General features: G+C 66.1%; 51 protein-coding genes and 1 tRNA gene (1 of these 52 running past the window's edge). 24 read left to right on the forward strand and 28 right to left on the reverse strand.

Going from position 1 to position 55272, the window contains the following annotated elements; all coding sequences use genetic code 11:
* Positions 1 to 114 precede the first annotated feature (114 nt).
* From RHOSA_RS20700 to RHOSA_RS0105480, 5 genes are all read right to left on the reverse strand, one after another.
* Positions 115 to 492 (reverse strand): PAS domain-containing protein, encoded by a 378-nt coding sequence (locus RHOSA_RS20700; RefSeq protein ID WP_051431836.1) that lies wholly within the window; start codon positions 490 to 492, stop codon positions 115 to 117.
* A 122-nt stretch (positions 493 to 614) separates the two neighbouring features.
* On the reverse strand, positions 615 to 1028 hold the full coding sequence (locus RHOSA_RS25380) for a PAS domain-containing protein (protein WP_169816599.1): 414 nt from the start codon (positions 1026 to 1028) through the stop codon (positions 615 to 617).
* Positions 1029 to 1215: 187 nt separating this feature from the next.
* Positions 1216 to 2388, reverse strand: a complete 1173-nt coding sequence (locus RHOSA_RS20705; RefSeq protein WP_169816600.1) for an AMP-binding protein — start codon at positions 2386 to 2388, stop codon at positions 1216 to 1218.
* Positions 2389 to 2482: 94 nt separating this feature from the next.
* Positions 2483 to 3244 carry a phosphoribosylaminoimidazolesuccinocarboxamide synthase gene (purC, locus tag RHOSA_RS0105475; RefSeq protein ID WP_027287879.1) on the reverse strand — a complete coding sequence of 254 codons (762 nt, stop codon included), beginning with the start codon at positions 3242 to 3244 and terminating at the stop codon, positions 2483 to 2485.
* A 145-nt stretch (positions 3245 to 3389) separates the two neighbouring features.
* Complete coding sequence (locus tag RHOSA_RS0105480; RefSeq protein ID WP_027287880.1) at positions 3390 to 4196, reverse strand: NRDE family protein; 807 nt, start codon at positions 4194 to 4196, stop codon at positions 3390 to 3392.
* 145 nt (positions 4197 to 4341) lie between these two features.
* On the opposite strand from RHOSA_RS0105480, the gene RHOSA_RS0105485 reads away from it, so the two are divergent.
* The 3 genes from RHOSA_RS0105485 to RHOSA_RS25040 all read left to right on the forward strand — a co-directional run bounded on the left by RHOSA_RS0105485 (position 4342) and on the right by RHOSA_RS25040 (position 5844).
* On the forward strand, positions 4342 to 4665 hold the full coding sequence (locus RHOSA_RS0105485) for a DUF1476 domain-containing protein (protein ID WP_027287881.1): 324 nt from the start codon (positions 4342 to 4344) through the stop codon (positions 4663 to 4665).
* A 165-nt stretch (positions 4666 to 4830) separates the two neighbouring features.
* Positions 4831 to 5091 (forward strand): CopG family ribbon-helix-helix protein, encoded by a 261-nt coding sequence (locus RHOSA_RS0105490; RefSeq protein ID WP_037255748.1) that lies wholly within the window; start codon positions 4831 to 4833, stop codon positions 5089 to 5091.
* Positions 5092 to 5346: 255 nt separating this feature from the next.
* Entirely contained in the window at positions 5347 to 5844 is a 498-nt protein-coding gene (locus RHOSA_RS25040; RefSeq protein WP_156092569.1) for a hypothetical protein, read from the forward strand.
* Between the two features lie 47 nt (positions 5845 to 5891).
* Here RHOSA_RS25040 and purB read toward each other — a convergent pair whose 3' ends face one another.
* Positions 5892 to 7187, reverse strand: a complete 1296-nt coding sequence (gene purB / locus RHOSA_RS0105495; RefSeq protein ID WP_027287883.1) for an adenylosuccinate lyase — start codon at positions 7185 to 7187, stop codon at positions 5892 to 5894.
* Between the two features lie 142 nt (positions 7188 to 7329).
* On the opposite strand from purB, the gene RHOSA_RS0105500 reads away from it, so the two are divergent.
* The 7 genes from RHOSA_RS0105500 (at position 7330) to RHOSA_RS0105530 (ending at position 13940) form a co-directional block, all read left to right on the forward strand.
* The gene (locus tag RHOSA_RS0105500) at positions 7330 to 8277 is read left to right on the forward strand and encodes a formate dehydrogenase accessory sulfurtransferase FdhD (protein ID WP_081728499.1); all 948 of its coding nucleotides are present in this window, start codon (positions 7330 to 7332) and stop codon (positions 8275 to 8277) included.
* A complete protein-coding gene (gene mobA / locus RHOSA_RS0105505) occupies positions 8270 to 8935 on the forward strand; it encodes a molybdenum cofactor guanylyltransferase MobA (protein WP_051431838.1) in 666 nt (221 codons plus the stop codon). Before RHOSA_RS0105500 ends, mobA begins: the two co-directional genes overlap by 8 nt.
* Positions 8936 to 9078: 143 nt before the next feature.
* Positions 9079 to 9996 (forward strand): LysR family transcriptional regulator, encoded by a 918-nt coding sequence (locus tag RHOSA_RS0105510; RefSeq protein ID WP_027287886.1) that lies wholly within the window; start codon positions 9079 to 9081, stop codon positions 9994 to 9996.
* Between the two features lie 150 nt (positions 9997 to 10146).
* Positions 10147 to 11007, forward strand: coding sequence for a DUF3100 domain-containing protein (locus RHOSA_RS20710; RefSeq protein WP_051431839.1), 861 nt, complete (start codon positions 10147 to 10149; stop codon positions 11005 to 11007).
* Positions 11008 to 11011: 4 nt separating this feature from the next.
* A complete protein-coding gene (locus RHOSA_RS0105520; protein ID WP_027287887.1) occupies positions 11012 to 11482 on the forward strand; it encodes a hypothetical protein in 471 nt (156 codons plus the stop codon).
* 65 nt (positions 11483 to 11547) lie between these two features.
* The gene (locus RHOSA_RS0105525; protein WP_027287888.1) at positions 11548 to 12417 is read left to right on the forward strand and encodes an NAD(P)-dependent oxidoreductase; all 870 of its coding nucleotides are present in this window, start codon (positions 11548 to 11550) and stop codon (positions 12415 to 12417) included.
* Positions 12414 to 13940 (forward strand): aldehyde dehydrogenase family protein, encoded by a 1527-nt coding sequence (locus RHOSA_RS0105530; RefSeq protein WP_037255751.1) that lies wholly within the window; start codon positions 12414 to 12416, stop codon positions 13938 to 13940. Before RHOSA_RS0105525 ends, RHOSA_RS0105530 begins: the two co-directional genes overlap by 4 nt.
* Before the next feature lie 138 nt (positions 13941 to 14078).
* Here the strand turns inward: RHOSA_RS0105530 and RHOSA_RS0105535 are convergent, their stop codons facing one another.
* Complete coding sequence (locus tag RHOSA_RS0105535; RefSeq protein WP_200372005.1) at positions 14079 to 15236, reverse strand: aldose epimerase family protein; 1158 nt, start codon at positions 15234 to 15236, stop codon at positions 14079 to 14081.
* A gap of 200 nt (positions 15237 to 15436) precedes the next feature.
* A complete protein-coding gene (locus RHOSA_RS0105540) occupies positions 15437 to 16309 on the reverse strand; it encodes an SMP-30/gluconolactonase/LRE family protein (protein ID WP_027287891.1) in 873 nt (290 codons plus the stop codon).
* 353 nt (positions 16310 to 16662) lie between these two features.
* On the opposite strand from RHOSA_RS0105540, the gene RHOSA_RS20715 reads away from it, so the two are divergent.
* On the forward strand, positions 16663 to 17595 hold the full coding sequence (locus RHOSA_RS20715; protein WP_051431841.1) for a 2-dehydro-3-deoxygalactonokinase: 933 nt from the start codon (positions 16663 to 16665) through the stop codon (positions 17593 to 17595).
* Complete coding sequence (locus RHOSA_RS0105550) at positions 17592 to 18230, forward strand: 2-dehydro-3-deoxy-6-phosphogalactonate aldolase (protein ID WP_322786832.1); 639 nt, start codon at positions 17592 to 17594, stop codon at positions 18228 to 18230. Before RHOSA_RS20715 ends, RHOSA_RS0105550 begins: the two co-directional genes overlap by 4 nt.
* Here the strand turns inward: RHOSA_RS0105550 and RHOSA_RS20720 are convergent.
* Positions 18227 to 18973 carry a FadR/GntR family transcriptional regulator gene (locus RHOSA_RS20720; protein WP_051431842.1) on the reverse strand — a complete coding sequence of 249 codons (747 nt, stop codon included), beginning with the start codon at positions 18971 to 18973 and terminating at the stop codon, positions 18227 to 18229. The two genes, RHOSA_RS0105550 and RHOSA_RS20720, sit on opposite strands and share 4 nt — an antisense overlap.
* A 278-nt stretch (positions 18974 to 19251) precedes the next feature.
* Here RHOSA_RS20720 and RHOSA_RS0105560 point away from each other — a divergent pair, with 278 nt between their 5' ends.
* The 7 genes from RHOSA_RS0105560 to RHOSA_RS0105590 all read left to right on the forward strand — a co-directional run bounded on the left by RHOSA_RS0105560 (position 19252) and on the right by RHOSA_RS0105590 (position 26414).
* Complete coding sequence (locus RHOSA_RS0105560) at positions 19252 to 20244, forward strand: sugar ABC transporter substrate-binding protein (protein WP_027287893.1); 993 nt, start codon at positions 19252 to 19254, stop codon at positions 20242 to 20244.
* A 102-nt stretch (positions 20245 to 20346) separates the two neighbouring features.
* Positions 20347 to 21117 carry an ATP-binding cassette domain-containing protein gene (locus RHOSA_RS0105565; RefSeq protein ID WP_027287894.1) on the forward strand — a complete coding sequence of 257 codons (771 nt, stop codon included), beginning with the start codon at positions 20347 to 20349 and terminating at the stop codon, positions 21115 to 21117.
* Positions 21114 to 22145: an ABC transporter permease gene (locus RHOSA_RS0105570; RefSeq protein WP_081728502.1), complete on the forward strand. Its 1032-nt coding sequence runs from the start codon at positions 21114 to 21116 to the stop codon at positions 22143 to 22145. The genes RHOSA_RS0105565 and RHOSA_RS0105570 overlap by 4 nt, the downstream gene beginning before the upstream one ends.
* 1 nt (position 22146) lies before the next feature.
* The gene (locus tag RHOSA_RS0105575) at positions 22147 to 22917 is read left to right on the forward strand and encodes an SDR family NAD(P)-dependent oxidoreductase (protein ID WP_027287896.1); all 771 of its coding nucleotides are present in this window, start codon (positions 22147 to 22149) and stop codon (positions 22915 to 22917) included.
* A 165-nt stretch (positions 22918 to 23082) separates the two neighbouring features.
* Positions 23083 to 24150, forward strand: a complete 1068-nt coding sequence (gene xylF, locus RHOSA_RS0105580; RefSeq protein ID WP_081728503.1) for a D-xylose ABC transporter substrate-binding protein — start codon at positions 23083 to 23085, stop codon at positions 24148 to 24150.
* A gap of 162 nt (positions 24151 to 24312) precedes the next feature.
* A complete protein-coding gene (locus RHOSA_RS0105585) occupies positions 24313 to 25626 on the forward strand; it encodes a sugar ABC transporter permease (protein WP_027287898.1) in 1314 nt (437 codons plus the stop codon).
* Between the two features lie 11 nt (positions 25627 to 25637).
* Complete coding sequence (locus RHOSA_RS0105590) at positions 25638 to 26414, forward strand: ATP-binding cassette domain-containing protein (protein WP_037255754.1); 777 nt, start codon at positions 25638 to 25640, stop codon at positions 26412 to 26414.
* Between the two features lie 74 nt (positions 26415 to 26488).
* On the opposite strand, the gene RHOSA_RS0105595 is transcribed toward RHOSA_RS0105590, so the two are convergent.
* The 8 genes from RHOSA_RS0105595 to RHOSA_RS0105630 form a co-directional block, all read right to left on the reverse strand.
* The gene (locus RHOSA_RS0105595) at positions 26489 to 28282 is read right to left on the reverse strand and encodes an IlvD/Edd family dehydratase (protein WP_027287900.1); all 1794 of its coding nucleotides are present in this window, start codon (positions 28280 to 28282) and stop codon (positions 26489 to 26491) included.
* A 396-nt stretch (positions 28283 to 28678) separates the two neighbouring features.
* The gene (hydA, locus tag RHOSA_RS0105600; protein WP_027287901.1) at positions 28679 to 30124 is read right to left on the reverse strand and encodes a dihydropyrimidinase; all 1446 of its coding nucleotides are present in this window, start codon (positions 30122 to 30124) and stop codon (positions 28679 to 28681) included.
* A 122-nt stretch (positions 30125 to 30246) separates the two neighbouring features.
* Complete coding sequence (locus tag RHOSA_RS0105605; protein WP_027287902.1) at positions 30247 to 31254, reverse strand: ABC transporter substrate-binding protein; 1008 nt, start codon at positions 31252 to 31254, stop codon at positions 30247 to 30249.
* Between the two features lie 44 nt (positions 31255 to 31298).
* Positions 31299 to 32495, reverse strand: coding sequence for an ABC transporter permease (locus tag RHOSA_RS0105610; protein WP_051431844.1), 1197 nt, complete (start codon positions 32493 to 32495; stop codon positions 31299 to 31301).
* Complete coding sequence (locus RHOSA_RS0105615; protein ID WP_081728504.1) at positions 32492 to 33436, reverse strand: ABC transporter permease; 945 nt, start codon at positions 33434 to 33436, stop codon at positions 32492 to 32494. Before RHOSA_RS0105615 ends, RHOSA_RS0105610 begins: the two co-directional genes overlap by 4 nt.
* Entirely contained in the window at positions 33426 to 34283 is an 858-nt protein-coding gene (locus RHOSA_RS0105620) for an ABC transporter ATP-binding protein (protein WP_081728505.1), read from the reverse strand. The genes RHOSA_RS0105615 and RHOSA_RS0105620 overlap by 11 nt, the downstream gene beginning before the upstream one ends.
* A gap of 43 nt (positions 34284 to 34326) precedes the next feature.
* Positions 34327 to 35580 (reverse strand): Zn-dependent hydrolase, encoded by a 1254-nt coding sequence (locus tag RHOSA_RS0105625; RefSeq protein WP_027287906.1) that lies wholly within the window; start codon positions 35578 to 35580, stop codon positions 34327 to 34329.
* Positions 35581 to 35614: 34 nt separating this feature from the next.
* Complete coding sequence (locus RHOSA_RS0105630; protein ID WP_027287907.1) at positions 35615 to 36481, reverse strand: nitrilase-related carbon-nitrogen hydrolase; 867 nt, start codon at positions 36479 to 36481, stop codon at positions 35615 to 35617.
* Positions 36482 to 37136: 655 nt separating this feature from the next.
* Here RHOSA_RS0105630 and RHOSA_RS20725 point away from each other — a divergent pair.
* Positions 37137 to 37871, forward strand: a complete 735-nt coding sequence (locus RHOSA_RS20725) for a TetR/AcrR family transcriptional regulator (RefSeq protein WP_081728506.1) — start codon at positions 37137 to 37139, stop codon at positions 37869 to 37871.
* Between the two features lie 29 nt (positions 37872 to 37900).
* Here the strand turns inward: RHOSA_RS20725 and preA are convergent, their stop codons facing one another.
* The 6 genes from preA to RHOSA_RS0105670 form a co-directional block, all read right to left on the reverse strand.
* Positions 37901 to 39220, reverse strand: coding sequence for an NAD-dependent dihydropyrimidine dehydrogenase subunit PreA (preA, locus tag RHOSA_RS0105645; protein WP_027287909.1), 1320 nt, complete (start codon positions 39218 to 39220; stop codon positions 37901 to 37903).
* A gap of 61 nt (positions 39221 to 39281) precedes the next feature.
* Positions 39282 to 40643 carry an NAD(P)-dependent oxidoreductase gene (locus RHOSA_RS0105650; protein WP_027287910.1) on the reverse strand — a complete coding sequence of 454 codons (1362 nt, stop codon included), beginning with the start codon at positions 40641 to 40643 and terminating at the stop codon, positions 39282 to 39284.
* Positions 40644 to 41018: 375 nt separating this feature from the next.
* Positions 41019 to 42368 (reverse strand): 3-hydroxyacyl-CoA dehydrogenase NAD-binding domain-containing protein, encoded by a 1350-nt coding sequence (locus RHOSA_RS0105655; protein WP_027287911.1) that lies wholly within the window; start codon positions 42366 to 42368, stop codon positions 41019 to 41021.
* A 42-nt stretch (positions 42369 to 42410) separates the two neighbouring features.
* Positions 42411 to 43637, reverse strand: coding sequence for an acyl-CoA dehydrogenase (locus RHOSA_RS0105660; protein WP_027287912.1), 1227 nt, complete (start codon positions 43635 to 43637; stop codon positions 42411 to 42413).
* 149 nt (positions 43638 to 43786) lie between these two features.
* Positions 43787 to 44224 (reverse strand): phage tail protein, encoded by a 438-nt coding sequence (locus RHOSA_RS0105665; protein WP_027287913.1) that lies wholly within the window; start codon positions 44222 to 44224, stop codon positions 43787 to 43789.
* Positions 44221 to 44736, reverse strand: a complete 516-nt coding sequence (locus RHOSA_RS0105670) for a phage tail protein (protein WP_027287914.1) — start codon at positions 44734 to 44736, stop codon at positions 44221 to 44223. The genes RHOSA_RS0105665 and RHOSA_RS0105670 overlap by 4 nt, the downstream gene beginning before the upstream one ends.
* Positions 44737 to 44929: 193 nt before the next feature.
* Between RHOSA_RS0105670 and RHOSA_RS0105675 the strand changes: the two genes are divergently transcribed.
* Positions 44930 to 45577, forward strand: coding sequence for a DUF4396 domain-containing protein (locus RHOSA_RS0105675; RefSeq protein ID WP_027287915.1), 648 nt, complete (start codon positions 44930 to 44932; stop codon positions 45575 to 45577).
* A 12-nt stretch (positions 45578 to 45589) separates the two neighbouring features.
* On the opposite strand, the gene RHOSA_RS20730 is transcribed toward RHOSA_RS0105675, so the two are convergent.
* The 5 genes from RHOSA_RS20730 to RHOSA_RS0105705 form a co-directional block, all read right to left on the reverse strand.
* Positions 45590 to 46480, reverse strand: a complete 891-nt coding sequence (locus tag RHOSA_RS20730; protein WP_037255758.1) for a squalene/phytoene synthase family protein — start codon at positions 46478 to 46480, stop codon at positions 45590 to 45592.
* Positions 46481 to 46537: 57 nt separating this feature from the next.
* Positions 46538 to 46613 (reverse strand) — tRNA-Thr (locus RHOSA_RS0105685).
* Positions 46614 to 46689: 76 nt separating this feature from the next.
* Entirely contained in the window at positions 46690 to 47559 is an 870-nt protein-coding gene (gene aguB, locus RHOSA_RS0105690; protein WP_027287916.1) for an N-carbamoylputrescine amidase, read from the reverse strand.
* A 109-nt stretch (positions 47560 to 47668) separates the two neighbouring features.
* Positions 47669 to 49045, reverse strand: coding sequence for an aspartate aminotransferase family protein (locus RHOSA_RS0105695; protein WP_027287917.1), 1377 nt, complete (start codon positions 49043 to 49045; stop codon positions 47669 to 47671).
* A gap of 165 nt (positions 49046 to 49210) precedes the next feature.
* Positions 49211 to 50578 carry a glutamine synthetase family protein gene (locus RHOSA_RS0105705; RefSeq protein WP_027287918.1) on the reverse strand — a complete coding sequence of 456 codons (1368 nt, stop codon included), beginning with the start codon at positions 50576 to 50578 and terminating at the stop codon, positions 49211 to 49213.
* Positions 50579 to 50816: 238 nt separating this feature from the next.
* Between RHOSA_RS0105705 and RHOSA_RS0105710 the strand changes: the two genes are divergently transcribed.
* The 3 genes from RHOSA_RS0105710 to RHOSA_RS24040 all read left to right on the forward strand — a co-directional run.
* Positions 50817 to 52103 (forward strand): NAD(P)/FAD-dependent oxidoreductase, encoded by a 1287-nt coding sequence (locus RHOSA_RS0105710; protein WP_027287919.1) that lies wholly within the window; start codon positions 50817 to 50819, stop codon positions 52101 to 52103.
* Between the two features lie 97 nt (positions 52104 to 52200).
* The gene (locus RHOSA_RS0105715) at positions 52201 to 53214 is read left to right on the forward strand and encodes a serine hydrolase domain-containing protein (RefSeq protein ID WP_200372006.1); all 1014 of its coding nucleotides are present in this window, start codon (positions 52201 to 52203) and stop codon (positions 53212 to 53214) included.
* 446 nt (positions 53215 to 53660) lie between these two features.
* Positions 53661 to 55272, forward strand: partial view of a PAS domain-containing sensor histidine kinase gene (locus RHOSA_RS24040; RefSeq protein ID WP_027287921.1) — the 5' portion only. 371 nt of this gene lie beyond the right edge of the window; the window shows 1612 of its 1983 coding nt (coding positions 1–1612); its start codon is at positions 53661 to 53663; its stop codon lies beyond the right edge, outside the window.

The raw sequence follows: 55272 nt of genomic DNA on the forward strand, positions 1-55272 counted from the left end.
AAATTCACGAGTATGAATATATCAGCAAAACCTGATATGCGACGCGGCGATTCGCCACGTCCGCCATCGGGAGAAGGATTTTGCGACCGGACGCGCGGGGCGTGCCACCTCAAGCTACAGCCGCTTGATCGCAACCCAGTACTGATTCGGGGTATTGGAGGTCAGCATGCGCACCCGGATGTGGTCGGCGCGCGGGTCCATGTCGGTTTCGAACTCGAAATCGAGGGCCAGCCCGCCCTCCTGGATTCCTTCCTCAAACCGCCCGCGGAAGAAGGGATTGTCCATACAGGGCGCGATTTCGGTGAAGAAGTTGTGGTTGATCCGACGGGCGAAATCGATTTCCACGATTTCGCTTTCGATCCGGTTGTAGCCGACGATCCGTCCCGCGCTGTCCAGCTTAAGGATGCCGAATGGCAATGCATCGAGCTGTTCCTGGGGCATCGCGTCCAACCGAGTGGCCAGGTTTGGATCACCGAAGTCGATCGCCGTCATTTGGGAGTCCCGTCTCCTTAGCGTGCCCGTCGTCGACGCTGGTCTCAGCACCGACAGTCTAAGCCTCATAAAGGGAGGCTGTCGTTAAGGCATTAACTTAATTTAGTTTTCTGTACGTGACATCAGCCGCTGTAGATCGCTCCGCCCAAGACCGCGCTCACTGTTTTGCCGTCTTCCGACAGCGGGAGCAGCAGGCGTTCGAACTCGCCGACCGGTCCGCCGTCGTTGAAGTTATAGCGCATGTATTCCCGTGTCGGCCGGACCTGTTCGACGCAGGCTTGATAGCTCTTGAAGAAGCTGCCGGCGCCAGCATCGATCAGGGTCCCCGTGTAGCGCTGTCCGAGTTGCTGTTCCAACGCGCTCCCGACCATATGGAATTGGAAGCGCAACGGGTTGTACAGCACCTCGGCCAGGATCAGGTGCGGCAAATGTGAGGTCAGGTGACTTGGGTCGATGTCGCTGCGCCGTGGCATGTCGGCGTTCCCACGCTTGGCGCGCCAATAGTCCGCCAGATCGCGCAGAGCCGGCGTGCGCAACTTTCCGAATGTCTTCTCCAGGGTCACCAAGTCCAAAAAGTGAAGCTCTATCGTTGCTTGGAATAAGGGCCCGCGAGGAAGCATGGTTGCCCCAATGGCGCGCGATAGACGCCTACCACATTTTCTGTCAAAAATCAGTGTATAACGGCTGGCAATGATCCAGGTCATAGCCCTGGAAGCCGGACGCCTAATGTGTGTCGAGCGGCCAGTCGGTTTCCTTGCCGAGCGCGTCGCGCGGAACAGTATCCGAAACCGTGTAGGTGATCGGGCGTTCTGCCGGTTGCAGCGTCGTTTCCGCCCAGCGCCGGACGTCCCGGCGCAGCGCAAGGGCATCCGTGCCGCGCTCGGGGACCAGCAGCGCCTTCAGCCGGTTACCGCTGGGCCGTACGCGTGCGTCCTGAACGCCTGGACACCTGGCTAGTTTGCGCGCGATGGCATCGGGATGCACCGTGACCCCGGCGACCGTCACCGCGCCGTCCAGGCGGCCAGTGGGGCACAGGTGCCGTGGTCCTTCCCAAACCAGCCTGTCGGGGGGCTGCACGCGTGCCCCGTCGCTGCTACGCACCAGGGTGCCGGGGGCGTCGTTTTCCGGCTGCCCGTCCCATGCCTCTGCGGTCGCCCAGGTCGCAAGCAGTTCGAAGGGATGGTTGGGATCGTCGCGTAGGCCGATGCCGGCGGTCTCGCTCGACCCGTAAACCTCCACGATCCGGGCGAAGCCGGTTTCGTTGACCAGACCGCAGGCGGTTTCCGCGTCCAGCGGCGCGGCGGAGGAGGTGCCCGCGACACCTTTTGGCACGTCGGCCAGGGCTCGATGGAGGTAACGCCAGACCGCGGGCACCGCGACCACGAGATCGCGTGGGGCCAGGTGCCGGCGAAGGGCGCCCGCGCCCTCGGCACTTAGGTCCAGGACGGGAACGCTGAGCGCGCGCGGCAGCAGCACGGTGAAGATGAAGCCATAGATATGATGGGCGGGCACCAGCGATACGATCCGACGCCGTCCGGGCAGGTGATCTGCGAGGACGCGTGCTTCCGCCCAGAGCTGTGCGGCCGAATGGACCACCCGCTTGGGATCGCCTTGGCTGCCGGAGGACGTGAATATGAACCGTTCGGGGCCCTGGGCCCAGCTTTCCGCAGCGAAATCCACCCAGCTGCCGAGGTCCCGGCGCGCCAGCAGCAGGTCCTCCCGACCCAACCGGCGCAGATCGAACACATCCGCGACCCGTTCGGCAAGCTGCAGGCAGCCCAGGGAATCCGTGCCGAGGTCGGCCTCGTCCAGTCGGCGCGCCCGGCTCAGCGTCGCCAGCCGCGGCGCGCCGTCGGTAAACTGCTCGGGCGCATGGGCCAAGAGGCTTGCCAGCACGCGCCAAGCGTCGGTTTCATCGAGCGGAGGGCACGGCGGCAAAGGGGCGGTGTTGGACATAGTCCCCAGCGGGCGAGAAGCAGCAGACCTCTCTCTATTGAACGGTCTTCGGCCCCTTCAAGTCCAGCGGCCCAGCTTCGGGCAGCACGCCCAGGCGCCGCGCGACCTCCTGATAGGCCTCCTCGACCCCGCCCATGTCTCGGCGGAAGCGGTCCTTGTCCATCCGCTCGCCGCTCTCGACGTCCCACAGCCGGCAGGAATCGGGGCTGATCTCGTCGGCGAGCACGAGGCGCATCTCCTCGTCCTCCCACAGCCGACCGAACTCCAGCTTGAAGTCGACCAGCGTCAGCCCGCAACCGATGAACAGGCCCTGCAGGAAGTCGTTCACCCGCAGCGACATCTGCATCACTTCATCCAGATCCTGGGTCGCCGCCCAGCCCATGGCGGTGATGTGCTCTTCGGTGATCAGCGGGTCGTCCAGCTCATCGGACTTGTAGTAATACTCGATGATCGAGCGGGGCAGGCGGCCGCCTTCCTCCAGCCCGAAGCGCTTGGCGAAAGATCCGGCGGCGACGTTGCGCACCACCACCTCGATGGGCAGGATTTCGACTTCCCGGACCAGCTGCTCGCGCATGTTCAACCGGCGCATGAAGTGCGTGGGCACGCCGATGTCGTTCAACCGGCTCATGATGAACTCGCTGATCCGGTTGTTCAGCACGCCCTTACCGGTGATCGTGCCCGTCTTCTTGTTGTTGAAGGCGGTCGCGTCGTCCTTGAAGTACTGCACCACGGTGCCGGGTTCGGGCCCTTCGAACAGGACCTTGCCCTTGCCTTCGTAAATCCGTCTGCGTCGCATGCTCGCTCGCCTTCGCGCGTATCGCCGGCTGTGAAGATCCGGACCCGCCGCAACGGGCCTCCAGTCCCGCGGGTGCGGGGCGCCGGCCGGGAACGGCGTCCTATACCAACTCCCTGCCCGAGAGACAAACTATGCGGTGGCCATCCTACCGACCGGTGCGTCCGACATCGGCGACTGGTTCGTAAGGCGTCTGGCTGGGCGGGCCGGCGGCGAACAGGTGTTCCGCCGGTCGCGGCTCCGCATCCAGGCTCTGCGGCGGGGCTGGCAGGGCGATCAGGTTGGACGACAAGGTTCCGAAACCGTCGTCCCGCATGAAGCAGGCAGCCGAAGTCACCCCGGCGCCGGAAGCCGGGGCGCGATCGGCCAGCAAGCGCGTCCAGGATGACCAGTCACCGGTTTCGGGATCGGGCGCAGGGGCGTTACGGAACGCCTCAAGGTAGCGGGCGACCCGGGGGTCGTTGAGATCGTTCAACTCGCCGGCGGTGATCATCGACAAGCCCTCCGGTACAGCCTGTACTTCGATGGAGTCCGCGGGGCCGCCATGCGGGGTCTCGCCGTCGCCCAGGTTGCGCAGCCAGTAGGCTTCGCGGGCATCGGCAACCAGCAGGTTGAACGAGCGGTAGGCGCCTGGTTCCAGATCGCGCAGCGCCTTGGCCGCCTCGCGCGCCTCGGCGTGGTCGAGCGCTTCCAGTACCAGTTCGCCCCGGCTGCGCTTCTGCGCGTCCGAGCCCAGCGAGCCGTAGCGGTTGAGCACCGCTGCGGTGACGCCCCAGTCATTCAGGCCACACCAGCTCCCGCCCGACAGCGCGTCCAGCCCGGCGACCACCTCGGGCCGGTCCGGCCAGTGCCGGGCTGGCGCCTGCCATGGGCGCCCGCGCATCTCGTCCCGGTTAGCGGCCAGAATCAGCGGCCAGTCGTGCCCGGGCCGGCGCAGCAGCACGGCGGTGCACATACGCGAACTCCTCGACGATTGCGGATAAGCGTAGCCGACCGTGGTCTCGGCGGTTCACCTCAAGCCGGCAAGCCGTTATAAGACAGGTCAGGACCTATCACCGCCCCGTGCATGGGGCAATCCAACGCCTGGAGACCGCGCCAGCATGACCAGTTTCAAGGACCGCGAAGAGGCCTTCGAAAACAAGTACAAGCACGACGAAGACCTGCGCTTCAAGACGATCGCCCGGCGCAACAAGCTGTTCGGCCTGTGGGTGGCCGAGCAGCTTGGCCTGAAGGGCGAGGAGGCGCAGCAGTACGCGCGCTCGGTCGTCAAGGCGGATATGCAGATGCCAGGCGACCAGGACGTGATCGACAAGGTCAAGAAGGACGTCGACGACGCCGGTCTCTCGGACCTGTCCGAACACCGCCTGCACAAGCGCCTGGGCGAGTGCTTCGAGGACGCCAAGCAGCAGGTGATGGACGAGTAGGACGCGCCTGCGCGCGAGGGTACGCGCCCTCGGGTTTCGGAACATGCAAGCCCCGCCGGCCCGCCGAGGTTGGCGGGGCCTTTCGTGCGCGGGCCTGTGACTTGCCGTGATCGGGCGGTCGGCGTAACGTTAGAGGTGATTGTTCCTGATTAACGGTGATTGACGATGGCGACCCGCACCTTCACGGCGCATGTGCCCGACGAGCTTGCGGACAAGGTCGACCGGATCGCCGAACGGCGCGAGCGCTCGCGCGGCTGGGTGATCAAGCAGGCGCTGGCGGCCTGGGTCGCCGATGAGGAGGAGCGCCACCGCCTCACCCAGGAAGCGCTCGCCGATGCCGACGCCGGCCGGGTAACGGAACACGCGCGCGTCCAGGATTGGGCACAGAGGCTTTCGGCGGCCAATTTGGGTGACACTGGCCAGTGAATCGGATCGACTGGACCGACGGGGCCCTGTCCGACCTACGGCGCTTATACGACTTTCTGGCACCGGTAAATTTGCAGGGGCACGCTCCACGCTGCCTGCGAGAGGGCGATTAGGTCTTGTTTGAGATGCGCTGTTATTGAATGCAAACTTGGCACCAAATTTAAACCGCGGCGTGACGGTATGGCTTCTGGGTTTCCTGTCACCTTTGCGGCTTTCAGAAATATAACCGACTCATGAATGTAAATGGGAGGCGGAATGTCAATCGACCAGCTCAACGATCAAGGGTTAGAAAATTTAATTTCCAACTATAACAAGAAAGGCGTGACCGTTGGTGGAAAATACACACTCAACGAATGTGTTTCGGAGAGATTGCGACGAAAAGGTATGGCCTACACGGGAGAAGATGTGACTCGAGTGATATTGAGGCAATCACGTTCCAGCCCGGACAATTTGGTGACTTATAGCGAAGTGTGGAAAACATTCTATCCTGACAAAAAATGGGTTGGGCATGGTTCTCAAACCGAGGTTAAAAAAGCGTTAGATGCTGCGATAATTTATTGTATTCAAAATAGCTTGCCAATTGTTACTTCTATTGTTGTACAATCGTCGTCACGCCAGCTTACAAGCGAAGCTAAAGATAACATAAAATCTCGCGTTCGCCAGTTTGGTTTTAGCGTACACGAGGATGCAGAAGATTTTGTACATATACAAGCAGAGAAAACAAAGTACTTGTCACCTCAGTGGTTTCCGTAGCCTGAAATCGGCGAAACGGCCGCTTCAAAGAAGTTTCTCTTGGGTGGTTAATCCGGGAACACCCGGGAGAACACGTTGCCGACGTGCTTGGTGTGGTGGCCGGGGTCGAAGCAGTCGTCGAGCGTTTCGGCGTCCACCTTGCCGCTGACCTCGGGATCGGCCTTGAGCAGGGACAGGAAGTCGCCGCCCTGCTGCCAGACCTTCATCGCGTTCTGCTGCACCAGACGATAGGCGTCCTCGCGGCTGATCCCGGCCTGGGTCAGGGCGAGCAGGACGCGCTGGGAGTAGACCAGCCCGCCCAGCCGGTCGAGGTTGGCCTGCATGTGCTCGGGATAGACCAGCAGGTTCTCGATCACGCCGGCCATGCGGTGCAGGGCGAAGTCGAGCGCGATCGTGGTGTCGGGGCCGAACACGCGCTCCACGCTGGAGTGCGAGATGTCGCGCTCGTGCCACAGGGTCACGTTCTCCAGCGCCGGGTTCACGGCCGCGCGGATGGTGCGCGCCAGGCCGGTCAGGTTCTCGCTCAGCACGGGATTGCGCTTGTGCGGCATCGCCGAGGAGCCCTTCTGCCCTGCGTGGAAGAACTCCTCGGCCTCGCGCACCTCGGTGCGCTGCAGATGGCGGATTTCGGTCGCCAGGTTCTCGATCGAACTCGCCACCACGCCCAGGGTGGCGAAGAACATGGCGTGACGGTCGCGCGGGATGATCTGGGTGGAAATCGGCTCGCGCTGCAGGCCCATCTCGCGGGCGACGTGCTCCTCGACGTAGGGGTCGATCGCGGCATAGGTGCCGACCGCGCCCGAGATCGCGCAGGTCGAGACCTCCGCCCGCGCGTTCGCCATGCGCTGGCGAGCGCGGTCGAAGGCGGCGTAGTGGCTGGCGAGCTTCAGGCCGAAGGTGGTCGGCTCGGCATGGATGCCGTGGCTGCGGCCGATGCAGACGGTGTCCTTGTGCTCCTTCGCGCGCTTCTCCAGCGCCGCCAGCAGCCGGTCCAGCCCGGAGAGCAGCAGGTCGCTCGCCTGGGTCAACTGCACCGCGAGGCAGGTGTCCAGCACGTCGGAGGAGGTCATGCCCTGGTGCACGAAGCGTGCCTCCGGGCCGACGTATTCGGCGAGGTTGGTCAGGAAGGCGATGACGTCGTGCCGGGTCTCGCGCTCGATCTCGTCGATCCGCGCCACCTCGAAGTTGCCCTTCTCCCAGACGGCCTTGGCGGCGGAATGCGGGATCACGCCCATCTCCGCCTGCGCGTCGCAGGCGTGCGCCTCGATCTCGAACCAGATCCGGAAGCGGTTCTCGGGCTCCCAGATGCGGGTCATCTCGGGGCGGGAATAGCGCGGGATCATGGGGCAGGGCTCCTGAGGGACTGCGGCAAGGGATGTCTGAAGTCGCGCGGACCAAACCCCGGGCAGCCTGCCCCTGTCAAGCTGGCGTGCAGGGCGTTAGCTTGCGAGGGCAGCGAGGTCTTGCCCATCCAAGGGAACCGGCATGAGCGACGACACGACGGACGCCCCGAAAACCGCCCCGCGCGCCCGGCCCAAGGCCGCGGACGCGCGTGCCCTGGAGCAGTTCCTGGTGCGCCCGGACCCGAGCGACCCGCGCCTGACCCAGGAGGTCGAGGGCGTCGATCAGGACGGCCAGCCGGTGGCGACCCGCGTGGTGATCGAGCGACCGCTGACGATCTACCTGAACAACCAGGAGATCGTCACCGCCATGACGGTGGCGGACTATCCAGAATACCTCGCGGTCGGGTTCCTGCTGAACCAGAACATGCTGCGCGCGGACGACGTTGTCACCGGCATCGACCACGACGACGAGCTGGAGGTCGTGGTGGTGCGCACCGAGCGCGAGACCGACTACGAGGAGAAGCTGAAGAAGAAGACCAAGACCTCGGGCTGCGCGCAGGGCACCTCGTTCGGCGACCTGATGGAGAAGTTCGACGAGATCGCGCTGCCGGGCGACGCCCGGATCAAGACTTCCTGGCTGTACAGCCTGACACGCACGATCAACGCCACGCCCAGCCTGTACCTGGAGGCCGGTGCGATCCACGGCTGCGTGCTGTGCCAGGAGGATCGTCCGTTGCTCTATATGGAGGATGTCGGCCGGCACAACGCGGTGGATAAGATCGCCGGCTACATGTTCCTGAACGACATCTCTCCGGCCGATAAAATCTTTTATACGACTGGGCGGCTGACGAGCGAGATGGTGATCAAGACGGTGCAGATGGGCATCCCGATCCTGGCCTCGCGCTCCGGCTTCACCGCCTGGGGCGTCGATCTCGCCCGGCAGGCCGGTCTGACCCTGATCGGCCGGGCCAAGGGCAAGCGCTTCATGGCGCTGTCGGGGGCGGAGCGGATCGTCTACGACGTCGATCCGCACAAGCTGGCCGAGGAGGATCCCAAGCACCAGCGCAAGGGGAGCCGCGACGATGGCTGAGGCGATCAGGGGAGCGCCGGACAATCCGCACGCCCCTGCCGCCTGCGGCGTGCTGCTGGCGGGCGGTCAGTCACGCCGGATGGGCGGTGGCGACAAGACGCTGCGCAAGCTGGGCGACCGTACGATCCTGCAGCACGTGATCGACCGCGCCGCCCCGCAGGTCGAGCGGCTGATCCTGAACGCCAATGGCGATCCGCACCGTTTCGCGGAGGTGCGCCTGCCAGTCGCCCCGGACGTGGTCGACGGCTTCGCCGGCCCGCTGGCGGGCGTGCTCACCGGCATGGAGTGGGCGGCCCGGCATGCTCCGGAGGTTACCTGGATCGCGACCTTCGCCTGCGACGCGCCCTTCCTGCCGCGCGAGCTGGTGGCCCGGCTGCGCCAGGCGGTATCGGACGCGGACGCCGACCTTGCCTGTGCGGCCAGTAACGGGCGCAGTCACCCTGTGTTCGGCCTGTGGCGCGTCGATCTGCGCCACGATCTGCGCCAAGCGATGATCGACGAAGATATCCGAAAGGTCGACGTCTGGACCGCCCGGCACAAGCTGGTGACCGTCGATTTTCCGCTGGAAACACGCGCCGACGGTCCGCGCGATCCCTTCTTCAACGCCAACCACCCCGACGACCTAGCCGAGGCCGAGCGGCTGCTGGCGACGGGATAGGGCAACGGCCCTATCCCGTCGTGGCGTGCATCAAGCCCTTCTTTACAGCGTCTGCACCCTTTAAGCAGGCATTGCGCTGCGCGCGAAAAGGTGGCTAAAGCCCATTCACCTCGGACGATCGGGCCTTACACATTGGGGATGCGATGGCGTTGCGCAGCATCGACGATCGCACGCTGGAGTGCGTTCTTGCGATCTATGACGGCGGATCGATCCGGGCGGCGGCGGACGAGGTGAACGTGGCGGCGTCCGCGATCAGTCGGCGCCTTTCTGCCCTGGAGGCGGAACTCGGCGCCCGACTGTTCGAGCGCTTTTCCACCGGGCTGCGCCCGACACCGATCGCGGAGGCGCTGGTCCGTTACGCCCGGGAACGTCGCCACCTGAGCGATCTGCTCGCCACGGAAATCGATCTGTTGCGCGGCGGTGAAGGCGGACGTGTGTCGGTCGCGGTTGGGGAGGGCTATCTGGCCGGGGTCGTCGCGCAGGTGCTCACGCCCTTTCACGCCCAGCATCCAGGCGTTCAGGTGTCGCTGGAAACCGGCAGTACGGCCGAGGTGATGCAGGCCGTGGAGGAAAGCCGTGTCGATGTCGGCCTCGCCTATAATGCGCCGTCCAACAAGGCCATCGACGTGCTCGCGCATGCGCCTGCGCCGTTGTGCGCGATCCTGCCGGTCGGCCACGAGCTCGCGCGCTGGACGCGCCTGTCGCTGCACGATCTGGAGCCGTATCCCTTGACGCTGCTCGATGGACGCCATGGGGTCCGGCGTCTGTTCGACATGGCCTGCAGCGTCGACAGCGTGTCCGCGACCGTCCGGCTGGAGTGCAACTCGATTGCCGCGTTGCGCCGGTACATCGCGGCCGGCAGTGGGATCGGGGTGTTGCCCAAATTCGCTGCCGAGCCCGAGCTGTCGGACGGTGCCGTCAAAGCGGTTGCCTTGATGAGTGATCTGCTGAACGAGGGGAAAAGCTCTCTTATGCTGCGGCACGGAAGGCGCCCGACGCCGCCAGTTCGAGCCCTGATTCAACATCTCGATCCCGCAGTGCGGTCGTTCGGTTTCAGTTGAGTGTTGCTGAAACGCGAACGCCCTGGTCTCCAGATTGATCTTCAGGCGCGACATTACGGCGCACTAGCGTGGCAGCCCGCGTCGCCGGTTAAGGCAGATGGCCTGCCGGTTCGCTGCGTACATCCGGAATACTTATAACAGGGAGGCGATATGGAAGCCGTCCGGAGAGTCGCATCTTTATGGCGCCTGCACGTTCTCGTGCTCGCGTTCACGATTGCGGCGGAGCTAGTGGGGATCGTGAAGATCCCAATCGGGATCGGCGCGATTCTGTTGCTGCCGCTGCTCTACAGCTTCGTGCTCGGATTGCTGGCCAATCCCAACATCACCGCGCTTGGCCGGAAGTTCATCGGCTCCGATGAAGTGAAGGCTGCAACCCCGCTGATCGTGATCGCGATCATGCCGTTCATCGCCAAGTTCGGCACCACGATTGGCCCGGCCATCGACAAGATCATCTCGGCCGGTCCGGCACTGCTGGCCCAGGAGATTGGCAACCTTGGCACCATCATCCTTGCTTTCCCGATCGCGGTGCTGGTGCTGCGGATGGGGCGCGAGGCGATCGGCGCCACCTTCTCGATCGCGCGCGAGCCCAACATCGCGATCATCGCCGACAAGTTCACCCTCAAAAGCAAGGAAGGGGCGGGCGTTCTCGGCGTCTACGTCGTCGGCACGCTGGCCGGTACGTTCATCTTCGCCGTGATGGCCTCGATCCTGGCCACGACCGGTCTGCTCGACATTCGCGCCCTCGCGATGGCGTGCGGGGTCGGCAGCGGCTCGATGATGGCCGCCTGCAGCGGTGCGCTGACAAGCGCGATGCCGAGCATGGAGGAAGAGATCCTCGCGCTCGCCGGGGCGAGTAACCTCCTGACCTATGCCACCGGCCTGTACATCGGCCTGTTCGTCGCGCTGCCGCTGGTCAACTGGGCCTACAAGGTCCTGCGTGGTGCCGAGGATGAGGGCGCGGCGCAGCGGGACAGTGCCGACAAGCCCGCCAACCGCAAGCAGGAGGGCTAATCCCATGAGTGCTGTCACACGTCCGCACATCGACCTTGCGGATCACGCCGCCGTCCTGTTCGTGGTGAGCGCGCTATGCCTGGTCGGCAACACCGTTGGTCCCGGTAACCCAATCGTCGGCGGCCTGATCGGCATCGCGATTCTTTACGCCATCGTGATGGCCGGGCTGGCGCTCGCGAAGTGGGTGCCGTTCTACCTGCCGAGCGTGGCCTGGATCTCGATCGTCGGGATCGTCATCACCCTGCCGGGGGTGCCGGGTCAGGAGTGGATCGTCGCGCAGACGGGGAATGTCAACTTCCTGATCCTGGCCACGCCGTGCCTGGCCTATGCGGGCCTGGCGATTGCCCGGGAAGAGATCGAGATCGCCAAGACCTCGGGCTGGCGCATTGCCCTGGTCGCGGTGTTTGTGCTCGCCGGCACCTACCTGGGCTCCGCCCTGATCGCAGATCTTGTCCTGTCATTGCAGGGCGCATGACTTGAGACGGCCGCGCCGCCGGCAGACGGCGCGGCCGTGATCCCGTTCACGAAAAGGAGGTGCTGGTGACGCGCGGAACCGTAGCGGTCATCGGACTCGGGCGCATGGGAGCGGCAATGGCCGGGCGCCTGATCGAGCAGGGCTTCGAGGTTGTCGGGTACGACGTTCAGCCGCAGGCCCGCGAGGCGTTGCAGGCGCGTGCCGAGGTCGTGGAGAGCGCCGCGGCCCTGGCCGGACGTGCCGACTGGTATCTGATCTCACTGCCCAGCTCGCGAGAGGTAGAACAGATTCTGATCCAAGACACGGGATTGCTGCGAAGTCTCGAACCGGGGGCGTGCGTGATCGACTGCTCGTCGAGCGACCCGCGGTCGACCCGGGGCTTGGCGGAGGTCGCCAACAGCCGGGGCATCGCCTTCCTCGATGCGCCGGTCAGCGGCGGCCCGGCGGGCGCGGAGGCCGGCACGCTGGCGATCGCCGTCGGCGGCACGGTGGATGCCTTGGAGACGGCTTGGCCGGTCCTGGGCGCGATGGCGGCCCGGATCGTCCATGTCGGCGACAGCGGCGCCGGGCACGTCGCCAAGATCGCCAACAACCTGCTGTGTGCGGCTCATTTGATGGTCGACGGGGCCGGCGTGCGTCTGGCCGCGGCGGCTGGCGTCGACCCCGAACGTTTGCTGGAAGCGGTGAACGCCGGGTCGGGCCGGAGTGCGGTCACCGAAGCGTTCATGCCGAAGTGGGTGCTCAACAACGCCTTCAATTCGGGCTTCACGATGAGCCTGATGCAGAAGGATCTGGGCCTGGCGCGCGACCTGCTTGCCGAGTTCAGGGACGACGCAATGCTCTCGGGCCTGATTGACCGCTGGGACCAGGAAACCGAACGCCTGGGCGGCCAGAGCGATTTCACCAACGTAGCCTCGGTATCTTTGAGGGAATGATGCTTGATCACGCGATGAATGCGCGCGCGCGCGCCGAACGCATCGGCCAGGTCTGGGAACAGCTGTGTGGCGACGTCCCGTACGGCAGCCTGATTGCCGGGCAGGTGCGCCGGGGCGAAGGCGACGCGGTGACGATCCTGGACCCGGCGAGCGGGGACCAGCTTCTGCACTATCCAGATGCCGGGGCGCAGCTTGCCCGCGACGCGGCGCAGGCGGCCGAGCGCGCGCGGCACAGCTGGTATCGGGACATCAGTGCGGTGCAGCGGGGCCGTGTGATGTGGCAGGCCGCCCAGCAGGTGCGCGCCTGCATCGAGGAGCTCGCCGAACTGGAAGCGCTCAGCGCTGGCAAGCCGATCCGCGATACGCGTGTCGAGGCGACCAAGGTCGCGGAGATGTTCGAGTACTATGCCGGCTGGTGCGACAAGCTCTACGGCGAGGTAATCCCGGTCCCGACCAGCCATCTCAACTATACCCAGCGGGTGCCGCACGGCGTCGTGGCGCAGGTCACGCCCTGGAACGCGCCGGTTTTCACCGGCGGCTGGCAGATCGCTCCGGCGCTGGCCGCGGGCAACACCGTCGTGATCAAGCCGAGCGAGCTGACGCCGCTGTCCACGGTCGCGCTCGGCTGCCTCCTCCAGAAGGCCGGTGTGCCGGAAGGGGCCGTGAACGTGCTGGCCGGTCTGGGCGGCACAACCGGTGCCGCGATGTTCGCGGCGCCCGAGGTGCAGCTTGCCGTGTTCGTCGGCTCGCCGGAGACCGGCCGGGTGATCGCGCGCGCGGCCGCTGACCGTCTGATCCCGTGCATCCTGGAGCTTGGCGGAAAGTCCGCCAACGTCGTCTTCGAGGATGCCGACCTTGCGAAGGCGGCTGGCGGCGCTGCAGCCGGGATTTACGCTGCAGCCGGGCAGAGCTGTGTGGCCGGCTCGCGCCTGCTGATCCAGAAAAGCGTCTACGAGGACGTGCTCGCGCGGCTTGCAGACAAAGCGGGCGGCTTGCGCATGGGCCCGCCGGAGACCCCGGAGACGCAGGTCGGTCCGCTCAATGGGGCCGCGCAGCAGCGCCGGGTGCTCGACTACATCGATCGCGCGCGCCAAGCCGGTGCCCGGGTGGTGTGCGGCGGACAAGCGGAATCGCCGGGGTATTTCGTGCAGCCGACCGTGATCGCCGATGTCCGGAACGACTGGGAGATCGCCCAGGACGAGATCTTCGGGCCGGTGGTCGTCGCTATGCCGTTCGAGGACGAGCAGGAAGCCGTGCGTCTGGCTAACCAGACCCGTTTCGGCTTGGCTGGGGCCGTCTGGACCGGTCGGGTCGAGCGGGCTCACAGGATCGCCGGCCAGATCGAGGCCGGCACGGTTTGGATCAACGGCTACAAGACGATCGGCGTGATGAGCCCGTTCGGCGGCTTCAAGGAGAGCGGGTATGGCCGCTCTTCGGGCCGGGAGGCGTTGATGGAATACACGCGCGCGCGCAGCGTGTGGACCGAGACGTCGGACGATCCGACGATGGCCTTCGGCTATTAGGCTCCGGTGCGGGTCGGTGCGCCGGTCCCGCGCAGCGCATGAGCCGCCCCGCCCTTCCGGCCAACGTCTGAAAGTTCGGAAAAGGGCGGGGCGGTCTATCGACAGACGGCGGCAAAGCTGCCGTGCAGACAACAGGGGCTACATCGGCAGGAACTTATAGATCGTCGTCTGGGTGTATTTCTCGCCCGGCCGGAGGACGGTGCTGGGGAAGTCCGGCTGGTTCGGCGAGTCCGGGAAGTGCTGCGCTTCCAGGGTGAAACCGCCCCAGTGCGGGTAGGTTTCGCCGTCCTGCCCCTGGACGTCGTCCAGGAAGTTGCTGGTGTAGAACTGCACGCCGGGCTCGGTGGTGTACATCTCCACTGTGCGGCCACTCTGCGGGTCGGTGACCCGGGCGGCGAGCGCGCTGAGGTCGCCGGGGTTGTTCAGCACGTAGTTGTGATCGTAGCCGCCCTGCTCGGGTTCGGCGTATTTGAGCTGCTGATGGTCGGCCCGGATGTTCTGGCCGATCGGCGTCGGGGTGGTGAAGTCGAGCGGCGTGCCCTCAACTTCCAGGTAGTCGCCCGTCGGGATCAGCGTATCGTCGACCGGTGTGATCCGATCGGCGTTCAGCATCGCCACCTGGTCCAGGATCGTCCCGTTCCCGGCTCCGGCCATGTTGAGGTACACGTGGTTGGTCAGGTTCAGGACCGTCGGCGCATCGGTGACGGCAGAGTAGTGGATGCGCAGGTCATTGTCGTTGTTCAGCGTATAGCGGACCGTAACGGCGAGGTTGCCGGGGTAGCCCATCTCGCCGTTCGGGGAGAAATAGGTCAGCTCGACCCCGACGTGGTCGCCCGTGCGGATCGGGGAGGCGGCCCAGACGCGCTTGTCGAAGCCCTTGGTGCCGCCGTGTAGGCTGTTCGGGCCATTGTTGACCGGCAGTTCGTAGCTTTCCCCGTCCAGGGTGAAGGTGCCGCCGGCGATCCGGTTACCGAACCGGCCGATCAGCGCGCCGAAGTACGGGTTTCGCTCGACGTAGCTTTCCAGATCGTCGAAGCCGAGCGAGACGTCGTCGATCTCGCCGTTTCGGTCAGGCACCCGGATCGACTGCACGATGCTGCCATAGGTCAGGATGGTCACTTCCATCCGGTTGGCGTTGGTCAACGTGTAGATATCGACCTCGGTGCCGTCGGACAGCGTTCCGAACGTCTCCTTATTAACGCCCAGCGCGGCCGCCTGGGCGCCCGATACAACGGCCATGGCCAGACCGCAGGCCAGCATGAGTGGGCCAAAACTGAAGTGATGTCGGATGCGCATTGCGTTTACCTCCCGTGCGCGCGCCTTTCCTGGCGCTTTCTTGACGGATGGTCGGGGAGGCTAGCAGGAAAAGTATGATTATACAATCTACGCGGAGTAGGGCGGCGCTGCTTTCACCAGCCAGTATAGGGTGTTTCAGACGGTCTCAGCCTGATATTCCGCTGAGAGTCGGGCGATTAGTATGACCGATAAGGGGCAAGCTAGCCGGCGAACCGTCGTTCCGGCAGGCCCGCCACGTCGAGGTCGACGGCCAGCAGATTGCCGGCCAGGGGCTGCTCTGCCAGCGCGTCCGGAGCAAGCCCGACCGACGCGGTGGTGATGAACAGGGTTTTCAGGTCCGGGCCGCCGAAGGCGCACGACGTGGGACGCTGCACCGGCAGGTCCAGCGCACGCTCGACCGTGCCGTCCGGGGTGTAGCGAAGCACGCGCCAGCCATCCCATTGCGCGCACCAAAGGCACCCCTCCGCGTCGACCGTGGCCCCGTCTGGATTGCCGGCTTGGTCCGGCGGGGAGGTGAAGACGCGACGGTTGACGATCGCACCGGTGGCGGGGGCGTGGTCATAGGCGTAGATCGTCCGCGCCGCCGTGTCGGCGAAGTACATCGTACAACTGTCCGGTGACCAAGCGAGGGCGTTGGGAATGCCGATGCCGGTTTCCATGGAGTGGACGCTCAGGTCTGGATCGATGCGGTACAGCGCGCCGCTGCTTTGCCTTTCCGCATCGTCCATCGTGCCGGCCCAGAAGCGGCCCTGTCGGTCACACTTGCCGTCGTTCATACGATTGTCCGGGCGGTCGGGTTCGGGGTGGGCGATCCAATTCAGGGTGGCGTCGGTGAAATCGAACAAGGCGAAGCCGGACTGCAGCGCCAGGATGGCCCCGCCCGTCTCCCGTAGGGCCGCGCAGCCGATCTGTTCGGGCAGCTGCCAGCGTTGTACCGCGCCGGTTTGCGGTATCAGTCGCTGCAGCAACTGCGCCTTGATATCGACCCAATAAAGCGCCTGCTCCCGGACATCCCATACCGGGCCTTCACCCAAGGTATTGTGCACGTCCGCAACGCTGCGTACTTGCGCCATCGTCGCCCCCCGCAGACCCGACAGAGTTTCGGTCGTGGTGTGCTGTTCGGTTCAGATTTTATACGACTATTGGACCAGAGATTTGTGCTTTGTCCATCACCGGCAGCTCGTTCGATTGGTCGATGGCGATGTCGGTCAGCAGAGGTTTCCAGCGATCGTCCGGACACCGCGGCGATTAGCCATCTTATTGATGAATCATATTAATATGCGTAGAAGTCTTGAGAGAGTTGCGCGGGTGATCCGCTGCGTGCGGATTTCAGAGGTAGAACAGCAGAGACAGAGCCTGGGGAGGCAAAGGTGCGGCGCAGGCAATGCAGTGCCGAGGAGACGACCCGGCACGTGAGGACGCTCCCGTGAGCGCGGCGTCGACCACGGCGTTGATCGCCGTCGACTGGGGGACGACCGCGCTTCGGGCGTATCGCCTGACCGCCAGCGGCGATGTCATCGAGACGCGCCGCAGCGGCGACGGCATTCTGTCCGTCGATGGCGCGTTCGCCGCCGCGCTGACGCGCCATGTCGAGGACTGGACGGCGGATGGGGCCGTGCCGGTGCTGCTCTCCGGCATGATCGGCAGCCGCCAGGGCTGGCACGAGACCCCGTATCTTACCTGCCCGTGCTCTTTGCAGCAGTTGGCCGATGCGCTGGTGCCACTAGATCATCCACGGTTGGACGTTCGCGTGGTTCCGGGACTCGCCGACCATCGAGACGGTCGCGACGATGTCATGCGCGGGGAGGAAGTGCAGGTGTTCGGTGCCCTGGCAGAGGCCGAGACCGGCCACTTCCTGCTGCCGGGCACCCATTCCAAGTGGGTTCGCGTTCGAGACCGCCGGATCGTTGAGATCCGCACCTACATGACCGGTGAGATTTACGCCGCTTGCCGCAACCACACGATCCTTGGCCGGTTGATGGACGAAGGCGGTTGGTGCGAGTCGTCTTTCCGACGTGGGGTCGCCGACGGCGCCGCCGACGGGACGCCGGGCGCGCTGCTGGGGCGTTTGTTCGGGGTGCGCACCGCCGGTCTGTTCGATCGCCTGGCGGCGGGCGAATTGCCGGACTATCTAAGCGGCCTGTTGATCGGCGCCGAATTGGCCGACGCCGCAGGCGATGGCAGCGAACCGGTGACCATCGTCGGGGATAGTGGGTTGGTGGAACGCTATCGCACCGCCGCCGACACCCTTAGCATCGCCTGCAGCCTTGGCGAGTCGGATGCGAGCGTGGGCGCCTACATCGCCATCGCCAGGATGGCCGGACTGTTGGGGCAAAGCGGATCGAGGAGAGGCGTGTGATCGCGTACGACGAGGCGTTCGAGGCATTGCCGCTGGTGGCGATCCTGCGCGGAATCGCACCGGACGAGGCGGTGGAGGTCGGTCAGGCGCTGATCGATTCCGGGTTCCGCATCCTCGAGGTGCCGCTGAACTCGCCGCAGCCGTTGCGCTCGATAGAGCGCCTGGCCGACCGGTTCGGCGACGACGCGTTGGTTGGGGCCGGCACGGTGATGACGGAGGCCGAGGTGGAACAGGTCGCAGCCGCCGGCGGACGTCTAATCGTCATGCCGCACAGCGACCCGGCCGTGATCGCCGCGGCGAAGCGCGCCAACCTGACGTGCCTGCCGGGCGTGGCGACGCCGACCGAGGGCTTTGCCGCTGTGTCTGCTGGCGCCGATGCCCTAAAGCTGTTCCCCGGTGAGGCGATGCCGCCGAAGGTAGTCAAGGCCTGGACGGCCGTGTTCCCGAAACAGGTGCCATTGCTGCCGGTTGGCGGCGTGACGCCGGAGCGGATCGCCGATTACGTGGATGCGGGCGCGGGTGGGTTCGGATTGGGCTCGGCGCTCTATCAGCCGGGGATGGCGCCAGAAGCCGTCCGGGCGAACGCCCAGCGGTTCGTCGCGGCCTGGCAGGAAGCGGCTGCGGCGGCGGGCTAGCCGCTGGCGTGCGCTGCCGTTTCCGGCTGGCTGTAGCTCGCGCGGTCGAGCACTTCTTCGGTGATGTCGAGCAGCGATACCATCGCCTTGCGGGCCGCGGCGGCGTTGCCGCGGCGGACCGCCTCGAACACCTCGATGTGTTTGTCGAGCGCGAACCGGCTGCCGACCTGCGGATGCGAGGTGACGGCGATCGAGGCCCGCAGCGCTTCCTCGATGGTGGCGCCGAGGCCCGAGAGCAACGGGTTGCCGCTGGCGGCGAGCAGCAGGCGGTGGAAGTCGACGTCCGCCTGAATGGTTTCATCGGTTCGCTCGCCATTGCCGCGAGCCATGCTCATGACCGCCTGCTGGAGGTTCGCGAGCATCTCGGCTTCGATGTTCTGGGCCGCGAGCGCGGCGGTTTCCGGTTCCACCATTCGGCGCACGGCGAACAGGTCCCGCAGGAAGACTTCACGGCTGACCGTCTTCTCGCGCCAGCGCAGCATATCGCCATCCAGGAAATTCCACTGCAGCGGGTCGTTTACGACCGTGCCGACCCGCGGGCGCGAGTAGACCAGCCCCTTGGCGCTCAACATTTGCAGCGCTTCGCGCAGACAGGTCCGGCTGACGCCGAATTCGTGCAGAAGATCGCTCTCGTGGGGGATGGGCGTGCTGGGAGGATAGTCCTTGCGGAGAATCCGCAGCGCTATCGTTTCGGCCACCTTGCCCTTGAGGCGTTTGGCTGGAACCCGAAGGGTGTTGCTCATAGTGATCACTGAATCTCCTATTAAAAATCATATAACATGAACTCGGCGTAATAAAATAGGCGGCAAGATCGTTGGGTGGCAGAGGGGGTGCAAAAGCGTATTTGCGGAGAAACGATGGCTGATGACGTGTTCCGCCGCATTGGGTAGACGGCCTCCTGCTGCAACCTGTGAGAGCAAGCGTTGCAATGATCATACTTTTCGCGGTAGGGTTCGATAACAATTCGCTGCGATAAGCAGCGGCAAGAATAAGACAACCTGACCTTTCGGGAGGTAATGTGATGAGGGTGTGGCTGCGAACCGCAGTGGCGTGTGCGCTGCTGGCCGTTGGTTGGTCCGGCAGTGCGGCGGCGCAGGATGCGAACTACGAATGTGATAAGAAATTCGTCTTCTTCCCCGGCGGCCCGCAGGGCGGGGCGTTCGCGTCGATCGTCTATAACGGCGCGCGTCTGGCGGAGAAGCAGACCGGATGCAACGTCGAATACGTCTGGTCGGACTGGAACCCGGAGCAGATGGTCCGGCAGTTTTCCCAGGCGATCGGCCGCAACCCCGATGGGATCGCGGTGATGGGCCACCCGGGCGAGGACGCGCTGGGCCCCATGATCGAGAAGGCGCGCGAGCGGGGCATCGTCGTGACGACGCAGAACGTCGCGCTGCCGAAGTCCGAGTCCGAGTACAAGACCAAGGGCTTCGGCTACGTCGGCGCCCACAACTATTCCGCCGGCGAGAACCTGGGCAAAGGCATCCTCAACCGCTGTGACGTGGAGGAAGGCGATGTGGCCTTCGTCTGGGGCCTGCTGGGTCAGGAGGCGCGCGGCCAGCGCACCAAGGGCGTGATCGACGCGCTGAAGGAAGGCGGCGTCGAGATCGAGTATCTCGAGATCGCGGACAGCGTGAACAAGGACCCTGCTCAGGGTATCCCGACCTTCGCGTCCTTCCTGGCGTCCAACCCCGATATCAATATCGTGGTGACCGACCATGGCGCCCTGACCGCGACGCTGCCGTCCTATCTCAAGGCCGCCGGCAGGTCGGGCGAGGAGACCTGCGCCGCCGGCTTCGACCTGTCGGCCGCCACGGTGCAGGGGCTGCAGGATGGCAAGATCGACCTAGTCCTCGACCAGCAGCCCTTCCTGCAAGGCTATCTACCGATCCACCAGCTGTACCTGACCACCAAGTTCGGCTTCGCCGGTATGAACATCGACACCGGTGCGGCGCTGATCACGCCGCAGAACGTCGACGCGGTGGCCGATCTGGCCGACGCCGCGATCCGCTGACTTCTGGGGTGCCGGCCCCAAGTGGGCCGGCACTTCGTCCAGTCTGACGTCGGGCCGATCCCGGCGGTGTGTCTTTCACCTGTGACAGCGGAACTCTTTGCGATGAGCGAAACTCAGCCAGTGGCCCGGCTCGTCGACGTGCATAAGTCGTTCGGGCGGGTCAACGTCCTTCAGGGCATCGACATGGAGGTCTACCCCGGCGAGATCGTCGCGCTGGTCGGCGACAACGGCGCCGGCAAGTCGACCCTGATCAAGGTCATCACCGGCGTACACAAGCCGAGCTACGGCGAGGTCTGGATCAAGGGCGAGCGCGTCGAGATGCAGTCGGTGCAGGACGCGCGCCGGCTCGGCGTCGAAACCGTTTATCAGGAGCGTGCGCTGGCCGACCAGCAGTCGCTCTGGCGCAACATCTTCGCCGGGCGCGAGATCACCGGGCCACTCGGCTTCATGAAAGTCGGTGAGCAGCGCAAGGAAGCCGAGCGGCTGCTGCGCTCGCGGATGGGCTTCACCTCGCAGGCGTTCGAGGTCGACGGCGAGGTCAGTGGCCTGTCCGGCGGCGAGAAGCAGGGGATCGCGATCGCCCGCGCGCTCTACTTCGATGCCGAGATGATCATCCTCGACGAGCCGACCATGGGGCTCAGCCTGAAGGAAACCGAGCGCGTCCTGAACTTTGCCCGTGGCATCCGGGACGCTGGGAAATCGGTGGTGTTGATCGACCACAACATCCTGCACGTCTACAGCGTCGCCGATCGATTCATCGTGCTCGACCGCGGCCGGGTCGCGGCGCAGTTCACCAAGGACGAGATCAGCCGCGATCAACTGGTCGACCTGATGGTCGAGCTTCACCAGACCGGGCAGGTTCACGTCGCATGACCACGCAAACGGATAACACCATGGCCAGTGTCCGCTCCGGAGTGCTCGGCATGACACCGGCGCGGCGCGAGCGCCTGCGCCTGTTCGTCAAGCGCAACCGCATCGAACTCAGCATCACCGGCATCTTCGTGGTGCTGTACGCGATCTTCATCGTCGGCGCGCCCGGGGTCTATACCAACTTCGATATCTATCGCTCGTTCATGTCGACGCTGCCGTTCATGGGGGTGATGGCGCTGGCGGCCACCTTCGTGATCACACTGGGCGAGATCGATTTGTCGTTCCCCTCGGTCATGGGCATGGCCGCCTGGGGGTTTGGGTCCACCTTCGTAGCAACCGGCAGCTACCCGCTGGCGGTCCTGGTCGCGCTTGCGACCGGCGGCGCCTGCGGCCTGCTCAACGGTGTCATGGTGGCGATCGTCGGGGTGCCGTCGATCGTGGCCACGATCGGCACGATGTTCTTCTGGCGTGGGTTCGTGAACGTCCTGGCCGAAGGTAAGGGAATCCCCCTGTCGACGCTGTCGGAGTCCTGGATGCACCCGATCTTTGTCGGCCGGATCGTGGGCGATATTCCGATGCAGTTCGTCTGGTTCCTGGCGATTGCGGTGATCATGATGATGGTCTACCGCCGCCACGTTTTCGGCAGCCAGGTGCTGTTCGTCGGCGACAACCAGAACTCCGCGCACATGATGGGCATCAAGGTCGCCCGGGTGAAAATCCTCTGCTTCACCCTGCTCGGGGTCATGGCCGGGCTTGGCGGTGTGCTGCTGCTGTCGGAGGTGACTTACTTCTGGCCCACCACGGGCGATGGCTACCTGCTGCCGGCGCTGGCCGCCGTGTTTATCGGCGGCACCCCGGTGTTCGGCGGACGTGGGTCGATGTATGGCACGTTCATCGGTGTCCTGATCATCGGCTCGCTCGAGGCCGGTGTCGTCGCGATGGGAATCCAAGGCTTCTACACCCAGGTCATCTACGGCCTGCTGATTACCATCGCGGTGACGATCTATGCCGTGATCATGCGGAGGAACTGAGATGGCCAGTAGTGCCGATGCGATCTACCCCAGCTTGCAGGGGTGCCCCGTGCTCGTCACCGGCGGCGCCAGCGGTATCGGCGAGGCGATCGTCCGTCGCTTCGCCGGCCAGGGCGCCAAGGTCGGCTTTCTGGATATCGCGGTCGAGCAAGGCCAAGCCCTGGCGGAAGAACTTAAGCAGGACGGGGGCGAGGTGCATTTCGTCCCGTGCGACCTCACCGACATCGAGGCGTTGCGCGAGGCCGTCAAACAGGTGGCCGATACGCTCGGCCCGATCCGGGTCCTGGTCAACAATGCCGCGAACGACGACCGGCACGATTGGCGGGAGGTGACGCCGGAATACTGGGACGCGCGCCAGGCGGTGAATATTCGCCACCAGTTCTTCGCGATCCAGGCGGTTGCGCCCGGCATGATCGATGCCGGTGGCGGCTCGATCATCAACTTCGGTTCGATCTCCTGGATGCTGGGGCAGGGCGGCATGCCGGGCTACACCACCGCGAAGTCCGCGGTTCATGGCCTGACACGGTCGTTCGCCCGCGATCTCGGTGGGCACGGCATTCGCGTGAATTCGGTCACGCCGGGATGGGTGATGACGCAGCGCCAACTCGACCTCTGGGTGACCGACGAGTCGATGCGGGAAATCGAGCAGGGCCAGGTGCTCAAGGGGCATGTGCAACCGGATCACCTTGCCCGCATGGTGCTGTTCCTGGCCTCCGATGAAAGCGCGATGTGCTCGGCCCAGAACTACATGGTCGATGCGGGCTGGCTTTAGCCGCGGGCGGCAGGCATGCCCTCATAATTGACGCATGCAAAGGTTGGTCCGTAGCATTGGCGTGTAACCTCTCGCGTGCTGCCGGCGGCTTCGCCAAACGGGGCACGTGGCGTGTCGACAAGAAAAAATGCAACGCACGTTTTTTGTGAGCTGGGGAGGCTCTTCATGAACGAACGTCTTCGGATGGCGGTCGCGGGTGGACTGCTGGCGCTCTTCGTCGGTGCTTTGACGGTCCTGGCGCCGCAACCGGTCGCGGCGCAGGACGATCTGACCATCGGTGTCAGCTGGTCGAACTTCCAGGAAGAGCGCTGGAAGCGCGATGAGAATGCGATGAAGCAGGCGATCGAGGCCGCTGGCGCCACCTATATCTCGACCGACGCGCAGAGCCAGTCGTCCAAGCAGTTGACCGATGTGGAGAACCTGATCGCGCGTGGGGCCGATGCGCTGATTATCCTGGCCTGGGACTCTGATGCGATCATCCCGGCGGTGCAGTCCGCGCGTAACCAGGGCATCCCGGTGGTCGGCTACGACCGCCTGATCGAACATCCGGAGGCCTTCTACATCAGCTACGACAACCGCGAGGTTGGCCGTCAGCAGGCGCTGGCGGTTCTCAATGTCCAGCCGACCGGCAATTACGTCTTTATCAAGGGCGCTCAAACGGATCCGAACGCGGACATTCTGCACAAGGGTCAGATGGATGTGATGGGCGAGCTCATCGAGACGGGCAAGATCAAGGTCGTTGGCGAGCAATACACCGACGGCTGGGCCCCCAGCGTTGCCCAGGAGAACATGGAGCAGATCCTGACCCGCACGAATAACGAGGTCGATGCGGTCGTCGCGTCCAACGACGGCACCGCCGGCGGGGCGATCTCGGCCCTGGCCTCCCAGGGCATGGCGGGGAGCGTCCCGGTCTCGGGGCAGGATGCCGATCATGCGGCCCTGAACCGGATCGCGCGCGGCACGCAGACGATCAGCGTGTTCAAGGACGCCCGCGAACTGGGCCGACAAGCGGCCGAGGTCGCGATCAAGCTCGCCAAGGGCACGGCGCTTTCGGAGATTCCGGACACGCGTCAATGGAGCAATGGCCCGCGTGAGGTCGAGATGACCGCGCGTTTGTTGAAGCCGATCCCGGTCACCCGCGCCAACCTGGACATCGTGCTGCATGCGGACTGGATCGACAAGGAGACGCTGTGCCGCGGCGTTGAGAGCGACGAGGTCGCGGCCTGCAACTAGCGCGCAGTTATGGGTGGGGCAGTTGGCCTCGCGTTGCTTGCGATGGGGTCTGGGCGCATTTGCCCGCGCCGGTGGGATGGGGCGTGATCATCCCACCGGCGGACTACCCGCCTTGAGTCCTTGAGGCCAGTTCCACAGCACGGGAGGCCAGGCTGATTCGCCATGGCAAGTGAAACCGACGTCTCTGAGGGAAGCAGGGTCGGCCGCAGCTCGCGCAAAGGCCTGCGCAGCCTGATCGCGGAGGCGGAAATCGATACGCGGCTGGTCGGCATGACGGCCGCCCTGTTGATTATCTGGATCGGCTTCGACGTGGTCACCGGCGGGTTGTTCATCACCCCGCGTAACCTGTTCAACCTGTCGCTTCAGGCCGCGGCCGTCGCGGTGATGGCCACCGGCATGGTGCTGGTGCTCGTCACCCGCAATGTCGACCTGTCGGTCGGCTCCTTGCTCGGCGTTCTCGCCATGGTCATGGGGGCCGTGCAGGTCTACGTGCTGCCGGACATCCTCGGCTACGGGCATCCGTTGATCTGGGTGCTGACCCTGCTGATCGGGATGCTGCTGGGCGGTTTGATCGGCCTGGTGCAGGGGTCTGTGGTCGCGTTCGGCGGCGTCCCGTCGTTCATCGTGACGCTGGGAGGTCTGCTGATCTGGCGCGGCGCTGCGTGGTGGGTCACAGAGGGTCAGACCATCGCGCCGCTCGATGACAATTTCAACGTGATCGGTGGCGGCGTCAGCGGCACGATCGGCCCGATGTGGAGCTGGGTGATTGGCGTGCTGGCCATCGTGCTCGTGATCGCACAGCTCTGGAACGCGCGGCGCCGGCGTCGGAAGTTCGGCTTCCCGCTCCGTCCGCTTTGGGCGGAGGGGATGATCGCATTGCTGCTGGCCGCGGCGACGGTCGCCGTGGTCGCCACGATGAACGCGTACCCGCTCCCCGAGCGGATCGCGCAGCAGGTCCTGGAAGCCCGCGGGGTCGAGGTGGCGCAGGGGCAGAGCGTCGAGCTCGGCCACGGCTTGGCGGTGCCGGTGTTGATCCTCGCCGGCGTGGCGATCGCGATCGCGCTGCTGGCGCGCCGCACCAGGTTCGGCCGCCACGTCTTCGCCATCGGCGGCAACCCGGATGCGGCCGAACTGGCCGGCGTGCGCACCCGGCGCACCGTGGTTCTGGTGTTCGCCTTGATGGGCGTGCTCTGCGCGGTCGCCGCGGCGATCACCTCGGCGCGCTTGCAGGCGGCGTCCAACGATCTGGGCACGCTCGACGAACTGCGCGTGATCGCCGCCGCCGTGATCGGCGGGACCTCGCTTGGAGGCGGTATCGGCTCGGTGATCGGTGCGGTGTTGGGCGCGGTAGTGATGCAGTCGCTGCAGTCCGGGATGGCGCTGGTCGGGATCGCCGCCAGCCTGCAGAACATCGTCATTGGCTTGGTGCTGATCCTGGCGGTTTATCTCGACCGCCTGTATCAGCGCCGGAAGTGAGGGAGGGCAGCATGTCCGCCAGCCAACCGCTCGTCGAGATGCGGGGCATGACCAAGTCGTTCGGCGGCGTCGTTGCCGTGGACAACGTCGATCTGTCGCTTCGCCGCGGCGAGGTCGTCGGCCTGCTCGGCCATAACGGCGCGGGCAAATCGACCTTGATCAAGATGCTTTCCGGCGCGCTCAGGGCCGATTCCGGCGAGATTCGCGTCCAAGGCGCGCCGGTCGTCATGGACAATCCGCGCAAGGCCAAGGACGCCGGGATCGAGACGATCTATCAGAACCTGGCCCTGGCCGAGAACCTGGACGCGGCCGCGAACCTCTTCCTGGGACGGGAGATCCTGACCCGGTTCGGCTTCCTGGACGAAGTGGCGATGGAGAACGAGACGCGGAATCTGATGAAGCGGATCAATCCGAACTTCACCAACTTCGTCCAGCCGGTGCACCAACTCTCCGGCGGTCAGCGTCAGTCGGTGGCGATCGCCCGGGCGCTGTATTTCGAGGCCAAGATCCTGATCATGGACGAGCCGACGGCCGCGTTGGGACCGCAGGAGACCGAGCAGGTCTCGGAGTTGATCCGTTCCCTGCAGCGCGAGGGCATCGGCATCTTCTTGATCAGCCACGACATCCACGATGTGTTCGACCTGTCCGACCGTTTCGCGGTGCTGAAAAACGGGCGCAATGTCGGCACGGTCGACCGCGACCAGGTGACGAAGGACGAGCTGCTCGGGATGGTGATTATGGGCAATCAGCCGGCCGCCTTGGCCGGCGCCGCAGCCCCGGCCGGCTGATACGGGCTCCTGGTCGCCAGACGCCCTGCGAAGGCAAAATGCCGGAAGGTGTCTCCACCTTCCGGCGTTTTGCTTTAGTGGTTGTCGCGCGGGACCTTGCCGTGGGCGACGTTGAGGTACTTGATCGCCGGCTTCAGCACCATGCCCTCGTCGAACTGCGAGACGAGCCCACGCTGGATTTCCTGCCACGGTGTCTGCGAGGCCGGGTAGGCGAAGCCGCCGGCCTGGTCCAAAGCCTGCTTGCGGCGCTGGAACTCGGCGTCGTCGATCAGGATGTTCGCCTCGCCGCGACGCAGGTCGATGCGCACGCGGTCGCCGCTCTGCAGGATCGCCAGGCCGCCGCCGACCGCTGCTTCTGGGGAGGCATTGAGGATCGAGGCGGATCCCGAGGTGCCGGACTGGCGGCCGTCGCCGATGCAGGGCAGCGAGCGGATACCGCGTTTCAACAGCTCCGCCGGCGGCTGCATGTTCACCACTTCGGCGCCCCCGGGGTAACCAACCGGCCCGGTGCCCCGGATGAACAGGATGCAGTGCTCGTCGACCCCCAGTTCCGGGTCCTCGATGCGGTCGTGATAATCCTCCGGTCCCTCGAACACGATCGCCCGGCCCTCGAACGCCTCGGGGTCGTCCGGGTTCGACAGGTAGCGTTCGCGGAACTCGTTGGTGATCACGGACGTCTTCATGATCGCGGAATTGAACAGGTTCCCCTTCAGATTGACGAAGCCGGCCCGCGGGCGCATCGGCTTGTCGAAGGGATAGATCACGTCCGGGTTCTCTGCGTACCGCGCCTTGCAGTTCTCGCCGACGGTTTGGCCGTTCACGTTGAGCGCGCCTTCATGCAGCTTGCCGGCGCGCAACAACTCGCCGATCACCGCCGGGACGCCGCCGGCGCGGTGGTAGTCCTCGCCAAGGTACTCGCCGGCGGGCTGCAGGTTGACCAGCAGCGGAATCTCGTAGCCAAGCTGCTGCCAGTCATCGTTCGTCAACTCGATGCCAAGGTGACGGGCGACCGCGTTCAGGTGGATCGGCGCGTTGGTAGAGCCGCCGATCGCCGAGTTCACGACGATCGCGTTCTCGAAGGCCTGGCGGGTCATGATGTCGGACGGCTTCATGTCCTCCCACACCATGTCGACGATCCGCTGGCCGGTCTCGTAAGCGAACTGGCCGCGCTCGCGGTAGGGGGCCGGGATCGCCGCCCCGCCTGGGAGCTGCATGCCCAGGGCCTCGGTCAGCGAGTTCATCGTGGTCGCTGTGCCCATGGTGTTGCAGTAGCCCACCGACGGCGTGGAAGAGGCGACCTTCTCGATGAACTGCTCGAAGTCGAGCTGACCTTCGGCCAGCATCTCGCGCGCTTTCCAGACGATCGTGCCGGAGCCGGTCCGCTCCCCCTTGTGCCAGCCGTTCAGCATCGGCCCGACCGACAGCGCGATGGCCGGCAGGTTCGCCGTCGCCGCGCCCATCAGCAGGGCTGGGGTCGTCTTGTCGCAGCCGGTCGTCAGGACCACGCCGTCCAATGGGTAGCCATGCAGGACCTCGACCAGGCTCAAGTAGGCCAGGTTGCGGTCCAGCGCCGCGGTCGGCCGCTTGCCGGTTTCCTGGATCGGATGGATCGGGAATTCGAAGCAGATCCCGCCCGCGGCGATGATCCCGTCGCGTACGCGCTTGGCCAGCTCGATGTGGTGGCGGTTGCACGGCGACAGGTCGGAGCCGGTTTGCGCGATGCCGATGATCGGTTTGCCGGACTGCAGTTCCTCGCGGGTGATGCCGTAGTTCAGGTAGCGCTCCAGATAGAGCGCCGTCATCCCGGGGTTGTCGGGATTGTCGAACCACTCCTGCGAACGCAGCGGACGCTTGGGCGCGGTCTTCATCATCTCTCCAAATTTGTAGTATTTTTAGTCTGCCTCCTATTCCGCGCGTCGATTGCCGCCGCGCGGAATAGGAGGCAGGCGGCCCTGATTTGAGGATAGCGGCAACGGATCAGTTTGGAAAGAAGTCGTACTTTAACGCGCGCGTTCCGGTGCCGATCCGCCGGTGTCGTTCCGCACGATATAATGTCGCCTTCGGGCTTGGCCAGGGAAAGCCGTGCCGGCAGAAACCTGCCGCCGCGCGCCGATCTACGCGGCGCCGGTCTGTGTGATTAATTAAATTTGGCGGGTGACGTCACCGCTTTAGGGCGGACAGGCCCCAAGCTGCACCATACGAGTCATGAGACAGGCGCGTAGACGCCCCGCCGCGACCTTGGGCCGGGGCGGGGCGCACCGGCGTCAGCCCATCCGGTCGACGGGCTTGGGCAGGGTGTCTTGCCGGGCTTTCTCGACCGCCTGGTAGTAGGGCGGGAAGGTCGGGCGCGGGATGTAGCGACCAGCGCCTTCGGTCACGTTCAGTTCGCCGTCGTGGTAGACCACCTTGCCCTGGGCGATCGTGGTCCGGTTGGTGCCGGTGACTTCCCATCCTTCGAAGATGTTGAAGTCGATGTTCATGTGGTGGCTGTCCTTGGAGATCGTGCGCTTGCGTTCCGGATCCCAGATCACGAGGTCGGCGTCCGCGCCCGCCAGGATCGCGCCCTTGCGCGGATATATGTTGAAGATCTTGGCGGTGTTGGCGCTGGTCGCGGCGACGAACTCGTTCTCGGTCAGGCGGCCGGCGTTGACACCGTGGTGCCAGAGCACGTGCATCCGGTCTTCGACGCCCGCGGTGCCGTTGGGGATCTGGGTGAAGTTGTTGTGCCCCATGCGTTTCTGCGAGGTGCAGAAGCAGGCGTGGTCGGTTGCGGTGGTCTGCAGCGTACCCGCCTGCAACGCCGCCCAGATCGCCTCCTGATGGCCCTTCGGGCGGAACGGCGGGCTCATCACGTAGTGCGCGGCCGTGTCCCAATCCTTGTTCTGATAGACGCTGTCGTCGATCAGCATGTGCCCGGCCAGCGCCTCCCCGAACACACGCTGACCCTGTGCGCGGGCGCGGGCGATCGCGTCTACCGACTCCTTGCAGGAGTTGTGCACGATGTAGAGCGGTACGTTCATCACATCAGCGAAGGTGATCGCGCGTTCCGCGGCTTCGCCTTCCAGCTCCGAAGGGCGCGACAGCGGGTGGCCTTCCGGCCCGGTGATGCCCATCTTCAGCATCTCCTGCTGCAGGTGGGCGATCAATTCGCCGTTCTCGGCGTGGACGGTGCAGATCGCGCCCAATTCGCGGGCCTTGTGGAACGACTTCGCCAGCACCGAGTCGTCCGCCATGATGGCGCCCTTGTAGGCCAGGAAGTGCTTGAAGCTGTTGACCCCCTTCTCGGTCGCCAGCGTCTCCATCGCCTGGCCGACACTGTCGTCCCACCAGGTGATCGCGACGTGGAAGGAGTAGTCGGCGCAGGCTTTCTCCGCCCAGCCGTTCCAGGTCTCCCAGGCTTCCATGACGTCCTGCTGCGGGGCCGGAATCACGAAGTCGATGATCATCGTCGTGCCGCCGGCCAGCGCCGCGCGGGTGCCGGTGTAGAAGTCCTCCGAAGCGACCGTGCCCATGAACGGCAGCTGCATGTGGGTGTGCGGGTCGATGCCGCCGGGCATGACGTAGCAGCCGCTGGCGTCGTGTACCTCGGCGTCTTCGGGCGCGTTCAGGTCGGTGCCGACGGCGACGATCTTGTCGCCCTCGATCAGTACGTCGGCGCGTTGGGAGTGGTCGGCGTTGACGACCGTTCCGCCCTTCACCAGCAAGCTCATTGTCCGTCCCCTTGATCCTCGTCTGCGTTCGTTTCAGCGCGCGGGCGGATGGCCGCCCGGAATCGGCCGGCAATACCGAAACCGGCCCCGGCGGAATGCCCGCCGGGGCCGGTGCGGTCTGGCTACATCTCCTGCATCTTGTCGGTCACCTTGTGGGTCCAGGCACCGGTCGGCTCCTTGGTGATGACGGGATCGGAGCCGCCCTGCAGCAGGGTCTTGACCGTGCGTTCATAATCGGCCGGATCCAGGACGCCCTCGCCGTCGCCGAGCAGCTTGGCGATCTCGCCCATCATGCGGACCTGGTGCTTCTCGGTCTGGGCGCCGGTGGCGTCGTTTTCCAGGACGATCATCGCCGCCTCTTCCTGGTGGTCGCGCGCCCAGGTCCAGCCCTTCATGCTGGCGTCGACGAAGCGGGCCATCGTGTCGACGAACGCGGGGTCGTCCAGCCGATCCTCCATGACGTACAGGCCGTCTTCGAGGGTGGCGACGCCCTGGTCCTCGTACTTGAAGACCACGAGGTCGTCGGGCGACAGGCCGGCGTCGATCACCTGCCAGTACTCGTTATAGGTCATGGTGGAGATGCAGGCCGCCTGCTCCTGCAGCAGCGGGTCGACGTTGAAGCCCTGCTTCAGCACCTCGACACCCTCGTCCGAGCCGTCGGTCGGGATGTCGAGCTGCGACATCCAGGCCAGGAAGGGATACTCGTTGCCGAAGAACCAGACCCCCAGCGTGTGGCCGCGCAGATCCTGCGGCTCCTTGATACCGGTCTCCTCGCGGCAGGTCAGCATCATGCCCGAGCGCTGGAACGGCTGGGCGATGTTGACCAGCGGCACGCCCTTCTCGCGCGAAGCCAGCGCCGAGGGCATCCAGTCGATGATCACATCCGCGCCGCCGCCGGCGATCACCTGCGGCGGGGCGATGTCCGGACCGCCCGGCTGGATCGTCACGTCGAGCCCGGCGTCCTCGTAGAAGCCCTGATCCTGGGCGACGTAGTAGCCCGCGAACTGCGCCTGCGTGACCCACTTCAACTGCAGCGTGACCTCGTCGGCCGCCTCCGCCTGGCCGACCTGGGCCGCGGTGACGCCCAGGCCGAGCGCCAGGGCGGCAACACCTGCCAAAACCTTCTTCATCAAGGACCCTTCCCTGTTCGGTTATGCGTCTTGTTGTTCCGCGCCTAACGCCGCTGGCGGTAGGACGGGTGCCAAAAGGTCACGGTCCGCTCGACGAGCGCGACCGCGCCGTAGAACACCGAGCCGGCGAGGGCCGCCATCGCGATCTCGGCCCACACCATGTCGACGTTCATGCGCCCCACCTCGGTGGAGATCCGGAACCCCATGCCCACGGTGGGAGTGCCGAAGAACTCCGCGACGATCGCGCCGATCAGCGCGAGCGTGGAGTTGATCTTCAGCGCGTTGAAGATGAACGGCATCGCCGACGGCAGCCGCAGCATCAGGAGCGTCTGCCGATAGCTGGCGGCGTAGGAACGCATCAGTTCGCGCTGCTGCGCGTCCGCCGCGTTCAGGCCGGCGACCGTGTTCACCAGCATCGGGAAGAAGGTCATGACGACCACGACGGCCGCCTTCGACTGCCAGTCGAAGCCGAACCACATCACCATGATCGGCGCGATGCCGACGATCGGCAGCGCGCTCACCAGGTTGCCGAGCGGTAGCAGCCCGCGCTTCAGGAACGGCACCCGGTCGACCAGCACGGCCACCACCAGCCCAGCGGTGCAGCCCATCACGTAGCCGCTCAGCACCGCGCGCAGGAAGGTCTGCTTGAAGTCGGCGGCCAGGGTGCCGGTGGAATTGGCGATCCGGTCCCCGATCAGGCTGGGCGCGGGCAGCAGCACCTGTGGCACGCCGAAGCCGAGCGCCAGCACTTCCCACAGGAACAGCAGCGTGAGACCGAACACCGCCGGCACCACCGTATCGACCGCCCGCTGGATGCGTTGGTCGCGGACGCTGAACGCCGCGATGCCGTCGACCGCCCGCCAGGCGATCAGCCAGGTCACCAGAACGAACAGCCAGAAGCCGCGCGTTGCTTGCGCGCCGACATCGTGGACAAGCCCGAGCGCGCTTACCATCGCCCACGCCGAAGCGGCCAGCAGCACGAAGCCGTAAGCAGCCGGACCCAGGCCACGCACCACGCCGGTCTGCCGCGCCAGGCCCAGCCCCGCGCCCGCCAGCAGGGCCAGAAGCGCAACCAGCGCGCCCGGCCGGTCCAGCCAGCCCACCGCCGCCGTCTCCTCGCGCGCCAGGGCGAGCGGGAAGGCGAGGGCGAGCACGCCCAAGAGCAGGGCGGCCGTGCACCAAGGGTCTGGACGGCCGAGCGCGTTGGGTCGGGGCACGCTCGTGTCGATCTGCACGCTCATGGCGTCGCCCCCATGCGCCGGTGGGCCCAGCGTTCCCCGACCGCGACCAGACCGACCAGCGTGGCGGCCAGGACGGAGGCGGCCACCAGCGCCGACCAGATCTGGATCGTTTGGCCGTAGTACGAGCCCGCCAGCATGCGCGCGCCCAAACCGGCCTGCGCCCCGGTCGGCAGCTCGGCGACGATCGCGCCGACCAGGCTGATCGCGATGGCGACCTTCAGGCTGGCGAACAGGAACGGCAGGGAGGACGGCCAGCGCAGCAGCCAGAAGGTTTGCCAGCGGCTGGCGGAATAGGTGCGCATCAGGTCCATCTGCAACAGGTCGGGCGAACGCAGGCCCTTCACCATGCCGATCGCGACCGGGAAGAAGCAGAGGTACATCGAGATCACGGCCTTGGGGATCAGCCCCTTCAGGCCGATCGCCCCCAGCACCACCACGATCATCGGCGCGATCGCCAGGATCGGCACCGTCTGGGAGGAGATGATCCAGGGCAGTAGGCTTTTCTCCAGCGACCGGGCATGCACGATCCCGACCGCCAGTAGGATTCCTAAAAGCGTGCCGATGCCAAACCCGGCGAGGGTCGAGGAGAGTGTCACCCAGCTGTGGTAGACGAGGCTGCGCACGCTGGTGATCGAGGTTTCGAAGACCGTTTTGTTCAGCTCGGCCAGAATCTGGTGCGGGGCGGGCAGCATCGGCCGGTCCTGCGACCAGGTGCCGAGCACCAGCTCGCCGAATGTCCAGGCCTGATCGCCGCGCTCGAAACGGTTGATTTGCAGGTCCGCGTTCATCCAGATCGCAAGCGCGTACCACAGCACGATGATCGCTACGCTGACGACCGCGATCGGCAGGGCGCGGCCCTGTACCGCCCGGTCCAGGCCGGCGCGCAGGCGCCCGCGCGCCGGTGCGTCGGGCGTGGTCGCGATCTGCGCGTCAGTCGTCATCGGCCATGCCCTGGCGCAGGCCCATACGCACCCGATGGGCGACGTCGATGAACGCCTGCGTCTCGCGGATATCGAGATCACGGTCGCGCGGGAAGTCGGTTTCGATGACATCGGCGACCCGCCCCGGGCGCGGTGACATCACCACGATCTTGTTGGACAGGAACACCGCCTCGGAAATCGAGTGGGTGACGAACACGACCGTCTTGCCGGTGGTGTCCCAGAGCTTCAGCAACTGTTCGTTCAGGTGGTCGCGGACGATCTCGTCGAGCGCGCCGAACGGTTCGTCCATCAGCAACAGATCGGGATCGAAGCACAGGGCCCGGGCGATCGAGGCGCGCTGCTGCATGCCGCCGGAGAGCTGCCAGGGGTATTTCCGCTCGAAGCCCGCGAGGTTGACCATCTCCAGGTACGTGGCCGCGCGCTCCCGCCGCTCGGCCTGGGGCACGCCCATGATCTCCAGCGGCAGGGTCACGTTGCGCTCGATCGTGCGCCAGGGGTAGAGCCCGGCGGCCTGGAAGACATAACCGTAGGAGCGGTTGAGGCGCGCCTGGTGCGGGCTGACGCCGTTGACCTGGATCTCGCCCTGGGTGGGTTGCTCCAGGTCGGCGATCACGCGCAGCAAGGTGGTCTTGCCGCAGCCGGACGGTCCGATCAGCGAGACGAAGTCGCCTTCCTCCACGCGCAGGTCGATGTCGCTCAGCGCATAGACCGGGCCGTCGGCGGTCTGGAAGGTCAGCGACAGGTTCTGCGTGCGGACCACGGGGCCGTCTGCAGCAGTTGCGGCGACGGGGCGGGCGGCCGGGTCGACCGGCGCGGTCGCGGGGGCAGGATCGGCGGATGGCGTCATGTCACCTCGCGGCAGCGTGTGAAGCGGTCGGTTGCGCGTTGGTTCACCCCACCCGGCCGGCCATCTCCAGGACCGCGTGCAGCAGCACGTTGGCCCCGGCGGTCACCCATTCGGGCTTGCACTCTTCGGTTTCGTTGTGGCTGACCCCGTCGACGCAGGGCACGAACACCATCGCGGTTGGTGCGACGGCGGCGATGTAGACCGCGTCGTGTCCGGCGCCGGAGAGGATGTCGCGGTGGCTGTAGCCGCACGCCTTGGCGCCTTCGCGCACGGCCGCCACGCAGGTTTCGTCGAAGTGCACGGGCGCGAACGAGAAGATCTGCTCCAGCTTGCGGTCCAGGCCGGTCCGCTCGGCGATCTCGGCGACGCCGGCCTCCAGCGCCGCGCACATCTCCTCCAGCGCCGCGTCGTCCGGGTGGCGGAAGTCGATCGTCAGGAAGACCTCGCCCGGGATCACGTTGCGGGAGTTCGGGTGCACGTCGATCTGGCCGACGGTGGCGCGGGCGTCGGGCGCGCGCTCCAGACCGATCCGGTTGACCAGGTCGATCACCTGCGCGGCGCCCACAAGCGCATCGCGCCGGCGGTCCATCGGGGTCGGGCCAGCGTGCGCCTCGAAGCCGGTCAGGGTCAGCTCGTACCAGCGTTGGCCCTGGCAGTCGGTGACCACGCCGACCGTCTTCTCCTCGGCTTCCAGGATCGGGCCTTGTTCGATGTGCAGTTCGAAGAAGGCGTGGATGTCGCGTCCGCCGACCGGCGCGTCGCCCTTGTAGCCGATCCGCTCCAGCTCCGTGCCGAGCGTGTTGCCGTCGCGGTCGGCGCGGGCGTAGGCCCAGTCCATCGTGAAGGCGCCGGCGAACACGCCCGAGGCGATCATCGCCGGGGCGAAGCGGGAGCCCTCCTCGTTCGTCCAGTTGACGATCTCGATCGGCCGCTCGGTCTCGATGCCACGGTCGTTCAGGGTGCGCACCATCTCCAGCGCGGCGAGCACGCCCAGCACGCCGTCGTACTTGCCGCCGGTCGGCTGGGTGTCCAGATGGCTGCCCGCCATGACGGGGGCGAGGTCATCGCGCGTGCCCGGCCGGCGGGCGAACATGTTGCCCATCTGATCGACGCTGACGCGCATGCCCGCTTGGGCGCACCATTCGGCGAACAGGTCGCGCACCTGCCGGTCCAGGTCGGTCAGGGTCAGGCGGTTGTTGCCGCCCTTGGCGGTCGCCCCGTATTGCGCGACCTCCATCAGCGCATCCCACAGCCGCTTATCGTCGATGGCGAGGTTGGTGATCTGCTGGCCGTCCATGTTGGTACCTCCCGACCCGGTGTGCCGCTTGCGCTCAGTTCAGTTCGATCAGCGGATCGTAGGTGTCGGGCCGGCGGTCGCGGAAGAACTGCCAGAGGTTGCGGACCTCCCGGACCATGTCGAGGTCGATCTCGTGGACCAGCAACTCGTCCTTGTCCTGGCTGGCCTGCGCCTCGATCTGGCCGCGCGGGTTGACGACGTAGCTGTTGCCGTAGAACTCGCCGATATTCCACGGCGCCTCCCAGCCGACCCGATTGATCGCGCCGATGAAGTAGCCGTTGGCCACCGCCGAGGCCGGCTGCTCCAGCTCCCAGAGGTACTGCGACAGCCCCGCAACGGTAGCCGAGGGGTTGACCACATACTCCGCGCCGTTCAGCGCCAGCGCGCGCCAGCCTTCCGGGAAGTGGCGATCGTAGCAGATGTAGACGCCCAGCTTGCAGTAGGCGGTGTTGAACACCGGGTAATCGGAGGCGCCGGGCTTGAAGAAGAACTTCTCCCAGAAGCCGGCGACCTGCGGGATGTGCGTCTTGGAGTACTTGCCGAGGTAGCTGCCGTCGGCGTCGATCACCGCGGCGGTGTTATAGTACACGCCCGGCATCCGCTCCTCGTAGATCGGTACGACGATGACCATCGCGTACTTCTTGGCGTACGCCTGCATCAGCTTGGTCGTCGGGCCGTCCGGAATGGCTTCCGCTGCGTCGTACCACTTGGTGTCCTGGCTGGGGCAGAAGTAAGGTTGGGTGAAGACCTCCTGGAAGCACAGCACCTGAACGCCCTGCTGTCCGGCATCGTCGATCAAGGGGGCGTGCGCCTTCAGCATGCGCTCCCGGATTTCATCCGGGGTCATGTCGGTGGTGCCCTTCAGACTCATCTGGATCAGGCCGGTCTTCAGCTTCGCCATCGGCTTCACGTCCCCTGCATGGTCTCGGCTTCCGCAGGATACACCCGACCTGTTCACCGGCTGCGGTCGATTGAAACGCAGACACGGCGTTGGTGCGGACGCACCTCGTGCGGCCGGAACCGCGCACCCGGGTTCGGACGTGCCGGGTGCCGGTCGATTGTCGACTGGAACGTTCGCGTGAAGGGCTCACATGCGGCGGAACGCGTCGGGACGTCTCAAGCGCGGCACTCAAGCGCTTCGCCCGTGATCGACGCTTCCTCGTCCGCCCGCCGGCTGGCTCCCGCGCGCTCCCTGTTATTTGCGCGGCCATCTGGCGCGGTCTCAAGGCCCGCTTGCGCCTGACGGGGCAGGCGGGACCTGGCCGCATTCTTCTCCCGGGCCTTGTCATCATCGCCCGGGCGGGCCGCTATCATTTAACCTGACCAGTTGGTCAGGCTAGTATCCTGAGCGAGCGACGTGCACACGGTCAAGACGAATCTCGGCTCGATTGGTCCTGGTCTCTGACCCGGCGTGCGTGCCATTTCTGACGTGGGCGCTACGTCAGACGGGTAGGCCGTTGCCCGTGCTGGCTCTTGCCGGTTCAAGACAACCACACGTACCGGTACGGCTGATCTGCCCCTCGGCCCGTCCCGGTCGGGGAGGAGGGACATGACAGATGGAGACAACGCGCGCGCACGACGCGTCCGGTTCCGATAATACCGCTGCCTCCGATAATACCGCTGCCGAGGAGCGCGCACCGACGCGCACGCGGGCGGGCCGGGCGCGCAGCAAGGCCGCGATCCGGACAGTCAACGAGCAGGCGTTGCTGGCGGCTGCGGAATCGGTGTTTGCCGATTACGGCTTCGAGGGTGCGACCACCCGCCTGATCGCCGAGCGCGCGGGCGTACCCAAAGCGAACCTGCACTACTATTTCCCGACCAAGCTGGCGCTGTATCGCCAGGTAGTGGACCGGATTTTCCAGATCTGGCTGAAGGCTGCCGACTCGCTGGACACGATCGACGATCCACGCACGGCCCTGACCCGCTATATCCACGCCAAGATGGACATGTCCCGGCAGTATCCCCTGGGCTCGAAGGTCTGGGCGAGCGAGGTGATGCACCGCGCCCCGCTGATCCAGGACTATCTTGAAACGCGCCTGACCGAATGGACGGCCGACCGGGCCGCCGCGATCGCGCGCTGGGTGCGCGAAGGCCGGATCGCGCCGGTCGAGCCGTACACGCTGCTCTACATGATCTGGGCGACCACCCAGCACTATGCCGACTTCGGCCACCAGATCACGACCCTGAACGGCGGCCAGGAGTTGAGCGACGTGCAGTTCGAGCGCGCCAAGGAGGAGGTTACCGCGATCATCCTGCGCGGGGTTGGGCTTGAACCCTTGACCTCATCCTGACCTCCGCGCCGCAGGCTGGCGCGCCTTAGCTACTCCGCTGGTTCGGTTTCGCTAACGCAGTTCTGCGGGTTGTTCGGGTGGGTGGTCCAGTTGCCGTACGCGGTCGTGATCGCCATGCCAGTGCGTGGGTCCACGCCTTCGGTCTGGTGTTCCATGGTGATGCAGTCGGGCACCGGGCAGACGTCGACGCACAGGTTGCAGCCGACGCACATCTCGTCGACCACCTCGAAATGGCGCACACCGTCCTTGGTCGCCGTGATCGCCTGATGCGAGGTGTCTTCGCAGGCGATGTGGCAGCGCCCGCACTCGATACATTTCTCTTGGTCGATGCGCGCCTTCACCACGTAGTTCAGGTTCAGGTACTGCCAGTCGGTGACATTTGGGACCGCCTTGCCGACGAACTGGTCGATGCGCTCGTAGCCCTTGTCGCGCATCCAGTTCGCGAGACCTGACGTCATTTCTTCGACGATGTGGAAGCCGTAGACCATCGCCGCGGTGCAGACCTGAACGTTGCCGGCGCCGAGTGCCATGAACTCGGCGGCGTCGCGCCAGGTGGTGATGCCGCCGATGCCGGAGATCGGCAGGCCGCGGGTTTCGGGATCGCGCGCGATCTCGGCGACCATGTTGAGCGCGATCGGCTTGACCGCTTCGCCGCAGTAACCGCCGTGTGTGCCCTTGCCGTCGGTGGTCGGCGCGGGGGCCATCTGGTCCAGGTCGACGCTGACGATCGAGTTGATCGTGTTGATCAGCGACACCGCGTCGGCGCCGCCCGCTTTTGCGGCGCGCGCGGGCTGGCGCACGTCGGTGACGTTCGGGGTCAGCTTCACGATCACCGGCATGCGGGTGTGCTGTTTGCACCAGCGGGTGACCATCTCGACGTATTCCGGCACCTGTCCGACGGCCGAGCCCATGCCGCGTTCCGACATGCCGTGCGGGCAGCCGAAGTTGAGTTCGATGCCGTCCGCCCCGGTCGCCTCGACCCGTTTGACGATCGCCTTCCAGCTTTCCTCCGTGCAGGGCACCATCAGCGAGACCACGATGGCGCGGTCCGGCCAGCGCGCCTTGACCTCCTTGATCTCCTGCAAGTTGGTTTCCAGCGGCCGATCGGAGATCAGTTCGATGTTGTTGAAGCCGATCACCCGGCGATCGCTGCCGTAGAGCGCGCCGTAGCGCGGCCCGGAGATGTTCACGATCGGCGGGTCTTCGCCCAGCGTCTTCCAGACAACCCCGCCCCAGCCGGCCTTGAACGCCCGCTCGACGTTGTAGGCCTTGTCGGTCGGTGGGGCGGAGGCGAGCCAGAAGGGGTTGGGCGACTTGATGCCCAGGAAGTCCGTGGAAAGGTCGACCATGGCATGGCTCCCGGCCGGTTTCGCGTGGCCCTGGTTATAGGGAAAGGGAACGCCGGCCGGATCAGGCCGACAGCAGATGCGTGTGGATCGAAAGGGCGGCCTGCTTGCCGTCCTCGACGGCGGCGACGGTCAGGTCCTCGCCGCCGGCGATGCAATCGCCGCCCGCCCAGACGCCGGGCAACGAGGTCGCGCGCGCAGCGTCGACGCGGATGCGTCCGCCCTCCAGCGCGATCGCCGTCTCGTCGGCGGTCAGCGCCCCGTTGGCGCCGAGTGTCTGGCCGATCGCCTTGAACACGACGTCCGCCGCCAGCGTCCGTGTCTCGCCGGTGCCTTCCAACTGGCCGTTGCTGCCGGTCCGGGTGTATTCCAGTTCGATCCCCGTGACCCCCTCAGGGCCGCCCAGGACGCGCTTGGGCGCCAGCCAGTGCTTGATCTGCACGCCGGCGGTCTGCGCGTGCTCCTGCTCGACGACGCTGGCGTTCATCCGGTCCGGTCCGCGGCGATAGACGATCGTGACGTCCTCCGCGCCCAGGAGCTTGGACTGTACGGCGATGTCGACCGCCGTCATGCCGCCGCCGACCACGACGACCCGGCGGCCGACCGGCAGGCTGCTCAGGTCGCGCGCTTGGCGTAGGTCGGCGATGTAGTCGACCGCGTCCAGCGCACCGTCAAGGTCCTCGCCCTCGACCCCCAGCGCGTTGACCCCGGCGAGGCCCATGCCGAGGAAGACCGCGTCGTAGTCGCGCCGCAGGTCGGCCAGTTGCATGTCGCGGCCGAGCGCCTTGCCGGTTTCAAGCTGGATGCCGCCGATCTCGAGGATGTAGGCGAGTTCGCGTTGGGCGAAGTCGTCCACCGCCTTGTACGCGGCGATGCCGTATTCGTTCAGGCCGCCGCCCTTGGGCCGGGCGTCGAACATCGTCACGTCATGGCCCAACACCGCCAGCCGGTGCGCGCAGGCGAGACCCGCCGGGCCGGCGCCGACCACCGCGACCGTCTTGCCGGTCGGCGCGGCGCGCGCGAACACCTGACGGCCGTCTTCGAACAAAGCATCGGTGGCGTGGCGCTGCAGCAGACCGATCTTGACCGGCTTGCCCTCGCTGGCGACGCGCACGCAGGCTTCCTCGCACAGCGTTTCGGTTGGGCAGACGCGCGCGCACATGCCGCCCATCACGTTCTGCTGCAGGATCGTTTCCGCCGCGCCCAGGTTGTTCCCGGCGGCGATCTGGCGGATGAACAGCGGGATGTCGATTTGCGTGGGGCAGGCGTTCAGGCAGGGCGCGTCGTAACAGAAGTAGCAGCGTGACGCTTCCACAACCGCCGCATGGTCGCTGAGCGGCGGATAGGCGTCGGCGAAGTTGCTCGCCAGTTGATCCGGAGCCAGCCGGCCCGTTGAGACGTCCCGCGGGTGCGTGCTTTCCGCCAACGTGAGCTCCCCGGTCTGCGGCCCGGCGGTCGCGCGTGTGCGCCTCGCCGGCCTATGGTCCGACCCGCCAGCGCACCAGCGGAAGCCCCCATTGACGCAAAACCTGATCGATCGGTCAAGTTCTATAAGGTGGTCTCATCAACTCAGACGCGTAGCCTGGCTCTCGCTCTCGCTCTCGCTCTTGGGCTTAGGTGTTCTGGTGCGGCTTCGAAAACGCTTGCAGCGCCAGCGCCGCGCGGGCGCTTTGAGGCAGCGGGCCGCCGGTTTTTTTGATATCTCATGCCCCACGCTTTCCGAGCACAGATTCGCCGTCCGGGCCTCACCGCGTTTCGTCCGCAATCGCGAAGGCGGGATGCCGTTTATTCCTTCCGCCCGTCAGGAGGTCTCGGGAGCCGGCAGGTAGATGCCGCGGCCGTCGCGGGCTTCCAGCTTTTGCAAGGTTTGTCGGATCGCCGGGGCGAACCGCTCGCTCAGGCGTTTCGGCCCGATCGTCCAGGACAGCCCCAGCTGCAGCGCCCGGTCGATTGTCTCCAGATCGCCGACGCCTTCCGCGGCGGCGAAGCCGGCCTCGTTGACCAGCACGCTTGCCGCGCGCAGGGCGATCAAGCCCGGGCTGTCGGACACCTCGACCAGCGCGATCCCCTCGTGCCGGGCGGTCTTGTGCAGTTCGTGCCTAGTCGCCGCGTCCAGCCCGGCGGTCGTGAAGGCGAGGCAGGGGCGCTCCATGAACGGGGCCGGGGCGATGTCCAGCAGGGCGAGGCCGTTCGATCCCGCGCGCTCCGCGGCCGTACGGCCGTCGGTCGTGGCGACCGGGCAGACCTGGGCCAGCAGCTCCATGAACGGCCCGACCTCGTTGACGGCTTCCGGTGTTTCAGGCGTCGGGCGGGGGTGATCGTAGAAGCCGCTGCCGCTCTGCCAGCCGAGCTTGCCGCTGGCCGCCAGCTCGGCGACCTTGGGATCGGGGGCGAACCGCGCGGGCTGCCCGAGTGCCTGCCACAGCCGTTCGGCGTGTTCGGCGGCGACATTCGTGCCCGTGAGGTCGATCTGTGCGAACGGGCCCAGCGGCGCGCCCAGCGCGGTGGCGAGGCAGCCGTCCAGCGCGTCGACGTCGGCCAGGCCCTCGGCGCGCATGCGCCCGGCTTCCAGGAACAGCGGCTGGGAACAGCGGTCGACCAGAAAACCGGGACTGTCCGCGACGCGCAGCGCGACCTTACCCAGACGCATGGCAAACTCGTTGAGCGGTGCCCAGGCGGGCGCGGCGCACACCACCTCGACCACGCGGGTTCGCGGTACCGGGGGCACGAAGTGCAGGCCGGCCAGATCGGTCCGGCCGATGGCCTGGCCCAGCGCGGTGACCGACAGCGTACGGGTGTTGGTCGCCAAGCGGGCGGTGGGCACTGTTGCGGCCAGGTCGCGGAGCAGCGCCGCCTTGGCCTCGAAATCCTCGGGAATCGCCTCGATGATCAGGTCGCTGTCGGCCAACGCGTCCAGCCGCCCGACCGTCAGCCCGGCCAGCGCGCGGTCGCGCTCCGCCGCGTTCAGCCGCCCGCGTTCGACCGCACGGTCAAGGGCATCCCGAAGGGTCCTTTGTGCGCGATCGGCGGTCGGGGGATCGCGGTCGACCAGCACGGTGGGGAGCCCGGACAGCATGCAGGCCTGCGCGATCCCGGTCCCCATGCGCCCGGCGCCGACCACCCCGACGCGCCGAATGGCGTTGTCCGTCATCAAGCCCCCTGCTTGGCCACGCGTCTCCGCGAGGTGAAACGCCTACTGGAAGGCCTGCAGGCCGGTCTGCGCGCGGCCGAGGATCAGGGCGTGGATGTCGTGCGTGCCCTCGTAGGTGTTGACCGCTTCCAGGTTCATGACGTGGCGGATCACGTGGTACTCGTCGGCGATGCCGTTGCCGCCGTGCATGTCGCGCGCCTGCCGGGCGATCTCCAGCGCCTTGCCGCAGGCGTTGCGTTTCATCATTGAGATCATCTCCGGCGTGTCGCGTCCGGCATCCATCAGGCGGCCAAGCTGCAAGGCACCCTGCAGGGCGAGCGCGATCTCGGTCTGCATGTCGGCCAGCTTCTTCTGGACCAACTGGGTCTGGGCGAGCGGCTTGCCGAACTGCTTGCGGTCCAGCGTGTACTGCCGGGCGGCGTGCCAGCAGAACTCCGCCGCTCCCACGGCGCCCCAGGAGATGCCGTAGCGCGCCTTGTTCAGGCAGCCGAACGGGCCCTTGATGCCGGAGACGTTGGGCAGAAGGTTCTCCTCCGGCACGAACACCTCGTCCATCACGATCTCGCCGGTGTCCCAGGCGCGCAGCGAAAACTTGCCTTCGATCTTCGGGCTGCTCAGGCCTTCCATCCCGCGTTCCAGGATGAAGCCGCGGATCTTGCCGTCGTGCGCGTCCGACTTGGCCCAAACGATGAAGACGTCGGCGATCGGGGAGGAGGTGATCCACATCTTCGCGCCCGACAGCGTGTAGCCGCCGTCGACCTGCTTGGCGCGCGTCTTCATCGAGCCGGGGTCGGAGCCGGCGTCCGGCTCGGTCAGGCCGAAGCAGCCGAGCCATTCGCCGCTGGCCAGCTTGGGCAGGAACTTCTGCTTCTGGCTTTCGCTGCCGTAAGCGTGGATCGGGTGCATGACCAGCGACGACTGCACGCTGAGCGCCGAACGGTAGGCGCTGTCGACCCGCTCCACCTCGCGTGCGATCAGGCCGTAGGAGACGGCGTTGACGCCCGCCCCGCCGTAGGCTTCCGGGATCGTGGCGCCGAGCAGGCCGAGTTCGCCCATCTCGTTGATCACCGCGCGATCGGTGCGCTCGTGGCGGTTCGCCTCCAGCACGCGCGGCATCAGCTTGTCCTGGCAATAGTCCCGCGCGCTGTCGCGGATCATCCGCTCTTCATCGCTGAGCTGCTCGTCCAGGCGCAGCGGATCGTCCCAGGCGAACGGCGGCTTCTCCTGCCGCGCGGGGTCGGTCTTCGGCGCGGGATCGGCGGGCGTCATGGCGGGTCCTTCATGCGTTCGGTGACGTCGGCTTGGTCCGGCGCGCGCGGGGCGCAGGCGGCCGGGCGCATGCGTCTCTGACGGCGAGATTATAGCCGCCTGCGGGCGGGGCAAGCCACCCCGGGCCTTTCTGCCAGCGCTGGCGCCGGCTAGCCGTGCTCAATCGTGAAGCCGTCGTGCGCCAGCACCATACGCTCGATCGCGATGCCGCCGTAGTCGCCGGTTCCGGACAGGGCCGGTCCCTCGATCTTGCGGATGAAGGCGCCCTTCACCCGCCACACCACGACGGGGGTGTGCTCCTCGTTGAGCAGTGCAATCCTGATATCCCGGCGCTCTGCCTTCATTCCTTCGACCGTGCGGAACCAAGCGTAGAGGTCGTTGTCGCCGGCTACGATGCCCCGGTGCAGAACGATGTCGGCGTATCGGATCACGGTGGGGATCGGGCGTGGCGCGTATTCCGGGCTGTTGCCTTCCCGGTAGTAGGTCACGTCCGTTTCCGCCGTCAGGCCTTCGACGCGCGTAAAGCCCAAGCGGGTGCCACCCCACTCGACGGTGAAGTGGAAGTTCAGCAGCGGATGGCTGGTCATGTCGTGTTCCCTTCGTCGTCGCGGGCATCGCCCTTCGGTTTCGCCAGCACCCAGCTGATCGTGGTGTAGCTGAGTTCGAGTTCCTCCAAGGCGAGCTCGGGCCATACCGCATCGAACCGCGGCCCGGTCCAGCGCACCGGGAAGGCCTGGAGCAAGGTAAAGGTCCAGGCAGGCGTTTCGTCCCAGGGCTGGCGCAGGTGATGGATGCGCACCCGGCGCCGGTCATCGCCGCTGCGTGCGGCATCCCGGCGCCAGCGGTAGAAGGTCTGGTCGCTGTCGATCGCGCGGGTCAGGGTGACCGTTTGCGCCGCGCCATCGGCCGTGCGCTTGGGATCGGTTAGCTGCAAGTCCGAGACCTGCCGCACGCCGACTTCCGTCTCGCCGATCAAAACCCGGAAATGACCGTTCAGGATCGGGTCCGGCCGACCGCCGCCGGCCGCGAAACCCGGCACCCGCAGGTCGGGCAGGCGGATGTTTGGGCGGAAACGATCGACGAAGCGGCGCGTGGGCATGCGGGGTAGGATGCGGTGACCGCTCGTCGGGGTCAACGCACGGTTGATTGGACGGCACCCTTGCTTGCGCCGGCCATACAGCATTCACAGCCATTGTGGATGGCGTCGGGTTGACCTTCCAGTGGGGGCAAACACCACCTGTCAGTCAACCAAACGGTTCGAAGCCAGAGATAAGGACAAGGACCGAGACACGATGACCCTGTTGCAAACGATCCTGGCGCTCTGGGCCGTCACGGCGGCGGCCAGCGTTGTCCTGCTGCTGCGCGATTTGCGGCGCAACAATCCGGAGATTCAGGGCCTGATGCGCTGGGTCTGGATTCTGACCGTGCTGTATTCCGGGCCGCTCGGCCTGGCCGGCTATTTCTGGGCGGGGCGCAAGCAGATACCGCACGACGATCTGGCGCGCCGGGCCTTCCGGTCGGTCGCGCACTGCTATTCCGGCTGCGGGCTGGGCGAAATCGGCGGCCTGCTGCTCACCGTCGGGCTGCTTGGCTTGGGGACCACGGCGACCGCGCTCGTCACCTTTGCCGCCGCTTATGTGGCGGGCTTCGCCCTGACCATCGGGCCGTTGATGCAGGGTGGCGAATCCTTCCGCGAGGCCCTGTCCGATACGCTGTGGAGCGAGACCGCCAGCATCGCCGTCATGGAAGTCACCGCGATCGCGGTCGACCTCTGGCTTGCTGGCTCGGCCGGCATCGGGGCGGCCTTGTTCTGGATTTCGCTGGTGGTGTCGCTGACGATCGGGCTGGTCGCGGCCTATCCGGTCAACGTGTTGCTGATCCGCTTCGGCGTGAAGGAAGGCATGCACAGCCCGAAGGCGCACGCCGCCCACGCGCACTGAGGATCCAGGCGCCTACCGGCCGTCCAGGGCCGCGCGCAGGGCGGTCCAGGTTTTGACCGGCTTGCTCAGGCGTACGCGTCGGTCCCCCGGGAAGCCCTCGGCTTCGAGCTGCGTCAGCAGCCGGGCGTAGACTTCCAGCATGATCCGGCAGGGCCGCGCCGAGGCCGGGTGCAGCTCCGCCAGCTGCGTGCGTACTTCGGCGTAGCGGCGACGCGCCTGTTCGGCCAGCGCGCGGCAAGCACCAATCCGGTTCGGGTCTGCGAGGACGCCGGCGGCATCGCGCGCGTCGACCCCGGCATCGGCCAGCAGGTCGCTCGGCAGGTACAGCCGGCCTTCCGCGCCGTCGCCCGCCTGGTCGCGCAGGATGTTGGTGAACTGCAAAGCTTCGCCCAGTGCGACCGCGATCTCGTGCTTGCGGTAGGCGGTTGCCTGCGGGTCGCCATCGCCGAAGATCTGCATGGTCAGCATGCCGACCGCGCCCGCGACCTGCCGGCAGTAGTCGCGTAGCTCGGCGAAGGTCGGGGCGACCAGGCCGCCGCGCGCGTCGACCGCCATGCCGTCAATCACCGCGTGGAACTCCTCGCGCGGCAGGGAAAAGCGGTCGCGATAGCTGGCGAGCACGCGCGTCGTCGCGGTCTGCGGCCGGCCGCGGTAGATCCGGTTGACTTCCGCGCGCCAGCTGTCCAGCCGGTCCAGCTTGCGGGTCTGCGTCTCATTGCCATCGGCGACGTCGTCGACCGCCCGGCAGAAGGCGTAGACGGCATAGGCGGCCTCGCGCCGTTCGCGCGGCAACAGCCGCATGCCCCAGAAGAACGAGGTGCCGGCCGCGCGCACCACTTGGCGCACCTCGCCGATATCCCAGTGCGAATGTGCCGGCGCCGGATCGAACGTGGCGGCGGTCATGGGCGAGTAGCGTCCTTATTTATGACAAGGGAAGGAAGCGGCACGGGGCAATGCGCTTGGTGCCGGCGGAGAGACTCGAACTCCCAACCTACCGATTACAAATCGGTTGCTCTGCCAGTTGAGCTACGCCGGCGCTGGCCCCGGTGGGCACGACAGCCGCAAGATATCTGCGCATCCAGGCGCTCGCAAGGAACGTGGGCGCGCGTTGCCTACAACTTCCCGTCCAATGTCAGCAGCGGATCGTACAGTTCCGGCCGGCGGTCGCGGAACAGGCCCCAGGCAGCCCGCTGGTTGGCGAGCGCGTCGAGGTCGAAGGTGGCGGCGACGGCGGTTTCGCGGTCCTCACCGGCTTCGGCCAGTAGGGCGCCGGTGTTGTCGGTGACGAACGAGCGGCCGTAGAAGGTGACGGTGCAACTGTCGCCTTCTTCCGCGCCGATCCGGTTGCTGGCGACCACCGGCATCAGGTTGGCGGCGGCGTGGCCCTGCATCACCCGCTGCCAGTGGCCGCGGCTGTCCAGGGTGGGGTCCTGCGGTTCGCTGCCGATCGCGGTCGGGTAGAACAGCACCTCCGCGCCCATCAGCGCCATCGCGCGCGCGGCTTCCGGGAACCACTGGTCCCAGCAGATCGCCGTGCCCATGCGCCCGAAGTGGGTGTCGAACACCATGAAACCGGTGTCGCCGGGGTTGAAGTAGAACTTCTCCTGATAACCCGGCCCATCGGGGATGTGACTCTTGCGGTAGACGCCCAGGATCGTGCCGTCGGCGTCGATCATGGCGAGGGAATTGTAGTGCGCGGTGTTGGCGCGTTCGAAGAAGGAGATCGGCAGCACCACGCCCAATTCGCCTGCCAGCGCGGCGAAGCGCGCGATCACCGGATGTCCTTCGAACGGGCGGGCGAGGTTGAACAGCTCCGCCTTCTGGTCCTTGCAGAAGTAGGGCGTCTCGAACAGCTCCTGCAGCAGGATCGCCTGGGCGCCGTCGGCCGCGGCCTGGCGGACCAAGGCTTCCGCCCGGTCCAGGTTGTCGTGCGTATCCCAACTGCAGGCCATCTGCGTGGCCGCGACGGTGATCTCGCGCATCTTGGGTGTCCGCCCCTTGTCGGTGGCTCGTCCTGACTGCGGTCGATTGCATCAGCAAACGGGCGCGAGACCAAGGGGCAACGCGCCCGTGCCGGTGCTGGGCGGCTGGCTAGAGCACACCCAGATCGCGCGCGGTGCGGTCGATGCAGGTCCGCAGCGTGTCGACCATCTGGTCGATATGCGTGCGCTCGAACGTGAGCGGCGGGGAGACGATCATGGCGTCGCGCACCGCCCGCAGGATCACGTCCGAGGCGAAACAATGGTCGCGGCAGATCGTTCCCGCCTTGCCCAGTGGTTCGAAGTGTCGGCGGGTCGCCGGGTCGGCGCACAGCTCGACCGCGCCAACCAGGCCCAGCGACCGGACCTCGCCCACGATCGGATGGTCGCGCAACTCCGCCAGTCGCCGGGCCAGGTAGGGGCCGGTGTCGTCGCGGACCTTCTCGACCAGCTGCTCGCGTTCCAGGATCGCCAGGTTTTCCAGCGCGACCGCGCAGGCGACCGGGTGGCCGGAATAGGTGAAGCCGTGGAAGAATTCGCCGCCCTCGGCGATCAGCGTGTCCGCCACGCGCGGGCCGACCATCACCGCGGACAGCGGCAGATAGCCGCTGGTGATCCCCTTGGCCAGGATCATCAGGTCGGGCTCCAGGCCGTAGTATTCGCTGGCGAACCAGTGGCCGGTGCGCCCGAAGCCGGTGATCACCTCGTCCACGATCAGCAGCACGTCGTACTTGCGGCAGATATCCTGCACCCGCGGCCAGTAGGTCTCCGGCGGGATGATCACGCCGCCCGCGCCCTGCAGCGGCTCGCCAACGAAGGCGGCCACGTTTTCCGGGCCGATCGACAGGATCTTGTCCTCGACCGCCTGGGCGGCGGCCTCCCCGAAGGTGGCGGGCGACAGCTCGCCGCCGTAGTCGAACCAGTAGGGCGGCATCACATGCTCGAAGCCGGGCAGCGGCAGGCCACCCTGGCCGTGCATCGCCGCCTGACCGCCCAGCGACGCGGAGGCCATGGTCGAGCCGTGGTAGGCGTGCACGCGGGAGAGGAAGACCGTCTTTTCCGGCTGGCCCTTGAGCGCCCAGAAGTGCCGGACCATCCGCACCATCGTATCGTTGGCGTCCGAGCCGGAGGAGCCGAAGAACGCCCGGTCCAGGCCCTTCGGCGTCAGCTCGGCCAGCTTGGCCGCAAGCTCGATCGAGGGCGGCGTCGCCGTCTTGAAGAAGGCGTTGTAGTAGGGCAGCTGCAGCATCTGGTCGTAGGCGGCCTGCGCCAGCTCCGGCCGGCCGTAGCCGACGTTGACGCACCACAGCCCGGCCATGGCGTCCAGGATGCGCCGGCCCTCGCTGTCGGTCAGGTGCACGCCGTCGGCGTGGGTGATGATCCGGCTGCCGCCTTCCTCGGCAAGGCCCTTGTAGTCGGTGAAGGGGTGCAGGTGATGCGCGGTGTCGCTTTCGCGCCAGCGGACGGTCTGGTCGGGTTGGCTGGTCATGTCGGGGTCGGCTCCGAACGGGAAATCCTGAGGGGAGAAACGGCGGCGGCAGGCCGCGTCCTCAGGGGTTGAAGCCGATCCGGGCGCAGGTGATCAGCACGTCCGCCGCGACGTCGCGGGCGCGGCGGGGCAGGGGATGTTCGCTGGTCGGAATCATCTTTTCGCTCACACGTTGAGCAGCAGGTGCTCGCGCTCCCAGCTGGAGATCACACGCTGGTAGGCTTCCAGCTCGGCGTCCTTCACGGAGGTCACCACCTGCACCAAATCTTCGCCCAGCACGCGCTTCAGGCCGCTGGACCGGGAGAAGCGGTGGAGCGCGTCATAGAGCGTGCGCGGCAGGGTGTGCGCCAAACGGTAGCCGCTGCCCTCGACCGGCTTGGTCGGCTCCAGCTCCTCGACCATACCAAGATAGCCGCAGGCGAGCGAGGCGGCCATCGCCAGGTAGGGGTTGCAGTCCGCGCCAGCGCAGCGGTTCTCCACCCGCCGGCTGTCGGCGCCGGACACGGGCACGCGGAAGCCCACCGTGCGGTTGTCCAGGCCCCAGTGCGTGTTGATCGGCGCATCGGAGTGGCGCATCAGCCGGCGATAGGAATTCACGTTGGGCGCCAAGAGCGGCATCACCGCCGGCAGATACTTCTGCAGCCCGGCGATGTAGGAGAGGAACAGCTCGCTGTTTTCGCCGTTGTGGGAATTGGCGAACAGGTTGCGCCCGGTGGTTGAGTCCAGCACCGACTGGTGGATGTGCATCGAGCTGCCGGGCTCGTTCTCCATCGGCTTGGCCATGAAGGTCGCGTAGACCTTGTGGCGCATCGCCGTTTCGCGGACCGTGCGCTTGAACAGGAAGGTCTGATCCGCGAGTTCCAGCGGATTGCCGTGGTTGAAGTTCATCTCCATCTGCGCGGCGCCGGACTCGTGGGTCAGGGTATCGATGTCGATGCCCTGCGCCTCGCAGAAGTCGTAGACCTCCTCGAACAACGGATCGAACTCGTTGACCGCGTCGACGCCATAGGACTGGCGGGCCGTCTCCCGCCGGCCGGATCGTCCGATCGGCGGTTCCAGCGGGTAGTCCGGGTCGGTGTTCACATCGACCAGGAAGAATTCCAGTTCCGGCGCCACCACTGGCGTCCAGCCCCGTGCCCGGAACAGCTCGAGCACCCGTTGCAGCGTGCGCCGGGGGGCGATCTCCACGGGCGAACCGTCGAAATAGTGGGCGTCGCAGATAACCTGCGCCGTCGGGTCCTCGTACCAGGGTACCCGGCGCATGGTCTGGACGTCGGGCTTCAGGTAGACGTCGATCGTCGCCGGCGAGGTGACGCCGTCGTTCTCGCCGTAGTCGCCGGTGACGGTCTGGATGAAGATCTGCTCGGGGATGCGCAGGCCGGTCTCGCGCATGCCCTTGAGGAATTTCTGCGCGGGCAGGATTTTGCCGCGCGCGATGCCTGCCAGATCGGGCACCAGGCATTCGACTTCGTCGATCGTGAAGCGATCGAGGAAGTCGCTCGCGACGTGGTCGTCGCCGTTGTCGGATGTCATGCGGAAAAAGAACTCTCGGGTCCGCTTGGTCGTCCGTCGCCGGCCGGTCGGCCGCGCCGGGGCCCTCGCGCGCCACCGTGGGCCGGTTGCCCGCCGGCCGCGAGGCCGAACGCATCCTACGTGGGCCCGCAGACGGTGGCAAGGCAGGCTAGGCTCTTGACGCCAGCAGCGGGATCGTCAGTGTTAAGGGCACAGTTCCGAGTTCCCGTCCCGCCTGCAGACAACGGTTCCCGTCCGCGTGAGCGCGCCCGCGCACATCGATTCCTACTACGCCGCGACCGCCAGCCCGGCCCCAGAGCGCCCGCCGCTTGCGGGCGAGGTGCGCGCGGACGTGTGCGTCGTCGGTGGCGGTTTCACCGGGGTTACCGCCGCCTTGGAGTTGGCGGAGCGCGGCTACAAGGTCGTGCTGCTGGAAGGCATGCGGATCGGTTGGGGCGCGACCGGGCGCAATGGCGGCCAGGCGTCGACCGGCTTCAACGCCGATATCGCCAAGCTGCGCCGCTGGGTGGGTGACGCAGGCGCCCGGCAGCTGTTCGACCTGGCCGAGGAATCCAAGCGGATGATCGTCGAGCGGGTCGCCCGGCATGCGATCGACTGCGATCTTGTCTGGTCGCATTTCAACGCGGCCAACAAACCCCGCCATCTGGATGAACTGAAATCGGAGGCGGAAGTCTGGTCGCGTTTCTGCGGCTACGACCGTACCGAGATCATCGAGCGCGACCGCCTGACCGACTGGGTCGACAGCGATGCTTACGTCGGCGGCATGGCGGACTTCGGCAGCGGCCATCTGCATCCGCTCAACTACTGCCTGGGCCTTGCCCGCGCGGCCGAGGAGGCGGGGGTTGTTCTGCACGAGAACAGCCAGGTCACCCGGCTGGAGACGGACGGCGCGAAGCCGCGCGCCGTCACGGACCGCGGCGCAGTCGAAGCCGACTACCTGCTGCTCTGTGGCAACGCCTATCTAGGCGATCTGGTGCCGCAGATCCGGTCCAAGGTGATGCCAGTGGGCACCTACATCGGGGCCACCCATCCGTTGGACCCGGAACGGGCGCAGCGCTTGCTGCCGACCAACGCCAGCGTCTGCGACAGTAACTTCGTGCTCAACTACTACCGCCTGTCGGCGGACCGTCGGCTGCTGTTCGGCGGGCGGGTCAGCTATTCCAGCGTGATGCCGCCCAATCTGCCGAAGGCGATGCGGGGGAAGATATTGCAGGTGTTCCCGCAGCTTGCGGACCAGGAGCTCGAATACTGTTGGGGCGGTTTCGTGGCGATCACTCCCGAGCGAACGCCGCACATCGGCCGGTTGGGCAACAACGTGCTGTTCGCTCAGGGCTTCTCCGGCCATGGCGTGGCCCTGACCGGCGTCGTCGGGCGCATGCTTGCGGAAACCGTGCGCGGCCAGGCGGAGCGCTTCGACGTGATGGAAAAGCTGCCGCACACGCCTTTCCCGGGCGGTAAGCTGCTACGCACGCCGCTGCTCGCGATGGGCATGCTGTGGTACCGGATGCGGGACTTCCTGCCTTAGACACGGCGTTTGTGCAGGGCGATGTGCGGTTAGGGCGTGACAACGACGCGCGTCCGCTTAAGTCCTGCGGTGATATCCGTGCCTCTTGAGGGAGCCGATGATGAAAACCCTGCGGCGGCGTACCGTCATGGCGGGGGCGGCGTCCGCCCTGGCGCTGCCGGCTCTCCCGCGTTCGGGCGTTGCGCGCCAGGGCGGCTGGGCGCAGGTGCGCGACGCCGCAAGCCGCTACCGCCAACTGCATGCGATCCTGGTGGCGCACCGCGGCGAGACGGTGGTGGCCGAGGCCTTCCGCGGTTCGGGCCTCGATGCCGTCGCGAACGTGAAGTCCGTCTCGAAATCGATCGTGGCGCTCCTGCTTGGCGCGGCGATCGACCGTGGCGTCATCCAGTCGGTCGACTCTCGCCTGGGGGACGTCGCCCCGCAGTTGATCCCGGCGGACGCGGATCCGCGGGTCCGGGATCTGACGATGCGGGACTTGGTTACGCTGCGTGCCGGGCTTGAGCGCACCTCGGGCCCGAATTATGGCGAATGGATCGCTTCCGATAACTGGGTGGCCGACGCTCTGTCTCGACCGTTCGTGGCAGCGCCGGGCGGGCGGATGCTGTACTCGACCGGCAGCTTCCACGTGTTGGGCGCTGCCCTGGCCGAGGCGGCCGGTCGGGATCTGCTTACCTTGACCCGGGAGTGGTTGGGTCGGCCGCTGGATATCCAGGTGCCGGCGTGGACCCGGGACCCGCAGGGCTACTACATGGGTGGCAATCAGATGGCGCTGACCCCGCGCGCGCTGCTGAAGCTGGGCGAGTTGGTGCGCCAAGGCGGCCAATGGCAGGGCGACCAGGTTCTACCCGAAGACTGGATCGCGGCCAGCCTGACTCCGGTCACCCGCTCGCCCTATTCGGGTCTCGGCTATGGGTATGGCTGGTTCGTGACCCAAACGCGTAGAGGGCGGCTGGCGCTCGCGCGTGGGTATGGCGGCCAAATTGTCGCAGTTGCGCCCGATGTCGGGATCAGCGTCGCGATTACGAGCGATCCGACGCAACCCGCACGCAGCGGCGGATACTTCGGAGATCTGATGGCCCTGATCACCGATGATGTCCTGGCGGTGGGCTGACCCTGACCTCGCCGCGTGATGTATTGTATTTCTGGTATCCGAAACATCCACTTGAGATGGATTCGCATCCCCAACCACGTGGGTAGCGGTAATCGTTTGCACGCGAGAAGTTTCTGCCGATCTTCAAACAGGTAAGGCTTCTTCTCTTAATTCTGAATCAAATATGGTTTTTCGATTTTCTATACGAAACTCGTGTGAGCGATCGGGTCCGGTCCATTGTGTTGCGAATATACTGGCATCGATATGTATATTTTTATACAAATTTAATTCGAAACGCAGGAATGTTGGCGCCGTCTTACCGCTCGCCACAGAGCCTTAAGTTAAGTAAGCCAAGCTCGCGCAAGCCGATTTAAAGCAGGTCCGATTCTAAGTGAGTTCAATGGTGGATGGAAAGCAGGCAGCCGGGTGGCGGTAGGGCAGGCGTGACGAGGCGAGGGGGACGTATCATGGCTGAGATGGATTTTGAGGAACAAGACCATCCCTACCTCGATGCCGCGCCGGCGTCGGTACTGGTGACGGACTGCGACCTCGACCGGTCCGGCCCCCGGATCGTCTATGTCAATGCGGCGTTCGAACGGATGACTGGCTGGCCGCGTGAGGAAATCGTTGGCCAGACGCCGCGTGTCCTGCAGGGGCGCGAGACCGATCATACGATCTTTAGTGACATGGCCTCGCAACTGCGCGCCGGGCAGACCTGGCATGGCGAGACTGTCAACTACCGGCGGGATGGGACGCCGTTTCTCGTGCGTTGGTCGGTTTCCCCGGTCCGGGACGATCAGGGGCGGGTGTCGAACTATCTGGCGATTCAAGAAGACGTCACCGAACAGCGCCGGTGCGAACGATCCTACAACCATATGCAGGCCCTGGTTGCCCGCGTGGTTGAGGCGGCCCCGGATGGGGTGATCGTGACCGGGGCGGACGGGCGTATCGTCAACGTCAACCAGGGCGCTGTCGCATTGCTCGACTGGTCGAAGGATGCCTTAGTCGGCCAGTCCTTTACCTGGATCGTTCCAGGCGGCATCGCTGCCGTACAGGCTGCGGCGGACGAGGGAACCGATCGCCCCGGTGTTTCTGGTGGCCAGAATACGGGCACGCAAGGCGAGATCACGGCATACCGGCGCGACGGCACGACCTTTCCCGCGGCGGTCTCCCTGGTGTGCGTCGGTGACGAGGGCGCGGCCTGTCACGCCGTTTTCCTGCGCGATCTAACGGCCCGCAAGGCCCGCGAGAACGCGCTTGCCATGAGCGAGACCCGGCTGCGCAATGCGCAGCGGATCGGTCGAATGGGGGGTTGGTTCTATGATCTCGCGACGCGGGAAACCGAACTGATGCCCGAGGTGCTCTATCTGTTCGGCCAGGAGGCTAAAGCCCGGAACCTTGCACATGACGAGGTGCGCGCCTGGATCCATCCCGACGACCTGGCACGCGTTGCGGAGACGTTCCGGGCCGCCCGCGCCACGGCGGGACAGTATCGCTGCGAATACCGTCTCATCCTGGCTGACGGTACCGTCATGGTGGTGGATGTGATCGGCGAACCGTTGACCGACGATCGCGGTCGGATCACGGGGTACGCCGGGGTCGTTCAGGACATTACCGAACGCCACCGCGTGCAGGAGGAATTGGTGGCTGCGCGCAATGCGGCGGTGGCGTCCAGTGAGGCGAAATCGCGCTTTCTCGCGATGATGGGCCATGAATTGCGTACGCCGCTGAACGCGATCAACGGTTTCGCCGATCTGCTGGTCAATGAAACGTTGGGTCGGCACGTGCATCCGGCCTACCGCGATTACGCCACCCATATTCTTGAAAGCGGTGAGCATTTGCGGGGCATCATTGAGAGCGTGCTTGACGTCGCGCGTATGGAGAATGGGCGCATCACACTCGAGGAAGACGTCATCTGTCTCCGCGACTTGTTGAAGGCCGCGACCAACTGGATGACGGAGCAGGCTGATCGCGCGAACCTGAGCCTTGAGGTCAAGGACGGCCCGCCCGTGCGGCTCAAGGTGGATCCGCGGCTGATGCGGCAGGTCGTGAGCAACCTGGTGGACAATGCGATCAAGT

Source organism: Rhodovibrio salinarum DSM 9154 (assembly GCF_000515255.1).
GTDB lineage: Bacteria > Pseudomonadota > Alphaproteobacteria > Kiloniellales > Rhodovibrionaceae > Rhodovibrio > Rhodovibrio salinarum.

What these genes read in the sequence shown, in the direction of transcription:
- RHOSA_RS0105630 (WP_027287907.1), bottom strand. Translation starts at nt 36,481, where the DNA reads ATGGCGAAGCTGAAGACCGGCCTGATCCAGATGAGTCTGAAGGGCACC.
- xylF (WP_081728503.1), top strand. Translation starts at nt 23,083, where the DNA reads ATGAACGAACGTCTTCGGATGGCGGTCGCGGGTGGACTGCTGGCGCTC.
- RHOSA_RS0105510 (WP_027287886.1), top strand. Translation starts at nt 9,079, where the DNA reads ATGGCGTTGCGCAGCATCGACGATCGCACGCTGGAGTGCGTTCTTGCG.
- RHOSA_RS0105715 (WP_200372006.1), top strand. Translation starts at nt 52,201, where the DNA reads ATGATGAAAACCCTGCGGCGGCGTACCGTCATGGCGGGGGCGGCGTCC.
- RHOSA_RS20725 (WP_081728506.1), top strand. Translation starts at nt 37,137, where the DNA reads ATGGAGACAACGCGCGCGCACGACGCGTCCGGTTCCGATAATACCGCT.
- preA (WP_027287909.1), bottom strand. Translation starts at nt 39,220, where the DNA reads ATGGTCGACCTTTCCACGGACTTCCTGGGCATCAAGTCGCCCAACCCC.
- RHOSA_RS0105610 (WP_051431844.1), bottom strand. Translation starts at nt 32,495, where the DNA reads ATGAGCGTGCAGATCGACACGAGCGTGCCCCGACCCAACGCGCTCGGC.
- RHOSA_RS20730 (WP_037255758.1), bottom strand. Translation starts at nt 46,480, where the DNA reads ATGACCGCCGCCACGTTCGATCCGGCGCCGGCACATTCGCACTGGGAT.
- RHOSA_RS0105520 (WP_027287887.1), top strand. Translation starts at nt 11,012, where the DNA reads ATGAGTGCTGTCACACGTCCGCACATCGACCTTGCGGATCACGCCGCC.
- RHOSA_RS0105500 (WP_081728499.1), top strand. Translation starts at nt 7,330, where the DNA reads ATGAGCGACGACACGACGGACGCCCCGAAAACCGCCCCGCGCGCCCGG.
- RHOSA_RS20710 (WP_051431839.1), top strand. Translation starts at nt 10,147, where the DNA reads ATGGAAGCCGTCCGGAGAGTCGCATCTTTATGGCGCCTGCACGTTCTC.
- RHOSA_RS0105565 (WP_027287894.1), top strand. Translation starts at nt 20,347, where the DNA reads ATGAGCGAAACTCAGCCAGTGGCCCGGCTCGTCGACGTGCATAAGTCG.
- RHOSA_RS0105480 (WP_027287880.1), bottom strand. Translation starts at nt 4,196, where the DNA reads ATGTGCACCGCCGTGCTGCTGCGCCGGCCCGGGCACGACTGGCCGCTG.
- RHOSA_RS0105590 (WP_037255754.1), top strand. Translation starts at nt 25,638, where the DNA reads ATGTCCGCCAGCCAACCGCTCGTCGAGATGCGGGGCATGACCAAGTCG.
- RHOSA_RS0105615 (WP_081728504.1), bottom strand. Translation starts at nt 33,436, where the DNA reads ATGACGACTGACGCGCAGATCGCGACCACGCCCGACGCACCGGCGCGC.
- RHOSA_RS0105535 (WP_200372005.1), bottom strand. Translation starts at nt 15,236, where the DNA reads ATGCGCATCCGACATCACTTCAGTTTTGGCCCACTCATGCTGGCCTGC.
- hydA (WP_027287901.1), bottom strand. Translation starts at nt 30,124, where the DNA reads ATGAGCTTGCTGGTGAAGGGCGGAACGGTCGTCAACGCCGACCACTCC.
- RHOSA_RS0105490 (WP_037255748.1), top strand. Translation starts at nt 4,831, where the DNA reads ATGGCGACCCGCACCTTCACGGCGCATGTGCCCGACGAGCTTGCGGAC.
- RHOSA_RS0105530 (WP_037255751.1), top strand. Translation starts at nt 12,414, where the DNA reads ATGATGCTTGATCACGCGATGAATGCGCGCGCGCGCGCCGAACGCATC.
- RHOSA_RS0105560 (WP_027287893.1), top strand. Translation starts at nt 19,252, where the DNA reads ATGAGGGTGTGGCTGCGAACCGCAGTGGCGTGTGCGCTGCTGGCCGTT.
- RHOSA_RS25040 (WP_156092569.1), top strand. Translation starts at nt 5,347, where the DNA reads ATGTCAATCGACCAGCTCAACGATCAAGGGTTAGAAAATTTAATTTCC.
- RHOSA_RS0105695 (WP_027287917.1), bottom strand. Translation starts at nt 49,045, where the DNA reads ATGACCAGCCAACCCGACCAGACCGTCCGCTGGCGCGAAAGCGACACC.
- RHOSA_RS0105655 (WP_027287911.1), bottom strand. Translation starts at nt 42,368, where the DNA reads ATGACGGACAACGCCATTCGGCGCGTCGGGGTGGTCGGCGCCGGGCGC.
- RHOSA_RS0105670 (WP_027287914.1), bottom strand. Translation starts at nt 44,736, where the DNA reads ATGCCCACGCGCCGCTTCGTCGATCGTTTCCGCCCAAACATCCGCCTG.
- RHOSA_RS0105575 (WP_027287896.1), top strand. Translation starts at nt 22,147, where the DNA reads ATGGCCAGTAGTGCCGATGCGATCTACCCCAGCTTGCAGGGGTGCCCC.
- RHOSA_RS20720 (WP_051431842.1), bottom strand. Translation starts at nt 18,973, where the DNA reads ATGAGCAACACCCTTCGGGTTCCAGCCAAACGCCTCAAGGGCAAGGTG.
- RHOSA_RS0105660 (WP_027287912.1), bottom strand. Translation starts at nt 43,637, where the DNA reads ATGACGCCCGCCGATCCCGCGCCGAAGACCGACCCCGCGCGGCAGGAG.
- RHOSA_RS0105585 (WP_027287898.1), top strand. Translation starts at nt 24,313, where the DNA reads ATGGCAAGTGAAACCGACGTCTCTGAGGGAAGCAGGGTCGGCCGCAGC.
- RHOSA_RS0105485 (WP_027287881.1), top strand. Translation starts at nt 4,342, where the DNA reads ATGACCAGTTTCAAGGACCGCGAAGAGGCCTTCGAAAACAAGTACAAG.
- RHOSA_RS0105665 (WP_027287913.1), bottom strand. Translation starts at nt 44,224, where the DNA reads ATGACCAGCCATCCGCTGCTGAACTTCCACTTCACCGTCGAGTGGGGT.
- RHOSA_RS0105625 (WP_027287906.1), bottom strand. Translation starts at nt 35,580, where the DNA reads ATGGACGGCCAGCAGATCACCAACCTCGCCATCGACGATAAGCGGCTG.
- purC (WP_027287879.1), bottom strand. Translation starts at nt 3,244, where the DNA reads ATGCGACGCAGACGGATTTACGAAGGCAAGGGCAAGGTCCTGTTCGAA.
- RHOSA_RS0105540 (WP_027287891.1), bottom strand. Translation starts at nt 16,309, where the DNA reads ATGGCGCAAGTACGCAGCGTTGCGGACGTGCACAATACCTTGGGTGAA.
- RHOSA_RS0105675 (WP_027287915.1), top strand. Translation starts at nt 44,930, where the DNA reads ATGACCCTGTTGCAAACGATCCTGGCGCTCTGGGCCGTCACGGCGGCG.
- RHOSA_RS0105705 (WP_027287918.1), bottom strand. Translation starts at nt 50,578, where the DNA reads ATGACATCCGACAACGGCGACGACCACGTCGCGAGCGACTTCCTCGAT.
- mobA (WP_051431838.1), top strand. Translation starts at nt 8,270, where the DNA reads ATGGCTGAGGCGATCAGGGGAGCGCCGGACAATCCGCACGCCCCTGCC.
- RHOSA_RS0105620 (WP_081728505.1), bottom strand. Translation starts at nt 34,283, where the DNA reads ATGACGCCATCCGCCGATCCTGCCCCCGCGACCGCGCCGGTCGACCCG.
- aguB (WP_027287916.1), bottom strand. Translation starts at nt 47,559, where the DNA reads ATGCGCGAGATCACCGTCGCGGCCACGCAGATGGCCTGCAGTTGGGAT.
- RHOSA_RS20700 (WP_051431836.1), bottom strand. Translation starts at nt 492, where the DNA reads ATGACGGCGATCGACTTCGGTGATCCAAACCTGGCCACTCGGTTGGAC.
- purB (WP_027287883.1), bottom strand. Translation starts at nt 7,187, where the DNA reads ATGATCCCGCGCTATTCCCGCCCCGAGATGACCCGCATCTGGGAGCCC.
- RHOSA_RS0105605 (WP_027287902.1), bottom strand. Translation starts at nt 31,254, where the DNA reads ATGAAGAAGGTTTTGGCAGGTGTTGCCGCCCTGGCGCTCGGCCTGGGC.
- RHOSA_RS0105570 (WP_081728502.1), top strand. Translation starts at nt 21,114, where the DNA reads ATGACCACGCAAACGGATAACACCATGGCCAGTGTCCGCTCCGGAGTG.
- RHOSA_RS0105595 (WP_027287900.1), bottom strand. Translation starts at nt 28,282, where the DNA reads ATGAAGACCGCGCCCAAGCGTCCGCTGCGTTCGCAGGAGTGGTTCGAC.